The organism is Roseovarius sp. MBR-154 (assembly GCF_053628595.1).
Map to the genome: position 1 here is coordinate 1 of NZ_JBRJGR010000025.1, position 49,734 is coordinate 49,734.

Below are 49,734 nucleotides of genomic sequence, written 5' to 3' on the forward strand. Positions count from 1 at the left end.
ACCGCGGAGACAACCAAAGAGCCCGGCGCGCAGAATGAACCGCAGAGAAATCAGCTCTTGATCATGGCGATTAGAGAACGCCCTGGGACACTATCAACGGAGACATTTGCGCGCCTTGAAGGATCTTCGGTCGCTGCGCTTGCGGCATATGAAGCGGGCCATCTCCGCCCTGCCCTCCTGTGCCACTGAGGATCCGGAGGTCGCACATATTCTTGCCAGTTTCGCAAGCTGGCCACGCAGCGATACGTTGAGCCATCTTGGTTTGGACCGGCTTACCTGCATCAGCCTGCGCGCCGAATTAAGTGACCACGACATCGGGAAGCTGGAGCGTTTTGTTCCTGCGCGCCGATTATCGCCTCTGACACCAACCTGGATCAGCCTTGCGGCCAAGAGAACCGGGTAGGGTTCTTGGTGACGGCATGAGATTCAGCCGTCTGACGTTTGGTACGAGTGTCGGCAAGGTTTCCTGTCCGGGGTATCCGGTCTCCAGCCCGGCCCCGCAGGAAAACTTGTCAATTCGTCCAGACACTTGAAAGGATCCATTTCATGGACTCGAAAACACCTGCACCCAACACCGCCGAGAAGATGAAGACCGTCAAGGCGGCCTGCGACAAGGCCACCGCCGGCCCCAAGAAGGACTCGGCGATGAAGCATTTCCATGCGGCCGAAAAGGCGCACACGGCGAAGAATGACAGCGACTGCAACCGCGAACTCGACGCGGCCACGCACGCGCTGGCATAAGCGACGATTGACGCAAACAGCGCCCCTCCGGCAGAACACCGCCGGGGGCGGCGCGTCAGCGCAGAAGCGGGCCGTCCTGGTCAAGGTAGGCCGTGTCGAACCCCGCCATTTCCCGAAGGCGGTCGATATCGTTAAAGGTCACATGCCCCTTCCGGAACGTAACAAGGCCGTCATCGCGCAGATGACGCAGCACGCGGTTCACATGCACCGCACTCAGCCCGAGCGCGTCGGCCAGGTGATACTGGGTCAGCGGACAGGCATAGCCGGTCTTGTCGCCAAGACCCACAAGCATCAGCCGCGCCCCGAGTTCGAGCAGGAAATGCGCCATGCGTTCCTCGGCCGACCGGCGGCCGAGATTGACCAGATGCTCCACCACCATCGCCTCATCCCGAGACGCTGCCCAGAGAACGGCGGTGGCCAGGCGCGGGGCATGGTTAAAGGCATCGAGAATATCCGAGGCGAGAACCTCGGAGGCCTCTATGCGGGTCGCTGCCTCGATGCTGTGATCGGCGGTGCGAAAAAGGATGCTGCGCAGGCCCAGAAAATCCCCCGGAACCTGGAAATCCACAATCTGGCGCTCGCCATCGGGCAGCACCTTGTAGGAGAGCGCCCAGCCCTCGGCCAGGATGAAGGCCGATGCCTTGGACTGCCCTTCGTGGATCATCTCGTGCCCGGGCAGGAAGGTGCGCCGGCGGCGGTGAAACCGCGCCAGCGTCTCCAGATCGACATCCGACAGGGCAACGAAGGCCGAGAGCTTTCGGGTCAACGGGCTGTCCTTGGGCAATATTTTCGCTTCCATTGCTAGGGTTTCGGGCAGGGCTCGCCAACAGGAATAGCCGCGAAATGAGCAGTCAAAACTGCTCTGCATCAGCCCAGCCTAACAGAAGATGCGTATGATCGCACGATGTTGCGGGTTCATGAGGACCGGTGCACCGACCTCAATTTGAAAGTGAAGCTGATATGTCCCTCCCCAATGACATCGCCGGAACCGCTGCACTGGCCATTTGTGAGTCCCTGCTGCTTGCCCTGAATGATCGCAACATTTTGCCCGAGTCCGAGATCGTCGGAATTCTGAAGGATGCCGCCGCCGCGCATCAAAATGCCCCGGTAGGCGACGACGATGCGCTGCACGCGGCAGTCGCGACACTGATCAACGGCATCCTCGCCGGTGGGAATTCCGTGCGGCGGCACTGACAGCAGGCGTCGCGGCGACGGTTCGAACCGTCTGGTCAGTATGCGCGCGAACAAACCATGAGAATGGAACCAAGGAAGGCCTGCCGTTTTTCTGAGTTCCGCACGTGTGTCATTAACGTCTGACGCCACGCCTTGTTCCAAGGGCTCTTTCAGACAAGGCGGGCGTGGACGCGCGGGCAAAAGCCGTTTCCCAACCTCGCCTGGAAATGTTGGATCTCGGGCTTTTCCAACGATCCGAAAATCCTTTGATGTCGCAAGTTCGCAGAGAGGCCCGTGCAAGAAATGTCAGAAACCGATCCTAAAATGTCGTCGCTTCGACCACGTCCCACGCCAACCGGGGGATGGTTCTCCTTGATCGAGCGCGGTTCGATCCAGACGCTTTTTCTGGGCATCATCGCGGGGGTGATGGTCGTGGCCGCTCTGGATGCGGCCAGTCTGATCGCCGTTCCCACGGTGCTGGCGTTGCTCTGCGCGATCGCTCTCGCGCCAGCGGTCCGATGGCTGGAACGTACGGGGGCCCCCGCCTCGCTCTGTGCCGGTATCGTTGTCGGAGGTCTTCTGGTCGGGACGGCGATTGCCGTGTATGCGTTCGCGCCCTCGGCCGAGGCCCTGAACACCCGCGGGCCGGAGATTCTGCGCGCGGCAGAGTCGCGTGCGCGCCAGATCATATACGACCTGTCGCCGTCGTCCAACGGCGGACCCGGCTCCGAGGCCCCGGTCGAGCCGGAAAAAAGCCTGGTCACCAACCCCGACAATCCGCCTGCGTTGGACACGAACGACGAAAAGGATCCGGGCGACGACGCCATGGATAAACTGGTGGATGGAGGCCAGCGATTGCTGGCGGACTGGGCGATCGGCGCGCCGAGGGTTGCTGCAGGTGCCGTGTTGTGGGCCATGCTGACATTCTTTCTGCTACGTGATCGCGTGATGCTTGCCCGCCGGAGCCTGTCGCTGATTTCTCGCGCCTCGACGCGCCGCGCGGTGGCTCGGGCCATGCGGGATGTACGAACGAACGTCGCCCGCTACCTTCTGGCCATCACGGTCGTCAACCTGAGCCTCGGGATCTGCGTTGCGATCGCGTTCCACCTCATCGGCATGGGGCATGCGCCTCTCTGGGGCGTCGCGGCGGCACTCGCAAACTTCATGCCCATTATCGGGGTCGCCATTCTGGCGGTGGTCGCGCTCGCGGTCGGCATCGTTTCATTCGACGAACCGGTCGTTGCCTTTGCCCCCTTTGCTGTGGTTGTGGTGCTGAACGCAATTGAGGCCAATGTTGTCACGCCCATGTTCCTGGGCTCGCGCATCCGGATGGCACCGATTGCCATTTTCGTGGCAATCGCCCTGGGAGCTTGGCTCTGGGGAGCCGCCGGCGCACTGATCGCGACACCGGCTCTGATTGTCGCGACAGCCTTCGCGCGTCGGCTCAACGCCGCCGGTCGGCCCTCACTGCCCCGACGCCATCAGGAGGAGCCGTGTGGAACAATGGTTCTGACCGACGGTCCGGGGCCCTGATGGGTCCACGTGTCGGTCACCGCCCGCTGTCGCGCATGAGCGTCGTGATCCGGCGGACGGCGACACGGCGATTGACGCGTTCGGCCTGCTGCGTGGAGATTTTCAGGAACCGTTCGCCATAGCCCTGCACAACCATGTTCTCGGTTGGCACATCGAAATACTCGTTGAACGCCAGTGCCACGGATTCGGCGCGCCGATCCGACAGCAGCAGGTTGTAGCCTGGCTCTCCGACCGCATCCGTGTAGCCCTCGATCAGAAAGAGTTCGGTCGGATCCTCGGCGATGACGTCGCGCATCAGAATGCCCATCTCGCGCAATTGCTCGGCTTGCGACGGCTGGATCGCGGATGAGGCGGTGGCGAAGGTGACGTTCTGGAGATTGATCTCGGGGCTCAGTTGTCGCACTTCGTTGATGTCGCGCACCTGTTGCAGGCTGAAGCTGCGTCCGATGTCGCGGCGGTCGGCGGCAAGCAGGGCAGCGCGCAGGCTTTCGCGGTCGCTGGCCGCCTGATAGTCGAACGTATCGACGGATGGTTCGGGCAGGTCACGCACCACCACCGGCGCAAAGCTCTGGGTATCGTCGAACAGCACATATTCGCGCCCGTCCGTCTCGATCAGAACACGCCTCAGAACGCGCCCTTCGGAATCGCGGATGGTGACGATCTCGGTGCCATCGCTGCGCATGACATTGGTGCGCGTGGAGCCGTCGCTGAACCGCTGGGTGCGCACATCCGAACCCGGCTGGCGCAGCAACGCGTCGTCGTCCTTGAGTATTCGGTAGTCATTGTCGTCATCGACAACGATGACCCGGTCTCCGGTATTCGCCTGGACGCGCTGGCCATTCAACAACACCGCGCCAACCACCGCCGCGCCGAGGGCGAGCAGACCTGCCTTTTCAAGATCGCTCATCCCCTTCTTGGACTTCGCTTGTGGTGCAGCACTTTGTTGGGTGGTGACGGCATCCTGATCTTGAGGGCTCCATTGCTTGAACTCTTCATTGCTCGAGCGGCTTGTCTGCTCGGTAACGGTCTCTGTCGTCACGTCGGCCGGGGTACCGGCATCGACCTCGGTCGCAAGCGCTTCGAGCGGATCACCGGTCAGGGTCTCGATCAAGCTCGCGCCGGGTACCGCTGGTTCGGTCTGTTGGTCTTTCACTTCCGTATCCGCTCCAGCCTGAGCCTCTGTCGCTGCATCCGCCTTGGCCTGAGCCTTGGCTTCCTTTGCCGCCGCATTTCTCTCCGCCTGGTTTTCCGCCGCTGCCGCTTTTTTCTGCGCTTGGTTTTCCGCCGCTGCCGCTTTTCTTTCGGCCTGCTTCTCCGCCGCCGCCGCTTTCTTCTCGGTCTGATCCTCTACCGCCTTGGCGCGGGCCTCCGCAGCGTCCGCCTTTGCCTGGGCCTTGGCTTCGTTTGCCTCGGCTGTGATCTCGTCACCGGCAGCGTTCGCGTTGGCATTCACGTTGGACTGCGCCAGCGCCGGTCCGGGCTGCAGCAACGATATGGCGACGAGGATTGCCGTGGTCGATTTCAGCGTGTTGCGGGTCATGTCAGTGTCCTTTGAAAAGGTCGGGATAGGGCTGGCCAGGAAGCGGGCTTCGAATCTCAGTCCAGCGCCGCAACGGCGGCGCGGCACTGCTCGAGACACCCTGTATCGTCGTTCTCTTCGAACGCGGCCTGCGCGGCCTGAGCATGTGTCAGAGCCGTCGTCTTGCCAGGGCCGTCCGGGGCTCTCTGGCAGGCCTCCCAAGTGGCTGTCATCTCGTGCGACGTGGATATGAAGAGCGGGGCAGCAGGTTGCATCTGATTTCCTTGATGTGGTGCGCTAAGGACCGTCACCGGTGCCATCGGAGAGGTGAAAAGGCGGCATCCGCGCCGCCCGACAATAGCCGACCTTAAACCGAATGGATTGGTAGAAGGCTGATGCAGGTAAGTGCCAGACGCCCTGTTCTCTGCCATGAACGTCGAACGGGCGAGTTGATATGACGCCCGCAGTTGTTCTCACATCACATCCGAACAGGGGTTGTGCACCATGTCCGCCAGGGCATGGCGCAGGCAACTGGCGGTGATGATAAAATCAAGGAAAGTCACAATGAACCTTCTCCGAACCACAGCCCTTTGCAGCGTATTCGCTCTGGCCGCCGCTGGCTCGCTGGCTGCGATGGAAAAAACCCTCTCGGGTGTCGAGGTCAAATCCGACCTCAGCTCCTATGAGGAAAACAATGTCCTCAAGTTCTGGCCAACCCTGGACGAGGATCTCGCCACCGCGATCTCCTCGAAACTGAACATCGACGAAAAGGCCGACGCGCCGCGGATCTCGGTCGAGATCAACAAGGTGGCGATCAACGGCAACCCGGTGTTGACGGACTCGGGCGAGTTCAACCAGATCGAAGGCACCGTGACCACCCATCAAGGCGGAAACACGGTATCGTCGACCACCCAGGACGAAACCCAGAATGCGATCACCGGAAGCTATCCACTGCGCATGCAGGCGGTCAGCGGAGAGCCTCAGGTGTCCGAAGACTGGATCACCGTGGCACCGTCGCAGGACGACTTCTACAACGCCCTGATCGATGCCTACGCCACGCGGATCGTCGAGCGCGTCGAGGAATAACCACTGAAACAAGGCGCCGGTCCGACAGATGTTGGGTCGGCGTCTTTACGATTAGGGCAGAGTTACCCTATTGACAGTAGGTCTTCGGAGCCGATGCGCCGGATCATTCGCAGGGTGATGACGACCGCACATTACGGGATCCCGGATCGACACGCAGGGCCCTGCTGCATTAGAGAAGACGGTGCGTTTCTTTCTGGACAAGCCTGCTAGTAACGGCGTTCGCTGATCCTGACGGAAAGCGGCACCACGCAGAGAACGCTGGATTTCAAGATGAAGGATTGAACCATGACGGATGAAGACACGCTTTGGGCCATGGAAGAGCGGTTCTGGACCGAAGGTGCCGACAGCGCCCGGACGATGACGGCCAAGGGGGCCGTCTTTGTGTTTCCTTATCCGGTGGGCATCCTGCGGGGCAACGACATGTGGCGGGAAAGCCAGGTCGCGCAGCGCTGGCGGTCGGTTATTCTCTCGGAGCGGTGCTTTGCCCGCGAAAAGGACGTGGCCGTCCTAGCCTATCACGTCTCCGCCGAGCGAGACGAAATCCCGATCTATGAGGCGCTTTGCACATCGAGCTATCTTAATGACGCAGGCACATGGCAGCGGATCGCGCATCAGCAAACGCCTTCGTCCTGACCCCGCGCCTTTTCTGGTCTTACCCCGATGAACGGACGTTGAAATGGCTTCGAGCGGCGATTGCCCCTAACCCAGATCAGCCGGATGATTGTCGATCCATGACACTGTGACCAAGGTCTGGTGTGACCGCCTCGCAGCTTTCTGTGCAGGCCGCGCCTCGAAAGGACACATGCGATGAACGTTCATGGATTTATGATTGCAACAGCCTTGCTGGCGGCCTCGGCTCTCGCGGGTTGCACGAACCGGGACGGGACAGCGAACAATGCCGGCACCGGTGCCATCATCGGAGGTCTGACCGGCGTGGCCGCCGGGCAAATCGCCGGGGGTGGAACCGGTGCGACGGTCATCGGCGGTGCGGTCGGGGCCGGTGTTGGCGGGTTGATCGGAGCGAACCGGGATACGCAGAACCGGTGACCGCGCGGGGTCTGTTTGCGACAGGACCCTGATCTAGCATCCGGATCATGCGATTGCAGCCCCGCCGCACGAGGTAATTGGCGGCGGGGCCATCCGGCACGGGGCTCAGCTTTTGCGCATGGCTGCCTTGTCCCTGCCGAATCCGTTTCAAAGGACGCCTTCGAGCAGTTCGAGGACCCTCTCGGCGCGGCCGTCATCCGGGAACGGCGTTACCGTTTCAAACCTTAAAAAGCGCACGCCCCCACTGACCATCAGCGTGATCAGACGCGATTGCGTCGGCACTAACCTGGATCAGTGCAGATGCATCTCGCGTGCCCATCAGGACCGGCGTGCCAGCAAGAAGGCCGCGAGAAAGGCTGCGAGCGGAAGGATCGGGGCGGCTGACCGTGTCAGCGCCACAGCCAGAGCGATATCTGCGTCGATGCGGGACCGTGCCTCCGCAACCCGTGCCATCCGGCGCGCCACGAGGGCCTGCCCGATCAGATGCACCGCAAGGGCCAGCCCTGCGACGAGGACCGCCACCACAAGCGCCGCGACCGGAAAACCGAAGCGGCCAGTCAGCGCGGCCAAGCCCGATGCGAGCAGAAGCAGCACCGATATCAAAACCAGCACTGCCGTAAGAGCCGTCACCGTCACCCGGGCCGCAGCAGCTCCGGTGCGGGCTGCGAAGACATCGCGCAGCGGTGCGAGAAGCGGCAGACGGGTCACGGATCAACCCTTTCGCGCGACAAGGCCAAGCAAGAGACCGATCCCCGCGGCGATGCCGATCGCGGTCAGCGGATGGCCAAGTACCGCGTTGGTGGCCGTTGTTTGAGCGTCACGGCCGGTCTGCCCGATCTTGTGCGCGGCGGTTCCGATTCCTTCGGACATCTCTTCAGTGATCGTCGCGGTCAGCTGCGCAAGATCGGCGCGCAGGGTCTCGATCTGCTGGCCAATGTCATGCTCGGTCGTGGTTGTACCAGTGCTGAGAGGGGCGGATTTGTTCATCGGAGAATCTCCTGACATCGGGTCGGGTGCCGCGGGTTATGCCGTGGCTCACTTTTGCGCTGGCCAGTCTCGATGGGCTGACGCTGGCGGGTCTTATGCTTGGGTGCAGCAAGGCGGGCCTGCGTTCAACGCAGCCCCAGAAAGCCCAGGACAAACACGATGACCACGAACAGTCCTATGAAATAGATGATCTGGTTCATCGGGGTTCCTGTCCCGGCCGGGGGTGCCGACATTGGCATTCCGTCGTGCAACAGTAGCAGCCAACCCGGTGTGCGACACAACATGGATCAGTATCAGGGAAAGTGCTCTTCCAAGGTAACGTGTTCCCTTGGAAGGTACGAGTCGCTCCGAGGCTGATCCAGGTAAGTGCGGTGGTATGTAAACCCGCCATATTGCCCACTCACCGCCGCAGTTCGCGGGGGCAATGGTCAAGGCATGTCCCTGCAGCGGCCCATGTGCCGCACTGGGATATATCCTCACCGGGAGATCACATAATGACCCAGTCAAACATCTTCGGTCTTGTGGCACTTGTCGTTGGCGCCTTTCTGCTTTTCTTCGCATGGAGGGGAAGCAACGCCCCGGTCGACCAGATGACCGAGGCGATGACCGGTCGCTTTTCGGGAAACACGATGTGGTTCATGATCACCGGACTGATCGGCGTCGTCGCGGGTGGGGCACTGCTCATGCGGGGCCTGCTTCGCGCCTGATGCAGTAGGCGCTGCATGCCGCGTTGCCTTCGCACAAGCGGCTCGCCACCGTTCACCTATGAGCAAAATACCAGGGAACCAGTCATGTCATTAGTCAATCTGATTGTCACGCTTGTCGTCGTCGGCATCGCCCTCTGGGCCGTCAACACGTATTTACCGATGGATCGCAAAATAAAGTCGATCCTGAACGTCGTCGTCGTGATCCTCGTCATCCTGTGGCTGTTGCGCGGCTTCGGTCTTCTTGGCGATATCGGCGCGATCCGGGTCGGCGGCTAAGCCGCCGAACAGGACCCTGGGGCGGGACCGGGCGACGATCAGTCGCCCGGTCCCGTCGCGCCGGAGAATATCGTCTGTATCAGCATGTAAATTATTGCCATGATTGCGAGGAGGGTATGCCAGGACACGGCCACTCGCTTCGGCGTGGGGTCGCCTGATGAGGTCATACGACCCTTGTGCTCGGGTAGCAGGCGCGCGAGGTCATGCGCGACCGCCTGATGGTCTTGCCCCAAACGGGGCACCTCGCGACTGCGCGACAGCAACAGGCTCAGTCGTGCGCCTGCGCCACTCCGGCCGAGCGCGGCAAGCTCTGCTGCTTCGACCCATGGATCGAGGTTCTGCCGCGCCAGGGCGGACAGGACGCTGACGGTGCTGCCCGCCCGGTCCTCGCCGACCGAGGCATAGAGAAACCGCTCGAAATCGGGGTTGTTGGGGTTGAGGATCGTCGATGCAGCCATGAGCGTGTCCTCCCTCGGGGCAAGTGGTGTGTGGCGTTGGCAGGTCGCATCCGGGCCGAGACGCGATCCGGTCTCCCGCCTTTGCGACTATCATAGGGAAAGGCATGGGCGCGCGGGCTGACGCAGATCAGTCTGCAAGGACGGATCCTTGGCGGCGTGTCCCGTCCTGACTTAAACACGCAAATCGGTTCCGCACTAACATGGGTCAGTATGGCGGAACGGGGCCTGCCTTATGGTGCATCAGGTAAACAGGTTGCTCCGATGGCTGCGCCTGTTCTGCCGCTCGAAGCTGGAGGCGTGGCGCTGCGTTCCGTCCTCCCCCGGAGCGCCTCGCCCCTGAGACGCATCACCGACCGGTGCAATGCCCCGACTGCGATACCGATACCTGAACCCACAAAAGCGGTCCTTTTGACCGCCGAAGGATGTTATATGAATATTCCAGAATGGCTCAAACCCGGCCTCTACGGGGTTGCGATCGGCGCGATCCTCGTCGCCGGTATCGGCTTTGCCTGGGGCGGCTGGGTGACCGGCGGCACCGCGCGCGACAGGGCTATGAGCCTTGCCCATGACGATGTAGTCGCCGCCCTGGTCCCGGTCTGTATCGACATGGCTCTGACCGATCCTGATCGCGCGGCACATCTCGCGACGATCCGCGCCGCCACCAGTTTCCGGCAGCGTGATGCGCTGATGGACACAGGTTGGGCCACCATACCCGGCTCTGCGGATCCCGACCGAGATGTTGCTCATGCCTGTCTGAAAGGGCTGGATCTGGATGCCTCATGACTTCAGCACTCCCTCCGCAAAGTCCCGGGTCCGCGTGCCGCTGGAACGGGGCGATCCAACGGGAATGACGGTCCTCGGCCTCGGACTATTGATTGGAGTGTTCGCGTGCATCGCATCTCCGGTGTTCGCACAAGCGAGCCCTATGCCTGAGAACGCCCATGCCCGCAGCTATGGGGATGGATGGGAATGCGACCGGACCTTCCGTCGCGACGGGGCGGACTGCATACCGGTCGTGGTGCCGGCGAATGCCTACCCGACAAAGCGCACTTATGGTGAGGGCTGGGCGTGTCATCATGGATATCGGGAGACCGCAGCAGGGGCCTGCGCACAGGTCGTCGTGCCCGACGGCGGATATCTCGACCCGTCAGGCGCGGATTGGAGCTGCTTGCGCGGCTTCGAGAAACGCAACGCCGCATGTGTTGTGTTAGACCTGCCGGAGCATGCCTATCTGTCGGACAGCACCTACGGAAGAATATGGACCTGTGAACGTGGTTATGCGGTGGTTGACGATGCCTGTGAGGCGATTGTGGTGCCTGAAAACGGCTATCTGAACGCCTCGGGATATGGTCAGCCGTGGAGTTGTGAGCGTGGGTATGTCGACCGCGGCGCTTCATGTGACGCCGTGATCATTCCGGAAAATGCCTATTTCGACGAGGCAAGCTACGGGCCGGGCTGGACCTGCGAGCGCGGATACAAGGCGGTGAACGATGCCTGCATAGCGGTGGTACTACCGGCCAACGCCCATCTCGACCGGACCGGCAACCGGTGGGCCTGCAACAAGAACTTTCAGCGGTCGGATGGACAATGCGTGCTCAACAAATAGGCCCGTGGCGCTTGCCCTGACCCGACCCTTTTGATTAAGGGATAAGCGACAACAGCTTCGAGTTTCACAGTGCGCCCACTTGCTGACCCTTGACCGGATCATTCGCCCCGCTCAAGCGGCGGGAAGAACCGACGATCTCTGCTCGCCCAAACCCGCAATCCCGAGTGTCACGACCTCGCCACCGTGCAAATAGCGCTGCGGAGATTGGCCCATGCCGACGCCCGGAGGTGTGCCGGTTGAGATCACATCGCCGGGGTGCAGGCTCATGAATTGGCTGCAATAGGACACAAGCCGCGGGACTCTGAAGATCAGCGTCGCGGTAGATCCGGTCTGCATCCGCACGCCATCCACGTCGAGCCACATATCGAGCGCGTCTATATCCGCGATCTCGTCCAGCGTCACAAGCCACGGGCCCGTCGGCCCGAATGTATCGCAGCCCTTGCCCTTGTCCCATGTTCCGGCGCGTTCGATCTGGAATTCGCGTTCCGAGACATCGTTGACCACGCACAGGCCCGCCACATGGTTCATTGCGTCCGCCTCGTCGATATAGGCACCGGGCTCGCCGATGACGACGCCGAGTTCCACCTCCCAGTCGGTCTTGACTGAGCCGCGGGGGATCTGGATCGGATCGTTCGGACCGACAATCGCCGAGGTCCATTTGTTGAAGATGATCGGCTCCTCGGGGATCGGCATGCCGGCCTCTTCGGCGTGATCGGCATAATTCAGACCGATGCAGACGAACTTGCCGATATCCCCGACGCAGGGCCCGAGCCGCAGATCCTCTTGCGGGGTGCCATCCACCACCGGCAGCGCGTCGATATCGAGATCCTGCAGGGCTTTCAGGCCAGCGGGTCGCAATACCTGTCCCGCGATATCGGGCACGATGCCAGAGAGATCGCGCACGCGGCCCGATGTGTCGAGCAGGCCCGGCTTTTCGGCCCCGGGCGCACCATGGCGGAGAAGTTTCATGGGATGTCCTTACCTTCAGAGAGTTGGGTCGTGTGGTTCTGGTGTGGCTGGCCCGGAGTGAGGCCGGAAATCGCCTGGATCAGGCTGTCCTCGGTGACCTCCTCGGAGGTGAAGGTTCGCATCACGCGGCCCGAATACATCGCGACGATGCGATCCGAGACATGCAGCACCTCGGGCATTTCCGAGCTGATGACGATCACCGCGTAACCATGCGCCGCGAGATCGCGGATCAGGTTGTGGATCTCGGACTTGCTGCCCACGTCGATGCCGCGCGTCGGCTCGTCCACGATCAGCACATCGGGGCGCATCGCCAGCCATTTGCCGATCACGATCTTCTGCTGGTTGCCGCCCGACAGATTGCCTGCCTTCTGTTTCCAACCCGGCGTGCGGATATCGAGCTTGTCGCGATATTGATCGAAGATCGCGATTTCCGAGCCTTCGGCCACGAAGGGCCCGGCCTTGAGGTCATCGACCTGGGGCAGGGTCATGTTGTCGCGGCAATTCATGCCCAGCACGAGACCCTGCCCCTTGCGGTCCTCGGGGACCAGCGAAATACCGCGTGCGATGGCGTCCGCGGGGGAATGGATACGCACCTCTTCGCCGTTCAGGTGAATGGTCCCGGCAGAGGGCTCGCGCAGGCCAAAGAGGGTTTCGGCGATCTCGGTGCGTCCGGCCCCGACGAGGCCGTAGAACCCCACCACCTCGCCGCTGCGCACGGCAAAGCTCACATCCCTGAACAGATCCCCGCAGGACAGGCCGCGCACCTCGAGCGCCACGTCGCCCATCGTGTGATGGCTCTCGACGCGGCTGAGATCGAGGCTGCGCCCGATCATCAACTGCGTCACCTCCTCCTCGTTGGTCTCGGCGGTGTTGAGCGTGCCGCGATACTCCCCGTCGCGCAGCACGCTGATGCGGTCGGTGATCTTGAAGATCTCCTCCATCCGGTGCGAGATGTAGATGATTCCCACCCCGCGCGACTGCAGATCCGCGATCACGTCGAACAGCACCACCTTTTCGGCATCGGTGAGCGAGGCGGTCGGCTCGTCGAAGATCACCGCCTTGGCATCCACGGTCAACGCGCGGGCAATCTCGACCATCTGCTGATTGGCGATGGACAGGTCGCCGACGCGGGTGCGGGCATCGAACCCCACCCGCAGGTTTTCGAGGATCGCGTCGGTGCGGGCATAAAGCGTGCCCCAATCGACCAGCCCGAACCGCTTGCGCGGCAATTCGCCAAGATAGATGTTCTCGGCAACGGTCAGTTCCTCGGCGAGGCTGAGTTCCTGATGGATGAAGACGATGCCCCTGGATTTCGCCTGGAGGGGCGAGGTCATCACCGTGGGGGTGTCGCCGACGATGATGCGGCCCGCGTCGGGCTGATGGATGCCGCCCAGAACCTTCATCAGGGTTGATTTGCCAGCGCCGTTCTCACCCATCAGGGCATGCACCTCGCCCGGCATGACATCAAGCGACACACCATCGAGCGCGCGCACCCCGGGAAACGTCTTGACGATCCCTTCGAGGCGCAGCGCGGGGGTTTCTCCGGTCATATCTTGAGCTCCTCCTTGCCCTTGACGTTCAACTGCCGGTCCAGCAGCAGCACCGCGATCAGGATCAGGCCGATCACCAGATTGACGGTCGAGGTGTCGGCGCCGATATGCGCCAGCCCCTTGCGCAGAAGCTGGATCGCCAGCACCCCGCCGAAGGTCGAGATGATCGACCCCGCCCCGCCGCTGAGCTTGGTGCCGCCCAGCACGACGGCGGTGATCACCCAAAGCTCGTACAGCTCGCCGTCATTGGGGTTGACCGAGCCGGACTCAGAATAGAACACCACCGCCGAGAGCGCGGCGAGAGCGCCGATGATCATGAAATTGATCAGCATGTGCGGCCCCACCCGGATGCCTGCATTGACCGCCGCCTCGCGGTTGTCGCCGATGGCATAGGCGTTGCGGCCATGCACGGTCTTGTTCATCAGGAACCAGATCGCCGCCGTGACGATCAGCAGGACCCATGTCGCGGTGTGCAACCCCAGAACCTGCGCCTCGGCGAAATCCACCAGCGTCCAGTTGAGATGGCTGGTCGGCTGCTCGCCGTTATACATGAACACCAGCCCGCGATAGCCCAGCATCGCGCCGAGCGTGACGATGAACGCGTCGACCCCGGTTTTCCACACGATCAGCCCGTTGATCGCGCCCAGCACGGTGCCGGTGAGCAGCGCCAGCAGACAGGCCACGGGAATGACCCAATCGCCAAGCCCACCAAAGACCGGCCACGTCATCGCATCCAGCATCACGACCGCACTGAGCGCGTAGGTGGCCCCGACGGAGAGGTCGATATTACCGTTGACCATGACAATCGTCATGCCCATCGCGATGATGCCGATGGGGGCGGACTGCTTGAACAGGAGCAGCATGTTGTCGACGTCCATGAAGGCGTTTTCGCTGAGCGACAGGAACTGACCCGCTACTGTGAAGAAGATCAGCTCAAGGACGATAAAGCCCCAGATCGCGCCGTTTTTCAGATAGGTGCTGAGCTTGCCCGGTGTCATTTCCGTTCTCCTGTTCACGCGATGGGGGACCAGAGCCGGCCGCGCTTGGCCGCGATATCGAGCCAGACGGCGAGGATGATGATGACCCAGGTCACGACATACTGGACATAGAAGGGTAGCCCGACGAGCAGCAGCCCGTTCTGGATGAAGCCGAGGATCAGCACGCCGATCACGGTCTTGAAGATCGTACCCGACCCGCCCATCAGCGAGGCACCGCCGAGGATCACCGCCGCCAGCACTTCGAGTTCGAGACCCTGCCCGACGGTGTTTTGCGACCCCATCGAGCGGCTGGCCTGCAACAGCCCGGCGGTGGCCACGCAAAAGGCCGAGACCAGATAACAGCTGAACACCACCCGGGCGCGCGGAATACCCGAGAAGGTCGCCGCCATACCATTGCCGCCCACGGCATAGATCTTGCGCCCGAACGGTGTCTTGGCCAGCAACGCACCCAGCCCCAGGGCGAGCAGCAGAAAGATCAGGATGGGCACGGGGATGCCCAGAATTTCGCCGCGACCGAAGACGTCGAACCATGTGCCCGCCTTGTCGGCGATATCCATGTTCTTGCCCCCCGACCAGGTGAGGGTCAGGCCATGAATGGCCGACAGCATCCCCAGCGTGACGATCAGCGAGTTGAGCTTGAGATAGCCAACAAGGAAGCCGATGAAGGCCCCGAGACACAGGGTCATCGCGAACATCGCCGGAATGGCCAGTGCCGGGCCGATCTTGTCATGCAGGTCGAGCACGACGATGGTGGAAAACGACATCATCGAACCGACCGAGAGGTCGAGATTGCCGCTGATCACCACGAAGGTGACGCCAAGTGCCATGACCCCCAGGATGGCCGAGGAGCGGATGACCCCCATGACATTGTCTGGATCGAGAAACTGCCCATTGGCCAGCGTGAAGCCGATCATGAACAGGGCAAAGGCCACCAGAATGCCCTGTCGGGCGAGAAATCCGCCAATGTCCCTTTTGGTCAATGTCGCCATTTTCCCCCTCCTTCGGGCTCCGTCCTTCGGGGTGCTGACCTGCGCGTGACACGCAGGTCAGCTCTGCACGCGCCGGACGGTCGGGCGCGCAGGGCGTCGGGCGCAAGGTGCTTTCGCACCATGACGGTGTCGCGATGGTAGCATGTCCCGCAGGAATTCGAGCCACGGCCCGCCCGGCACCGCAAGGGCGCGGTCGTCAGAAGACCGGCTTGGTGAACTCGCCCATATTGTCCTGGGTGATCTTCGGCGTGTCGAAATAGTTGAGGAACGGAACGTCCTTGCCGTCGAGCACGTCGATCGCGGTCTGCAACGCCGCTTCGGCGTCATCCACCGGGGACTGGTAGATCGAGCCCCAGTAGTCACCGCGCGCCATCGCCTCATAGCCTACCGAGAAATTGGTGGCGCCGACGAAGACGATACCGTCGCGCCCGGCGGCGCGCGCGGCGTTGAGCGCGCCGACCCCCATGTTGTCATCGCCGGCATAGACGCCGTCAATGTCGTCATACTTGGTCAGGAAGGCCTCCATCACCGTCTGGGCCTTTTCGCGGTTCCAGTCGCCCGGCTGGGTGTCAAGGACGGTGACATCGGGACAGATCTCGGGCAGGCGATCCTCGAACCCCTTGGCGCGTTCGATGGCTGTGGTATAGCCCGGCTGGCCGGTGATGTGCACGACCTGCGCCTCCTCTGCGATGCCCATGTCCGCGAATTTGTCGCACATGATCTCGGCGGCGCGCGCGCCTTGCGTGATGTTGTTGGGCCCCGAGAAGGACGCGATGAAGTCGAACCCCTGCTCGGCTATGTTGGAATTGGTCACCACCACCGGGATACCGGCCTTCTTGGCCTTGCGCACGGCGGGGATCACCGCCTCGCCATTGGTAGGCCAGATGATGATGGCGTCGACCTCCTGCTGGATCAGATCCTCGATCTGCGCAATCTGGCGGGCGACATCGCCGCCTGCGTCCAGAACGACGGCCTCGATGTCCTCATTCGCGTCTGCGGCGGCGATGAACGCCTGTTCATAGGTTGTCTGATAGCTGTCCACGCCGACGTTGTTCTGCGTGATGCCGATCCTGTAGCCATCGGCCTGGGCCACGCTGGCCAGAGCGGTGCTGGCCACGGTCGCCGCGAGAACTGTACGAAATCTCATCAGGTTCTCCTCCCCGAATGTTCCTGTCATGTGCATTCCCCCTCCTCCGAAACGAGGGAATCACCGCCCGGAATGCCGGGCGACTGGTGAAAGCTTGCGCTCAAAGGCTTTCCGGCAATGCAGAAAATTTATCCATATTGGATATTTATATGTTCAAAATGGATATATCGTCGATACTTTCCGGGTCTGGACTTCGACACTGTGAAGAGGAGAACCGCGATGGTGAAATCGACTCCATCCAAAATGAATAATTCTGCGTCGGGTTTTCCGCGCAGACAGGTACAGGAGCCTGCCGCCGTCATGAACGCAATGGGTGCAAACGCGGAGAAAACGATGCACCCGTCCCTCGCGACGGGCGACCTGCTGCGCATCCTGTCCTATCTGGAGGAATGCAGCAACGAGTTGGAGACCGCCATCGAGTTGCAGGACCCCAACCCGGTTTTCCGCATGGCGCTGCACGCGATCAAGGGCCATCTCGAGGCCAAGGTGATGACGCCCACATCGCTGATCGCCGCCAGCAACGTGCCCTATGCCACCGCCAACCGGCGGCTTCGAGACATGCTGGCGGCGGGTCTGATCGAACAGCGCCCGCGCACGAAATCGGGCAAGAGCTTTTCCCTGCATCCCAGTGAAAAGCTGCTGGAGCAATGGAGCCAGATGTCGGAACGGGTGCGGCGGCTGGCCGAAACCCATTTCAACAGTCACGGCAGCGGCGACGACGCCCGCGATTACTATTTCGGCGGCTCTTACATGACCGCGCACGCGATTCCCCCGCTTCAGGTTCTGCCGGAACCGCTCAAGCTGGCGGGCGGGGTCCGCGTTCTGGTGCATGGCGACCCCACCTTCATGGTGATGGAAAACCTCAAGCGGCAATTCGAACAGGTGATCGGCACGCAAATCCATCAGCGCGCCTTTTCCATCGACCGGCTGCACGCCGAGACGTTGCGCAACGCCGACCGCCCCAAAAGCCGGTATGACCTGATCGCCGTCGACCTGCCCTGGGTGGGTGAATTCGCGGAAAAGGGGATCATCCGCCCCCTCGACGAGGTGATGGATATGGCGCGACTGGACACGGCGGATTTCCATACCGCCGGGTGGCGCGCGGCGCATTGGGACGGGCGGGCTTACGGTGTGCCCAGTCAAACCACCCCGGAACTGATGTTCTATCGCAAGGACTGGTTCGCACAGGACGGGCTGGCACCGCCGACGACGACCGATGCCGTCATTGAGGCCGCGCGCCATTTCCACAATCCGCGACGCGGACGTTATGGTGTGGCATGGAACGCCGCGCGCGGCACGGCACTTGGCCATACCTTCATGATGACCTGCGCAGCCTTTGGCCAACCGATCATCGACATTCCGAAAATTGCCGGCGGGTTCGATACCGACAAGCTGGCGCAGGGTGGCTTTCAACCGACACTGAACACCGACCGCGCGCTGGACGCCGCCGAGTACCTGATGCGCCTGCTGGATGTTTCTCCGCCCGACATTCTGTCGATGTCGTGGTATGAACGCATCCGCCCCTACGGTGCGGGCCATGTTGCGATGGCCTACGGCTATACCCTTCTGGCGCCGTATTTCGAACTGGATGAAAACAGCCCGGCGCATGGCAACACCGGCTATCTGCCCCACCCGCATGGGCCGATGGGCACGCCGATTGCCCCGGTCGGCGGCTATGTCCTGTGTATCCCGGCCAATCTTGCCGAAGAGCGCATTGATGACACGATCGAGGCGCTTGTGACATTCACATCGCCCGGGGCACAGAAACTTTACGCGCAGAACGGCAGCCGCACCGAACCGCGCTATTCCGTCGGCGCAGACCCCGAAGTGCGGCGCCTGTCACCGATCTTTGGTCTGCTCGACCAGATGTCATGGCGCGACGAAGTGCAATTCTGGCCGCGACCGCCGATTCCGCAAATCTCCGAGATCATCAACATCTGCGGTCACGAACTGCACGACATGCTGCGCGGGATCGTCACCCCGCGCACCGCGCTCGACCGGGTACAGGCCCGCGCCGAAGACGTTCTACGACATTAGAAAACTCAAGGGAGGAAATCATGGACCCCAATCGCCTGAACGGCAAAAACATCCTGATCACCGGTGCCGCGCGCGGCATGGGGGCCGCCAGTGCCGAAAACTTTGCCGCGCAGGGCGCCAATGTCTGTCTTGGCGATCTCGACGAGGCCGAGGCATGGAAGGTCGCCGACCGCATCAACGCCGCCGGAAACGGGCAGGCCATCGCGGTCAGGATGGATGTGACCAGCCGCGCCGACAACGCTGCGGCCGTCGCTGCCACGGTCGAGGCGTTCGGCTCGATCAATGTGGGGCTGTTCAACGCGGGTCTCAACAAGCCCCGGTTCTTCATGGATATCGACGAAGACAACTGGGACATGATCATGAACGTCAACACCAAGGCGATGTGGCTCGGCATGCAGGAGGTGGCCCGGCAGATGATCGCCCAGGGCCCGATGGAGGGCCACCCCTACAAGCTGATCAACGTGGGCAGTATCGCCTCGCGCAAGCCGCTGGTGGACGTGACGGTCTATTGCACCTCGAAATACGGCTGTCTCGCGCTGACCCATTGCGGGGCCATCGGCCTGGCCGAGCACAACATCACCGTCAACGGCTATGCCCCCGGCGTCGTGGTCACGCCGCTGTGGGAGCAGTTGGACAAGGATCTTGTCGATATCGGCTTCAAGGAACGCGAAGGCCAGGCCTATGACGACATCGTGCGCGACGCGCTCCAGATCAAGCGGGTCAGCTACCCCGACGACATCACCGGCACCGCGTCGTTCCTTGCCAGCGACGACAGCGACTACATGACCGGCCAGATGATCCATATCGACGGCGGCTGGTGCATCCAGTGACGCCTTGGGCAGGGGGTGCCCCGCCCGATCACAGCCTTGCCGAAACACACCAACGGTGGGCGCCACGCCCACGCAAAGGAGTAACCCATGACACGCGCCCTGATGCCCAACATGCTCACCCCGCAGGATCTTGAACCCAACTGGGAATGGCGGGAAAAGATCCCCGCCTGGGGCCATACCTCGGTCGATTTCGAGCGCCGGATCGACCATGACCGCCTGCGCCGCTACCGTCTCGCGCGGACCCGTCAGGCGCTTCAGGCCTCGGGTGCGGGCACGCTGCTGCTGTTTGACGTCAACAACATCCGCTATGTCTCGGCCACCAAGATCGGCGAGTGGGAGCGCGACAAGATGTGCCGCTTCTGTCTGCTGACCGGCGACGATAGCCCCTATGTGTGGGATTTCGGATCGGCTGCCGTGCATCACCAGCGCTATTCCGACTGGCTGGAGCCCGATCACTGCCTTGCCGGTGTGGTCGGCATGCGCGGCACGATCCCGCCGGAATTTGGCCTGATGCGCAAATACGCCAAAGATATCGCCCGGCTCATCAAGGAGGCCGGCATGGCCGACATGCCGGTCGGTGTGGATTATGCCGAAACCGCGATGTTCCACGCGCTTCAGGAGGAAGGGATAAACGTGATCGACGGCCAGCAGATCATGCTGGCGGCGCGCGAGATCAAGAACTGGGACGAGATCCAGTTGCTGACGCAGGCCGCCTCGATGGTCGATGGCGTCTATCACATGATTTATGAAGAGTTGAAGCCCGGCGTGCGCGAGAACGATATCGTCGCGCTCTCCAACAAGATGCTCTACGAGATGGGCAGCGACGACGTCGAGGCGATCAACGCCATTTCCGGCGAACGCTGTAATCCGCATCCGCACAACTTCACCGACCGGCTGTTCCGGCCCGGCGATCAGGCGTTTTTCGACATCCTGCAAAGCTATCAGGGCTATCGCACCTGCTATTACCGGACCTTCAATATCGGGCGTGCCACGCCCGCGCAGAACGACGCCTATGTCAAGGCGCGCGAGTGGATCGACGCCTCGATCGCCATGATCAAGCCGGGGGTGAGCACCGACAAGGTGGCCGAGGTCTGGCCCAAGGCCGAGGAGTTCGGCTTTCCCTCGGAAGAGGCGGCGTTCGGGCTGCAATTCGGCCACGGTCTGGGCCTTGCGCTGCACGAGCGCCCGATCATCAGCCGCGCCGTCAGTCTCGATCACCCGATGGAGATCCAGACCGGCATGGTTTTTGCGCTGGAAACCTACTGCCCCGCCGCCGACGGCTACTCTGCCGCGCGGATCGAGGAGGAAGTGGTGGTGACGCCAACCGGCTGCGAGGTGATCAGCCTCTTCCCGGCCGAAGACCTTCCCATTGCGAACCGGTATTGATCATGGCTAATCCGTTTGATCTTACCGGCCGCAAGGCCCTTGTTACCGGCGGCGCGACCGGCATCGGCGAGGGCATCGCCCTCGGCCTTGCCGCCGCCGGGGCCGATGTGGCGCTGACCTATCGCAGCCATCAACCCCAAGAGACCCTTGGCAAGATCGAGGGGCTGGGGCATAAAGGTGCGGCTATAAAGGCCGATTTTACGGGCCTCGATCAGACCGGCGCCGAAGAGGTCGTGCGCTTTGCCACGGACGCGCTCGGCGGCCTGGATATCCTGGTCAACAATGCCGGGATCATCCACCGCGAGGACAGCACGGAAATGCCGTTCGAGGAATGGCGCCGCGTCCTGTCGGTCAACCTTGATTCGGTCTGGCTTTTGTCGCAGGCGGCGGGCAGGCACATGGTCGCGCAAGGATCGGGCAAGATCGTGATCGTGTCCTCGGTGCTTGGCGCTCAGGGCGGGTTGCGCGTGCCGGCCTATGCCGCCAGCAAACATGCGGTGCTGGGGCTCACCAAGGCGCTGTGCAACGAATGGGCGCCCCACGGTGTCAACGTCAACAGCATTGCGCCCGGTTACACCGCGACGGACAACACGCAGGCGTTGCGGGACGATCCGGAGCGCGCACAGGCGCTGCTGGATCGCATCCCCGCCGGGCGCTTTGCCGAGCCGTCGGAAATCGCCGGGGCCGCCGTCTTTCTGGCCTCAAACGCCGCCAATTATTGCCACGGCAGCGTCGTGACCGTCGATGGCGGCTGGCTCGCGCGCTGAGGGAGGAGTCATGGAACAGACACTTGCAGGCAAGACCGCGCTGGTCACGGCAGCGGCAAACGGGATCGGGCGCGCCAGTGCCGAGGCGATGGCCGCGCACGGCGCACAGGTGATCGCCACCGATATCGACGGCGCGGCGGTCGAGGCGCTGGCGCAGACCAGTCCCAACATCACCGGCCATCAACTGGACGTGCTGGATGCGGTTGCGGTCGAGGCGCTCGTCGCCTCCGTGGCGCCCGTGCAAATTTTGCTGAACTGCGCCGGATGGGTGCATGACGGCACGATCCTCGACTGTGATGAGGCGGTCTGGGACCGGTCCTTTGACCTCAACGCCAAGGCGATGTTCCGCATCACCAAGGCGGTTCTGCCGGGCATGCTGGAGGCCGGGACCGGGTCGGTGATCAACATCGCCTCTATCGTGTCCAGCGAAAAGGGCGCGCCGCGCCGCTTTGCCTATGGCGCGTCCAAGGCCGCGATCATCGGCATGACCAAGTCCATCGCGGCGGATTTCGTCAAGGACGGCATTCGCTGCAACGCGATCTGCCCCGGGACGGTGCAAAGCCCGTCGCTGAACGAGCGGCTGGCCGCAACGGGGGATTTCGACAAAGCCCTTGCCGCCTTCAAGGACCGCCAGCCGATGGGGCGGCTTGGCCAGCCTGACGAAATCGCGGAAATGGTCTGCTATCTGGCCGGGGACATGTCGGGCTTCACCACCGGGCAAGCCTTTGCCATCGATGGCGGGTGGTCAATCTGATGGGGTTGGAGCGGGCCGCCTCGATCGACGATCTGCGCCTGCGGGCCCGGCGGCGCATTCCGCGCTTTGCCTTCGATCTGGTCGATGGCGGTGCGGAAAGCGAGCGCAACATGCGCCGCAATATCGAAGCCTTCGAGGAGATCGAACTAACGCCGCGCTACATGGTGGATGTGTCTGAGATCGACACGCGGGCGACGCTGTTCGGCCAGACCTATGACGCGCCCTTCGGCATGGCCCCCATTGGCATGCTCAATGCCTTCTGGCCGGGGGCGGACCTGACGCTCGCGCGTCTCTGCAAGCGTCGCAACATCCCCTATGTCGCAAGCTCTGCCGCCTCTACCACGCTCGAAGCCCTGGCAAAGGCGGCAGACGGTAACGGCTGGTTCCAGCTCTATGTTTCAAGCGATGCGAATGTGACCGAGGGCCTGATCGCGCGCGCCGAGGCCGCAGGCTATACCACGCTGATGGTCACCGCCGATGTGCCCGCAGCGGGCAAGCGCGACCGCGATATCCGCAACCAGCTTGCGGTGCCGTTTCGGATCACGCCCGAGGTGATCGCCGGACTGATCGCCAATCCGCGCTGGTCGCTGGAAACGTTGAGACATGGCAAGCCGAACATCGCCAATTACGCGGACCTGTTGCAAAGCGCCACCTCCTACGCCGATGTCCAGAAGACCCTGATCACACCGGGTTTCACCTGGGACGACCTGAAACGCCTGCGTGCGCGGTGGAACGGCACGCTTCTGGTCAAGGGTATCCTGCATCCACAAGACGCGGCGAAATGCGCGGAACTGGGCTCTGACGGCATCGTCGTCTCCAACCATGGGGGCCGGCAAGTCGCCTTTGGCCCGTCCACCATCGACGCGCTCCCGGCGATTGCGGAGGCCGTTGGCGAACGCATGACCGTCATCCTCGACAGCGGTATTCGTCGTGGCGCGGATATCTTGCGGGCCAAGGCGCGCGGCGCGGATTTCACCTTTGCCGGTCGGGCCCTCGCTTATGGCGTGGGCGCCGGAGGTCGGGCAGGCGCCGAGCGCGCCTTCGAGATTCTGCACCTGGAAATGGTCCGTGCCCTGGGTCAACTCGGTGTTCCCTCCTACCGGGATGTCGGGTCAGCGGCGCTCAGCCCACGTCGCCAAAGCGTGGCGCGGGGGTAGACCACGCGCGATTGCGGGGCACCGCGCGCGCATCCTTGAATATCGCCGCCCGCGTGTTGTCTGCGCCCGGCACCCCTCATCTGTAGATAAGGGTGGGCAGCCACATGGCGATGCCGGGCACGAAGGTCATCAGAAGCAGGCAAGCGAGCAGCGGGATCAGGAACGGTGCGGTGGACACCACGCATTTCTCGAAGGGCACACCCGACACGCGGCTGAGCACATAGAGCACCATGCCCACCGGCGGTGTCAGCAGACCGAGCATCAGGTTCAGCACCATGATGACCCCGAAATGAACCGGGTCGATGCCCAGTTCCACCGCGACCGGCAGCAGCACCGGCACCAGGATGGTGATGGCGGCGACCGTCTCCATGAAGCAGCCGACCACCAACAGGATCAGGTTGATGAGCAGCAGGATCACCCAAGGCCGATCCGACAGTGCCAGCAGCACGGTCGCTGCGGCCTCGGGCACCCGGTTCGAGGTCAGGATCCACGCAAAGATCGACGCCGCCGCGACCACGAACAGCACCACGGCGGTGGTTTCGATCGTGTCGTAGCTGACCCGCAGAAACCGCTTGAGCGACAGGGTACGGTAGACGACGAGCCCCAGGAAAAGCGCATAGGCACAGGCTGCGATGGCGGCTTCGGTCGGGGTGAAGGCCCCCGACAGGATGCCGCCAACGATTATGACCGGAGTCAGCAGCGACAGAAAGGCCCGCGCGAAGGTCACCCACAGCAGTTTGAGCGCAAAAGGTTGATCGCGTTTGAAGTTCCGCACCCGGGCGTAATAGGCGATCATCAGCATCAAAGAAGCCGCCATCACCATGCCCGGCAGGAAACCCGCTGCAAAGAGCTGACCGATTGACGCGCCTGATACCACGCCATAGATCACCATCGGAAGCGACGGCGGGATGATTGGACCGATGGTCGATGAGGCCGCCGTCACGCCGACGGCAAAGCCCGGATCATAGCCCGCATCGCGCATCGCCTTGATCTCGATGGAGCCAAGCCCACCGGCATCGGCCACGGCAGCGCCGGACATGCCGGCAAAGATCACCGAGGCGCCGACATTCACATGCCCCAGCCCGCCGCGCATCCAGCCGACCAGCGCCAGCGCAAAGCTGAAGATCCGCTCGGTGATACCGGCGCTGTTCATCAGGTTTCCCGCCAGGATGAAGAACGGCACCGCCAGCAACGGAAAGCTGTCGACCCCGTTGATGACCCGGTGCGCCACGATCAGCGGCGGCACATCCCCCATCAGGATGAAAAGCGCAGAGCCTCCGGCCAGCGCGATGGCGACTGGCACGCCGCAAAGCAGCAGCATGCCGATAAGAAGAAACAGGATCGTGAATGTCATCGGATCAATCCGCCCCTTTGAGGTCGCCGTGATCTTCCGGGTCGATCAGGCGGCTGGTGCCCGTGCGAATATGCCTTACGGTGTTGATCAGACCGTACAGCGTCATACCCGCAAAGCAGATGGCAACATAGTAGTAGACAACGGATTTCGGCACCTCGATGGAAACCATCAGCTGTGTCGTGCGTCCGGCAAGCTGCACCGTCAGGACGGTCATGCCAGCGTAGAACGCGGTCGAAAGGAGGTCGATGACGAATTGCGACACCCGCCGCACCGGGCGCGGGACATAGCGATACAGGAATTCCACGGCGATTTGGGAATTCTTGCGCGCTGCCATGATGGACCCTGTAAAAGTCACCGCGATCAGCAGAAACCGCGCAATCTCCTCGGTCCATCCCAGCGAATTGTTGAGCACGTAGCGGGTGAAGAACTGGAGAAAGACCACAAAGGCCAACACCCAGAAAATCACGAGGAGCGGATAATCCACCACGGACACATCCGCGAGGTCGATTTGCTCGTCCTCGACTTCGACCTCGACCTTGGTGACTTGGAGTTCGTCCTGGATCTGCGACATTGGCGAAACCTCATGCAGGCGGGTGTCAGGGCAAGACAGAGGCCGCACGCGTCGGCGCGGCCCCCCATCGTCAAGCCTTCGACTGAACGGTCAGCCGTCGGTCCCGATCGCTTGCAGGCGGTCATAGGTTTCCTGATCCCACGTCGCCATGTCGCCATTGTGCATCGGCATAACCGCTTCCCGGAACGGGGTTATGTCGATCTCATTGACGTTGTTGCCCTGTTCGCGGAACCACTCGGCCAGTTCCGCTTCGGAGGCGCGGATCTGCGTGGTCACGCATTCGGCGGTGTCATTGATCACTGCGGTCAGGGCCTCCTGGTCAGCGGCATCAAGGCTACCCCATGTCGGCCCGCCCACTATGGCCAGAAGCGAGTCGACGATATGCCCGGTCAGATTGATGTCGGACTGCACTTCGTAGAACTTCTTGGCCTGGATCGTCGGCAGCGGGTTTTCTTGCCCGTCGACGGTGCCCTGCTGCAACGCAAGGTAAACCTCGGCAAAGGCGATCGGTGTGGGATTGGCGTCAACCGCGCGCGGGAACATCATGTAGAGCGGTGCATTGGGCACGCGCAGCTTCATGTCCTTCATGTCGGCGGGCTCCAGGATCGGCTTGTTCGAGGTGGTGTGCCGTGCGCCGTAATAGGCCAGCGTCATCGCGTGGTTGCCGGTCGCGTCGTTATATCCCTGGATCAGTTCCGCGAACAGATCGCTGTTGCGGTAGGCTTCCCAATGGTCGTAGTCGCGGAACATGAAGGGTGCGCCGCCGATGGCGATCGGTCCGTAGGACCGGCCCGCAAACAACTGCCCGGTCCAGATCATGTCAACGGTGCCCAGGCCAAGCCCCTCGTTGATGTCGACTTCCTTGCCCAGCGAGGAGGCCGGGAAAACCTCGATCCCAAGCCGGTTGTCTGTCGCTTCGGCCAGTTGACCGCCAGCCTCGACAGCGCAGGTGTGGTAGGGTTCGCTGGACTCGTAGACATGCGCCCATTTCAGGACGCGGTCGGCATCCTGCGCGGCGACCGGCAAAGCCAGTCCGAGCACCGTCGTCGCGGTAAGCGTGTACTTGAGCGTGGCATTCTTGATGGTCATTTAAAGGTCCTCCCTTTTTCAGTCTTCATCTTTCACCGCTCAGTCGACGTTCTCCTCATAAGCGAGCGGTGCGATCTTTCGATGGACGGCAAAGGCGTTCAATGCCGTCACGGTCGTCTCGTCCAGCACGATGCCGCCGTCGCGGCGGCGGTCGGCCTCGGCCCATTCACGGTCGCCAGCGGCCATGATGGTCTCTAATGGGGCGGCGGTCGAACTCCGGAGTCCGTCACGGTAGCGCCGGATCACGCCCTCGAAGATGGCGCGCCCCATGAACGCCTCGGGGTCCAATGCCAGGACAAAGGCCCCCAACGCGCGCGGTGTCTGCATGTCGTCCGAGATCATCGGTGTAAGCTCGCGGCTCAGCGGTGAATCGGACAGCGCAGTCGACAGGATTTCGGATATCCCGGCAAGCCCGGCCCCCTTGTATCCAAAGGCTCCGCCCAAGGGTGCAAGCATTTCGACCAGCGCGGGCGTTACGGTGTCAATCCCGTTGCCGTCCGACGCCGTGCCGATTGGTAGCGTCATGCCCAGGGATTTCGCCAGTTGCACCTTGTTGAAAGGGATCGCGCTTGTTGCCATGTCGAAAAGCCAGGGTCGCTCCTCCGGGCCCGCACTGGCGGCAAAGGCGATTGGATTGGTGCCGTGGAACCGCTCGGCCCCGCCATGCAGACGGACAAAGGGATCGGAGTTGCACACGCACAATCCGACCATTCCAGCCTCGGCAATGGCAAGCGCATAGGCTCCCGCAGCCCCGAAATGTGACGAATTGCGGATCGCTATCGCGCCCACCCCCACCTCTGCCGCCATGGCGACCGCAGCCTCCACTGCAGCATAGGTCGCCCGCGCGCCGTGGCCGTCGCCCGCGTCGAGCACGGCCACTGCATCGGCCTTGCGCTCGATCTGAAGGGTCGGAGCGGGCTTGACCCGCCCCTCTTCAAGCACTGTAAGGTAATGCGGCAACAGCCTGTAACCATGGCTGTCGACCCCATGCAAGGACGCGTGGCTGAGCGCGCGCACGATGGCGTCGGTGCTTTCGCGGTCCGCCTGCACAGCCGCCAGCGCCCGCGCTGCGAAACGCTCGATCTCGTCAAGGCGGACGCGCCGTCGCCCACCGGGCAAGGCCCCGTCCGACTGGATTCCGGCGTAATCCTCGACATTGCTGCGGATGTGCTGGCTAAGCAGGTCGGCGGCGTAGTCGGCGTCCTTGTCCCGCACCGCGTCCAGGATTGCGAGATGTGTCGCGTGCGAGCGCCTAATCCGGCCGGGATCACCAGTCAGGCGCATGCGGATGCATTGTATCCGCGAGGCGATGGTCAAAAAGGACTTCTCGAGGTAGCTGTTCCCACAGCGGCGGAACATGTCCATGTGAAAATCGTGATCTGCACTGGAAAACGCCGCGATATCGTTTTTCTCGAGCGCCTGCGCGCCCTGCCGTGTGATCCGCTCCAGCGCCTGTGCCAGTCCTGCCGGGTCGCGTGCGATGGCCAGACGGACAGCTTGCGTCTCGAGCACATTGCGCAGAAACCCCAGTTCCCTGACATCCGCGCTGTCGAGCGTAATCACCCGTGCCGGGCGGTTGGGAGACATCACGACCAGCCCTTCCTGCGCCAGTTCCAGAAGTGCCTCGCGAATCGGGCTCTTGCTCATGTTCAGCCGCGCCGACAGATCGGATTCCCTGAGGGGACGGCCAAAGGCGAACTCATCGGACACGATGCGCTCCCGAATCCAGTCGCGCGCCTGCTCGGACAACTTCCTGCGCGTGTTCCCGTTTTGCGAGGTAATATCCTGTGGTAAGATTGACTCCATACCGAAACGATATCTGATATCCGATATATCACAAGGAGAATATTGTCCATTTTGGACATGCACCCTGTTGCCAGATCATTCTCCTGATCCAGTCGGCGTCATAGGCCTTGTCCGCCAGCATATGCTGGCCGGGTTGAAGATTGTCCGGGAGCGTGGGACATCTCCAATCGTTTTGATGGCTCTGTCGCGATAAACGTCGCGGAATTGTCACGGTTTCCCCGAGTGAACTTCGAATGGCTCAAAAGACACCTGCCCACGCTCTAAGAGGTGGTCGCAGAAATTCGGACCAGTTGTTAAGGTCACTCCAACCAGAGACCCGCGCCAAGCAGGCGAACGGGCAGTCGGCTCAATTCCGGCCACATCCCTACATTCCAGTTGATATCTGACATCAATGTCAGATAATGTCGGAGTCGCAGTACATTCGCTGCCATAGGGAGGAAACGAGAATGGTGAAACGCAGAAAGACACGCCTGAAGCATCTGGCGGAAAAGGTCCAGAAGGGCGAGCGCATCATCGGCATGGAGTGCCACGACACGCCGAGCGCCATCATGGCCGAAGACCTGGGCATGGATCTTCTATGCTGTGGCAGTCCCGGCCCGATGGGGCTCATGGGGCACAAGTCGATGGCCACGGTGGATTTCGAGGAACAGCTCTACATGCTGGAGGGCGTGCTGCGCGGCGCATCCTCGCCGTTCATCATCTGCAACATGCCCAACACGACGGCGTCCATCTCAATCGAAGAATCGGTGCGAAACGCCGCGAAAGTGGTCAAGCTCGGCGCCGATGGCGTCCATATCGAACCCTCGCTCGGCACAGTTCCGCATATCCGCGCCATCGTCGATGCGGGCATTCCCGTCGTCGGTCACTTCGGTGTGCAGGGGGAGCGGGCGGTGATGAATTCCGGTCATTCCCCGGCCGGTCGGACCGCGGAAGAGGCGGCGGCAATCGTGGAATTGGTCCGGGCCTCCATCGACGCCGGGATTTTCGCGGCCCTGTTCGAGCATACGTCGGTCGAATTGACGAAATGGTGCTACGAGAACCTGCCCGTTGCCGTGGCCAGTCTGGGTTCGGGGCCCTATGCACATGGCATATTCCATGTCTCAAGCGATATCATCGGGTGTTCGGCCTTCCCGATTCCGCCCAAGCGTGAGGTGTTTGGCGATGTCTGGGGCGAGATGCAAAAAGCCTATTCGGCCTATGTCAACGCGACCAGGGGCGGACAGTTTCCCAATCCGGATCTGTCGCACACCATGCTTGACGGCGAACACGAGAAATTCGTGTCTCTCGTCGGCTGATCTTCGTGGTTGACCAAACCGACAGACCCCTGGAGCCGGCGCAACTCATGCGCTGGCTCGCAAAGCTTCCGCAACGACAGCGCGTCGTTGTCGAGTGCGGTGCCGGTCACGCGGAACTGTGCCGGTTTCTCTCCGGTCATTTCAATCTTGCCATCGCAATCGACATAAATCCGCCACCCGGTGCCTACCCTGTGCCGGAAACCGAGCCCATAAGTTACATCAAGGGCTGTGCCACGCATCTCCCATTGCCGTCAGATAGCGTTGACTTGCTCGTGTCGATGCAGGCGCTGCATCACTTCGATGTGGCGCGCCACCTCGCCGAGGCCAACCGCGTTCTGAGCACCGGAGGCATCTTTGCCGCCCTGTCATGGGGCCAGATCGAGTTGCCTCATGATATCGGGGACGCCTGCGAAGATTTTCTCATACTCGCTGAAAGATACTGGGAGGCCGAGCGCGACTGGGTCGTGTCGGGGTATCCGGGGCTGGAATTCGTCGGCGAATGCGTGGACCTGCCGCATGCCACGATGTGCAAGACCCTTACGCTTGGTGATCTGAGCCGGACATTGCAAAGCTGGAGCGCCTATCGCCTCGGCACACGCGACTGTCCCGAGGCGTTTGAGGCCGCCCTCGAAAACCTGCACAGACTGGGTGAGATGGAGGTCGATGTGTCATGGCCCATCAAGGGTCGGATATTTCGGAAAATCCAGCACTTGTCCGACACCCCATGCTCCAAGTCGCAGACGTGACGATCACCGTACACCAGCTTCAGGAGATTCTACGGCGTGACACCTCTGATTTCCGGAGCAAATACCGGGATCGCATCCTCGATTATTCAGAACAGATGTGACGGATCAGGCAGAGTCGCCCCGCCAGATCATGTCTGCCAGGGGCGAGACTTCGGATACCGTGTTCATGGGACAGGTCGGGCATCCTGACCGGGACGGTTTGTTCTTGCAGCCACGGCATTCATTCACCGCACTCAGAACGCCGTTCACTTCGCCCTGTATCTCGATCGCCAGACGGGCCATGAGCATGAGATTGTCGGACAGTTCATTGAGCTTGGCCGCGACCTCATGGGAAGAGCCTGCGCCGGTCGCGTGCTTTGCCCTGACACCGGCGATGGCCGCAACGACCTCAAGCGGAATATCGAGATCGCGCATGCTCTGGATCAGCTTCGCCAGGGCCACGTCCCGCTCGCCATAGGTTCGTGTGCCACCTTCGCTGCGTTCGGGTTTCAGGATGCCCAGATCCTCGTAATGGCGCAGGGATCGCTCGCTCAACCGGCTGCGGCGCGCAAGCTCTCCGATCTTCATCTGCTTCTTGTCATGGGTCTTGGCCAAGGGTCTTCTTTCCGTAGTCTCGCCTTGCTGCTATCGCTCCATACATAGCAACGAAAAACGGAACACAATAGGTCAAGCCCGCTTTTACAAGATCACTTTCAGCGGAACCGAACACGGCATCCGTCTGATTGATCATGTTCAGGACGGTTCCGACCACAACAGCAACCTTGGCAGAGCGAAGCAGAACAGCTTTAGGTATCCTGATGCGGCGGGGTCTTGGCATGTCTGTCATGAGCGTCCCTTTTGTCCTGATGCGAATGCCCCCACCCGCAAATGTCGGCAGGGGCATTCACGCGGTGTGATGGCGCTTCGCGGTCAGAACCGGTAGCCAAAACCTATCCCGGCCACCACCGGGTCGATGGAGGCCTTTCCGGAAACCACTCCTCCGGCAACCACGTCAGCTTTGACATCGGCAAAGAACTTCTTGATGTCGGCATTGAAATACCAGTTGTTCTTGAGCTCGATGTCCACGCCCGCCTGTATCAGAAAGCCCGGATTGAACCTCCGCAACTTGAACGACGTCGCCGGGCCCTTGGCGCTGTCTGAGGCCGTGATCACCACGGTCGGTCCGGCCCCGAGATAGGGTTTGACGCCATTGCCGAGATGAAAGTGATACTGGATCGAGGCATCCAGCGGGATCAACCACGCCTCGCCGATCGTCGGCCCGCCATTCGCAATCGAGACCTCGTTGCGCGTGACGCAACAGATTGATTCCACCGCGATGTTGTCCGTGAAAAAATAGGACAGATCGAAATTCGGAATCACCGAATTGGACACGTGGGTTTCGACCGGAACATTGTAGTGCGCCTTGTCGCGGGGCAGCACCCCGGCAATCCGTCCGCGGACAAAGAACCGGTTTGCCCAGCCCTCGCCCGCCGTCTTGGCGCTTTGCGCCATAGCCACCCCCGTACCGTCCAGCAGCAAGACAAACGCTGTTAGAATGGTAGTCGAAGCATACGGTAGGTGTCTTAGCCGGTCGGCCCATCGAAGCACCGCTACCCGCGTTGTAGTTGGTTTCATCACTATCCCCTCCCTTTGGGCAGATTTTTTCTGGAGGGGGTACTGGTACATTATTATTTATAAGGAACTGTCAAATACATCCCCCACCAATATCTGACATTAATGTCATATATTGGTGAAATCAAGATCCTTTCGGCACAGGCTCGCCGTGCCTGCATCCTTGCTCACAGGGCGAACGTCAGATGCACCTTGACCGACCGCGCCCGATCCGCCGCCACCGAAAACGCCTCGCTTGCGCGATCTACCGCATATCGCTGCGTGATCATCGGGCGCACGTAGATGCGGCCCGACACGATGGCATCCACCGCGTCGGCGAATTCGTCATGGAACCGGAACGAGCCCTGCAAATTCAGCTCCTTGGCAACCACCGCGTTGAGCGGCAACGGCGTATCACCGGCGACACCGACCTGAACCAGCATTCCACGAGGGCGCAGCGCGGCGATGGCCGACCGGATCGCCGGTGCCGCCGCCGAGCATTCGAAGACGAGATCGAAATGGCCCTTCTCCGCCTCGTACTCCGCCATCGAAGCGCCGTCGCGCGCCACGTTGATGCAGCGCGTCGCGCCCATGCGCGCGGCCACCTCCAGCGCCGTGTCCTGCAAATCCGTCACCACGATCTCTGCCGCGCCATCGGCGGCGGCAATCGCCGTGCACAGGGCCCCGATCGGACCGGCCCCCGTGACCAGAACGCGCCGTCCCGTCAGATCGCCGGCCAGCTTCGCCGCATGCAGGCAGACCGCCAGCGGCTCGGCACAGGCGACGGCCCCAAGATCGGCACCGGCGGGCACTTTCAGACATTGCGCCGCCGCGACAACGATCCGGTCGCGGAACAGACCCTGTTCATGGGGCAGGCGCATGGCAGAGCCATTGAAGCGCATGTCCAGGCAATGCATCTGCAACCCTTCGGCGCAGTAGCGGCACGCGCCGCAGGGACGGCTTGGATTGATGGCGACCGCGTCCCCCTCGCCCAGATCCGTCACCCCCGGCCCGACCCCCAGCACCCGGCCCGACGCTTCGTGTCCCAGGATGATCGGCTCGCGCACCCGGATCGTGCCGATCCCGCCATCGGACAGGTAATGCATGTCCGACCCGCAGATGCCGCCTGACGCGATGGCCAGCAGGACCTGACCTTTGTCCGGGGCAGGTACATCCTCGGTCTCGATGCGAAGATCGTTTTGACCATGCAGACGGCAAACGCGGGTTTCCATGTGCGGCCTCATCTGGACAGGAGCGAGGGCAACCATGTCGCAAGCGCCGGGATGTAGGACACGGCGAGCAACACGGCGATGTTGGTCAGAAGGAACGGCAGGATCGCAACCACCACCGGCATGAGCGGCAGCCGGGCGATTCCGGCGCAGACGAACAGGCAGACACCGACCAGCGCGAGGATGCCCGCGGCCGAGGTGCCACTTTCGACAATGATCGCGGGCAGCTTCGAAATGGGCAATTCACGATAGATGAACGCCCTGACGATAAAGGCATAGGCGGAGGCCACAACGGCGGTTTCGGTGGGCGTAACAAGCCCGGACAGCAACCCGTAGAAGATCAGAAAGGTCATCGCCAGCGCCCAGAACGCACCACCGAAGGCGCGGACCACCTCGCCGACCCCCTGCCACTCCTGACGCGGAAAATTCCGGCGGGCCGAAATGACATAGGCGGTGACCATCATCGCGACCCCCATCAGGATGCCCGGCACGGCACCGGCAAGAAACATCTGTCCGACCGAGATGCCCGACAGCGCACCGACGATGATCATCGGCACCGAGGGCGGAATGATCGGCCCGACGGTGGAGGAGGCGGCGGTGACCGCCGCCGAGAAATCCGCCGGGTAGCCGACCTTTTTCATGCCGGGGATCATCACGCCCCCGATAGAGGCGGCATCGGCCACGGCGGCGCCGGTGATTCCGCCAAAGAGCATCGACGCGGCGATATTGGTCAGCCCCAGCCCGCCCTTGATCCAGCCCACGATGGAATTGGCAAAGCGGATGATCCGCTGCGTGATGCCGCCGCGATTCATCAGGTTTCCGGCAAGGATGAATCCCGGAATCGACAGCAGAACAAAGACATCCATCCCCGCATACATCTTTTGTGGCATGACCACGGGCGGGATACCGGCGAGCAGCAGATAGCAAAGCGACGACACGCCCAGCGTGATGGCCACGGGAAGTCCGCTGACCAGCCCGCCCACAAAGACACAGAACAACACGGCGACGTCCATCGGTCAGATATCCTCGTCCGGTTTGACGGGCTTGCCGTCCTCAGCGCCGGTCACCATGCCAAACACCCGCAGCCCTGAGAAAATCGCCAGAAGGATCAGCAGCAACCAGACGGCGAAATGAACGAAATCCATGCGCAGCCCCAAGGCGGGCGAGGTCTGCATCTTGCCGATGGATACATATCGCCAGGCATGCGGCAGCAGGAACAGCGCCAGCCCCGCCGTCACCAGCGCCGCGATCAGCCTCAGGACCCACGGCGCGCGTCCCGGCAGCGTTTCACAAACCACATCCATATTCACCAGATCGCCGGACCGAAAGGCCAGCCCGGCCCCGAGGGCCACCATGAACAGCAGCGCGTAGCGGGTCAGTTCCTCGGTCCACACCCATGACAGACCCGTCAGGCGACCGATCACCTGCAACAGGACGGCCACGATCAGAATGGCAAAGGAGAGCCCCGTGCCCCATTGGGCCAAGCGGGTTGTCACATGGATGATCCTGGCGGCGTGTCGCATTCGGGGCCCCGGCGGCGATGCCCGAGACGATTGATCTGCTGCCCGGCGCCTGGCGGCGTGTCGCATTCGGGGCCCCGGCGGCGATGGGTGTGCGGTGCCTCGGGCAAGGCACCGCCTCGGTCGGATCACTCCGAGAACAGGCCCTCGACGATCGGCTTGATCTCATCGTTGACGTTCATCAGGACCGCGTCCTTGGCCGCCGCCTGAAACGCGGCACCATCGACCTCGACAACGGTCATGTCCTTTTCCTCAAGGAAGGCGCGGTCGGCGGCGATGCTCTCGTTGAACAGTTCGCGCTCATGGGTCTGCGCTCGGCTGGCGGCCTCCATCACGTGGCCCCGATCCTCTTCGCTCAGCGTGGCCCAGGTGGATTCCGCGATGCGGCCATCGGTCAGCGCCGACAGCTCTCCGCCGAACGTCACCGAGGCCAGATGCCAGGGGTTATCCTCATTGGCGAGATGCCCCTGCTTCAGGGTCATGTCCTGCGCCAGCGCCGGTATCGCGGTCAGCGCGGCAACGCCTGCCGCCGCAATCGTCGTTTTCCAGTTGACTGTCATTTATCCACTCCTCCTTGGATAGGTGCATTGACCGGCTGCGGGATTTTCCCGTCCGGCAGGTGGAAAAAGTCAGGGGTCGCACCAAGGATCTTCGGCAGGTCGCCAAGAACCTCGCGCAGATGGCCGCGGATGGCCACATTGGCACCTTGTCGGTCGCCAATCTCGATATGATCCACGACCGCCTCATGTTGCTCGATCAGTTTTCTTACCGGAAAGTGACCCAGCGACAGAAACCGGACACGGTCCATCTGCGACTTGAGCCCTTCGATCAACCGCCACGCGCTGCGCTTTTCGGTGGCATCCGCCAACGTTCGGTGAAACCGATCATCCAACCCGATGAAATCGAGCGGATCGGTGCGCCCGACGGCGGCCTGTGCCTTGAGCTGCCCGCGCAATTCGCGAATGACGGCCGCGCCCCTCAGGGGCGACCTGCATGCGGGTCGACCTCGTCGATTTTGCCGCGTTCGACCTGCATATTCTGGCGCGCGACGGCGCGGCGGCGGATTTTGACGACGCCCTGCGCGACGCGGCGGCCGCGCGGTTTACCTCCATGAGCAAGACCCGCCGCGAAGGCCTGGCCAAGACCGTCGTGTTCGGCCTGCCGGGTGCTGCGGAAACCTTTTCGCTGAGCGACATCCGCCAACACATCGCGGAGTATGACACGATTGACGAGGATCGGCTGCGACAGCATCTGATCGACTTCCTCGAAGAGGTGGTTCCGGTCGCCGAAGCGCGCGGGCTACGGCTCTGCTGCCATCCCGACGATCCCCCGGTGCCGCTTCTTGGTTTGCCCCGCATCATGTCGACCGAGGCGCATTATGCGAGCATCATGCAAGCCGTGGATCGGCCTGCAAATGGCATGACGCTGTGTTCCGGCTCGCTCGGGGCGCGGTCGGACAATGACCTTCCGGGCATGATGCAACGGCTGGGCGACCGGGTGCATTTTCTGCACCTGCGCAACGTCAAGCGCGAGAGTGACGCCCTGTTCGGATCGTTCTTCGAGGACGAGTACCTCGCCGGTGATACCGACATGGCCGCCCTTGTCGCCGCCGTGCTGAACGAAGAGGCGCGACGTCGCGCGGCGGGGCGCGACGACTGGTCGATCCCGTTTCGACCGGATCACGGGCAGGACATTCTTGACGATCTCGGCCGCAAGGCGCAGCCGGGCTATCCCGCCATCGGTCGCCTGAAAGGGCTGGCGGAACTGCGCGGTCTCATTGCCGGGCTCCGGCATGGTCAGCGCCCGTCATGACCCGGCGGCTAACGACGACCAGGGGATTGCCTGACGCCGTGCGCGTTCCCGGCTACCGGCGCGGCGCGCATGGCGTGGGTATCGTGCATATCGGCATCGGCGCGTTCCACAAGGCGCATCAGGCGGCCTATACCGACACTGCCCTGTCCGAGGCCGGGGGCGACTGGCGGATCATCGGTGTCAGCCTGCGCAGCGAAACGGCGTCGACCGAACTGCGCCCGCAGGACGGACTCTACACGCTGATCGAACGGGACGCATCGGGCAGCCGCGCGCGCGTCATCGGCGCGGTTGCTGCCGCGTATTGCCTGCAAACCGACCCGCAGGCGGTCGAGGATGCGCTTCTTGCCCCCGCAACCCGGATCGTCTCGATCACGGTGACCGAGAAAGGCTATGGGCTGAACCGGGCAACCGGCGGTGTCGATCCCGCGCATCCCGCGATTGCGGGCGATCTCGCCCATCCGTCGCAACCTCAGGGGCTGGTCGGCCTTCTGGTCTGGGCGCTTGGCCGTCGGCGGGCGCTCGGCCTGCCCCCGTTTACCCTGCTGTCCTGCGACAACCTGCCCGAAAATGGCAGCGTTCTACGCGGCCTGCTGGTCGATTTCGCGCGCCATGCGGCACCGGCGCTTGTCGAACACATCGCACGCGAGGTGGCGTTTCCCTCGACCATGGTGGACCGGATTACACCCGCCCGCGGACCCGACACCCTCGCGCTTGCCCGTCAGATGACCGGGTGCCGGGATAACGCCGCCATCGAGACCGAAGGCTTCCACCAATGGGTGATCGAGGACGACTTTCCAAATGGCCGCCCGCGATGGGAGGCCGGGGGCGCGATCTTTGTGCCCGATGTGCGCCCTTGCGAGGCGATGAAGCTGCGCATGCTGAATGGCACCCACTCGATGCTGGCCTATGCCGGGTTCGCGGCAGGCCATCGTTACGTGCGGGACGTGATGGCCGATCCCGCCCTGTCGCGTCTGGTCGCGCGGCATCTGCGCGTTGCGGCGGCGACACTTCCGCCTCTGCCGGGGGTGGATTTCGACGACTACGCAACCCAGCTCGAAGAACGGTTTCGCAACCCGCATCTTGCACATGAGACGTTTCAGATCGCGATGGACGGGTCCCAGAAGATGCCCCAACGGGTATTTGCCGCCATCCCGGACGCGAGGGCCAAGGGCGGCGACATTCGTGCCTTTGCCTTTGCCACTGCGGCATGGATACGTCACCTGTCGCTATCGACCCACGACTGCGCCCCCTACCCGCTGCGCGACCCCCGCGCCGACGCCCTGATCGCCATGGCGCAGGGCCGACAAGCCCCCGAGGCGATCGAGGCTGAGCGCGCGGCGTCTTTCATCTCGCCCGCCGTCGTGCGGGACGAGGCGTTCTGGACCGACGTCGAGACCATCCTGCATGACATGCTCACCCGGCCCATGGCCGAGGTTATTTCGCAGGAGGCCGCGTGAGCCGTGGCACAAGACGCCCGGCCACTTCGATCAGCTCCCGCAGGCGGTCGCGCTCGTCGGGGTCAAGCTCGGTCAGGGGCGGACGCACCGCACCCGCGGGGTGGCCCACAAGCGCGGCACCGGCCTTGATCATGCTGACGGCATAGCCCTTTTTCCGGTCGCGCAGATCGAGCAACGGCAGGAAGAATTCCGACAGCCCGAGCCGGACCGCCGCCTTGTCGCGCGCCCGGACGGCACCGAAGAAGGCAAGCGCAAACTCGGGCACGAAATTGAACACCGCCGAGGAATAGGTATCGACGCCGATCTCCAGATAGGCCTGCGCAAAGACCTCCGCCGTCGGCAACCCGCCGAGATAGGTGAACCGCTCACCAAGCCGGGTGGTGATCTGCACGATCGACTGAAGATCGCCGACACCGTCCTTGTAGCCGATCAGGTTCGGGCAGTCCTCGGCCAGACGCAGCAATGTCCCGACACCAAGCCGACTGACCGAGCGGGCATAGAAGATGACCCCGATATCGACCGCGGCACAGATCGCGCGCAGGTGATTGGCGATGCCCTCCTCGGTGGCCTCGGTCAGGTAATGCGGCAGCACGAGGATGCCGTCGGCCCCGAGCGCCTCGGCGGTCTTCGCCTGTTCGCAGGCGATTCGCGTCGCCATCCCGACGCCCGCGATCACCGGCACATCGGATTGCCGCCCGGCAATGGCGGCGGCGATGACCCGGGGATATTCCTCCGGCGTGATCGAGAAATACTCACCGGTCCCGCCCGCCGCAAACAGCCCCGCCGCCGGGTAGGAGGCAAGCCAGTCCAGCCGCGCGCTGTAGGAGGCGGCGTCAAACGCGCCCGTCGCGTCGAAATCCGTGACCGGAAACGAGAGAAGCCCGCTTGCCAGTCTCGATTTCAGCTCGTCCGGGGTCAGTGGCATGGGATGTCCTTTCGGTGGTGGGTGGGCGCGTGGCCGCGTCAGTTCAGCATGCGGTCGGGCAATGACAGCGCGATCTCGGGAAACGCCATCACCAGCCCGAGCCCGACAAGCTGCAACAGCACGAAGGGCAGAACCCCGCGAAAGATCGTCGCCATCGCGATCTGCCGACCGGCAATCGCCTTTAGATAGAACAGCGACATGCCGAAGGGCGGCGTCAGGAACGAGGTTTGCAGGTTGATGGCAATCAGGATCGCGAACCAGAAGATCACGTCCCCGCGCGCCACATGCGGCGCAAAGTCCAGACCGATGATGATCGGGGTAAAGACCGGCAGGATGATCAGCGTGATCTCGACCCAGTCGAGAAAGAAGCCGAGCACGAACATCACCCCCATGATCAGCCCCAGCGTCCCCCAGGGGCCAACGCCGAGCGCGGCAATGATGCCCTCGATCAACTCGTCTCCGCCGAGAATGCGAAAGATCAGCGAAAACGCCGTCGCGCCGATGAAGATGAAGAAGATCATCCCGACCATCCGCGCCGTGCGCTGGCAGACATCGTCGATCACCGACCATGACGCGCGCCCTTTCAGTGCCGCCAGCAGCAGGGCGGCCAGCGCGCCGACACCCGCCGCCTCGGTCGGAGTGGCGATGCCGCCGAAGATCGAGCCGAGCACCGCCAGGATCAGGATCACCGGCGGCATGAGCCCGCGCAGGACCAACAGCCCGAGCGGCGTGTCGTCATCGGCGATGAGCGGGACGCGCCGTGGTGTCATATGAGGGCGGAGCAGCGCGGTCAGGAAGATGTAGAGCGCGTAGAGCCCGGCCAACAGCAGCCCCGGCAGCACTGCCCCGAGAAACAGCCGCCCGACCGAGACCGACATCATATCGGCCATCACCACCAGCATGATCGACGGCGGGATCAGAATCCCCAGCGTCGCCGAAGAGGCGATGGTCCCGGCGGCCAGCCCGCCATTGACCTCGGCGCGCAAAAGGCTGGGCAGCGCGAGGGTTGTCATCATCACCACCGACGCCCCCACGATACCGGTCGTCGCGGCAAAGATCGTCCCCAGCCCGGTGATCGACAGCAGCAATCCCCCCGGCATCCGGTGCAGGACCCGGTCGAGCGCGGACAGAAGATCCTCTGCCAATCCGCTGCGTTCCAGCATGGTCCCCATGAAGATGAAACTCGGCACCGAGACGAGAACCAGGTTCTCGGCGATCCCGCCCCAGATCCGCGGCACCAGATTGAAGAACATGATCGCGGGCATGTCCCCGAGCAGAATGGCCAGCCCGCCGAACAGCACCCCGACCCCGCCCAGCACGAAGGCCACCGGCAGACCGGTGAACATGCCCGCCGCCAGCGCCGCGAACATCGCAAGCGGCAGAACATCGACCAGCGCGCTCATGCGTCCTGCCCCGGCGTGCCGATGAGTGTCGAAAGGCGGCTGCCCTCCAGATCCGCGTCACCGCGCAGAAACACCACGATCCGCAGCGCGATGCTCAACCCCGCGAGGAATGTCATGCCAAAGCCGATCAGCAGCGCGCTCTTGATGATCCAGCGATTCGGTATGCCGCTGGCCGCGGTCGATCCCTCGCCGTTGATCCAGGATTGATGCACGAACCCCCAGGCGAAAAAGATCATCATCGCCATGTAGGGCAGCAGCGCAACAAGGATACCGGCCAGCTCGATCCAGGCGCGCCGCCGCGCCGTCATCCGCTCGCGCAGGATGTCGAGACGGACATGCGCATTCTCAAGATAGGTATAGCCGAGCGCGGTCAGGAAGATCACGCTATGCAAATGCCAGGAGAATTCGCGCAGCTTCACCGCCGACAGGTAATCGGCCAGAACAGATCCGAACAGCGCTCCGTGAACACCCGGAACCTTGCGCACGATCACATCAAGCATGACCGTCGCGATCAGCAGCAGCACAAGGCGCGCGCCATTGCGCCCGACAAGGCGCACCACCCGGTCCAGCGCGAAGGCGAGGTGAAGCAGTCCGGTCATCATCTGTCCTTGTCAGAAAGGCGGCGGGCCGTTTGAGCGGCCCGCCGGAACGGGCTCAGTTCCGAGGCAGATACGCCCGGTCGGCCCAGAGCTTGTAGCGGGAACGGAACTCCGAGAAACTGTCCCACATGCGCGCCCAGTCCGGATTGGCGGCCTTTTCCTCCTCGACCACCTCAAGCCAGGTCGCGTGGAACGTATCAAGCCACTCCTGCGGATAGGTGTGCAACGTCACGCCATCGGCGACATGCTGCTCCAGCGCCGCGAATTGCGTCGCCTCGCCCTCGGCCATGGTTTCCAGAATGGCCGCCTTGCACGAGACATGGATTGCCTCCTTCGCCCCGTCCGAAAGACCGTTCCACGCCGTCAGGTTGACCAGAAGCTCGTTGATCGCCTGTTGCTGATGCCAACCGGGAAAGTAATTGTGCTTCACCACTTCCGGCAGCCCGGCGCTGCGGTCGTTGGCGGGGAACGAGAGCTCCGCCGCGTCGATCGTGCCAAGCTCGATGGCCTGATAGATCTCGCCGCCGCCCATCAGTTGGGTCGAAACGCCAAGCTTGGTGAAGACCTTGGAGCCAAGCCCGGCAAACCGCATCGACAGACCCGCCAGGTCACCAACCCCGCTCAGCGGCTGCTTGAACCAGCCGCCGGTTTCGGCAACGACATTGCCGCAGGGATACCAGTAGATATTGTCGCGCGCATAAAGCTCCTGCGCCAGTTCCAGACCGCCGCCATTGAAGATCCAGGCGTAGTATTCCGGGGCCTGCGGACCGAACGGGATCGCCGAGACGAAATCATAGGCCGAGTTCTTCGACACCTCGAACCCGGCGGCCCCAAAGGCCGCATCGACAGATCCCTGGCTCACCGCGTCGTAATACTGGATCGCCGGGACAAGATCGCCCGGATCGAACACCTTGATTTTCACCTCACCGCCGGTGAACGTCTCGACGCGCTCGGCCAGAAGATGCGGCACCGGGCCGATCACGGCGGAATTCCGGCCTGCAAAGGTGTGCAGGTTTAGATTTTGCGCCATGCCCGGCATGGCCGCGACGGCGAAAACCGTCGCGCCCCCCAGGATGGCCAGTTTCTTGAGAATCGTCATTTTGCTTCCTCCTCCTCCATTGTGTCGTGTCAGGTCCGGCGCGCGCGTCCGCCCAGAACGCGGGCCGGGTCGCCGCGATATTCCGCGCCGACAAAGCCGCCGCCCTGAAGCGCACGGGACAGCGGATTGGCTTCGCGGGTGGCCGCGTGATCGAATGTCGCGGCATGGCTCTCGGCATTGTCCAGCGGGCGGTATCCCAGCTCATGCGCGCGGCTGTTGTCCCACCAGCCCCGGTCATTGCCGGAGACACCCCAGACGATCTCGTGATGCAGCGTCGGCGTCTCGAGCCCGATGGCAAACAGCTGCGCCAGATCGCGCCGCGATACCCAGGTCGAGAGAAACCGCTCGTTGGTCGGTTTCTCGAAGCAACTGCCGATTCGCACCGACAGGATACCGACGCCATACTGATCGGATACATACTGCCCCAGAAGCTCGCCAAAGGCCTTGCTCAGCCCATAGCGCGTGTCCGGTCGCGGCCGTTCTTCGGGCGTCAACCGCACGTCGCGCCGGTAGAATCCGACCACGTGATTGGAGCTGGCAAAGACGATCCGCCGGACCCCCGCCTTGGCGGCGGCGACGAAGAAATCATAGGTGGCATCTATGTTTACGCGCAGGATCGGTGCCCAGTCGTCCTCGACCGACAGCCCGCCAAGGTGGATGATCCCGTCAATCCCGTCGAGAAGGCGCGCATGCGTGGACCGCTCCGTCAGATCGGCACGCACCACCTCCTCGCCTTCGGCGGCCGGGTCCATCGCGGCAATATCGCTGCATCTCAGTAGCTTATATCGTCCGCGCAATTCCTCGCGCATGGCCAGGCCCACCTGTCCGGCGGCACCAGTCATGAGCACCCTCGACACTGACATGACCCTGCATCCCGCTTGAATTCATCATGCCATCACTTGTATGATGACTGATGATATGCTTACCTTCTGAAAAATGCGATTGCAACTGGAATTCCAAACCACGCTGGAATACCTCAGGTTGGATCGCGCCGTTAAAGTGCAGAAAGGACCGATGTGACGCCGCCCAGGACCCAGACCTCCGCACCGCAGCTTGGAAAGATCCGCTCGCGATCCAAGCTCAGCGAGTTGATCTCGGAGCAGTTGCGGGATCTCATCCTTCGCGGAGAATTGGCACCGGGCGCACAACTGCCGACGGAGAGCGAGATGATCGAGCAGTTCGGAGTCAGCCGAACGGTCGTCCGCGAGGCGGTGTCGGCGCTCAAGACCGACGGTCTCGTCACCGTGCATCAGGGACGGGGTGCGTTTGTCGCGACGGATCGCACCTTGCAGCCCTTTCGCATCGTCAATCCGGGGCTGAGCGAACGCGATCACATCGTGCAGATTCTGGAGTTGCGGCTGTGCCATGAGGTCGAGACGGCCGCATTGGCCGCCGAACGGCACACGGCGGACCAGATGGCCGAGATCGACCGCGCGCTTACTGCCATGGCCGAAGCCGTACGGCATGATGAGCCGGCCTATGAGCAGGATTTCGCCTTTCACGTCGCCATCGCCCAGGCGACCGGCAACCTCTATATCGCCAACTTTCTGAGCTATCTCGGCCCGTTCATCATTCCGCGCCCTGCTCTGCGTGCACGAATGAGCCGCGACCGCCGTGACTATGTGGAAACTCTTCAGATGGAACATGCCGAGATCCGCGATGCGATTGCGGAGCGCAACGCCGAGGCCGCGTCGCGGGCGATGCGGACCCATCTGACCCGCGGTCTCGATCTCAATCGGCAGTCCGGCTGAGCCCGGGATTGGCGGTCCGATGACAAATCCCACCGTCGATCTTGTCTTCTCCGGCCCTTTCGGCCTTGCCGAAGGCATCGTCTGGTCCGAGGACGCGCAGGCCTTGCTCTGGGTCGATATCGTGGGCAAAGCCGTGTTTCGCGGAGATCCGGCCACGGGCCAACTCGAGAGGTTCGAGATGCCGACCGAGGTCGGCTTCTGCTTTCCTGCCGCGGCGGACAGGATCATCATCGGGCTCAATGACGGCGTTGCCCTGTTTGATCCCGCCACCGCTGCGTTCACCGCGCTGTCGAGACCGGAACCCTTTTCCGTCGGCACCCGTTTCAACGATGCCGCGCTAGACCGCAGCGGGCGGCTCTGGGCCGGGACGATGCCCCTTGCCGGGCCGGGCCACGCGCCGGAGGGCGCGCTGTTCTGCATCACCGGCGACGGCACGGCGACCCAACGGTTCGGCGCGTTCTGGATACAAAACGGTCTCGCCTTCAGCCCCGATGGCAGAACCGGCTATGTCTCCGACTCCTTCTCCGACGCCCAGATGATCTGGCGCTACGATCTCGACAGCGAAGGACGACCGGATGATCCCGTCCCCTTCTTCGACACCTGTGCGATCGACGGGCGGCCCGATGGCGCCTGTGTCGATGCCGACGGGTGCTACTGGATGGCTGCGAACGACGGCTGGCAGGTCGTGCGCATCGCACCGAATGGCGAGATCGACCGCCGCATTCCGCTGCCGGTTGCCAAGCCAACCAAACTTGCTTTCGGTGGCCCGCGATTCGACACCCTGTTCGTCACGTCGATGGCGACAGGCTATGCGCCACATATACCGCCAGAGGCCCAGCCGCTTGCCGGTGCGGTTCTGGCGCTGAATGTCGGCGTGGCGGGTCTGCCCGACGCCCGTTTCACCGTGTCATAGAGGCGGACCACCTAGCGCCTGCGCACGATTTACAGCGACCCTGCAAGGGCGCGCACTCAGGCAAGCACGACACCTTTTGGCCCACGGCAACCGTGATCGCAAACGCCGACCCAAACACCGCCCTGTGTGCCCCCTTTTCAAAGCCCCAACCGGACCATACAGTTGCCACCACATCACGCACGGAAGGTTGCGGGCTTCTTCTCGATCAGGCGGCGAGCCAGACCTTTTCAAGGTGCATCTCGCGCAGCGGGTGCCGCTGATAGTTTTTCACCGCGTCGGTGTGATGCATCGCCAGCTCTCTCCAATAGGGCTGTACGATCACGCCGCTTTCCTGAAGCATCTTCTCGAGTTCAGCCATCAGCGGGCGTCGGGCGGCGGGATCGAAAATGCCAAGCGCCTCGGTCAGCTTGGCATCGAATTCCGGGTTCGAGTGCCCGCTTTCGTTCCACGCCTCGCCCGAGCGGTAGGCCAATGCGTAGACCTGCACCCCGAGCGGACGCCCACCCCAGGAGGTGGTCGAAAAGGCGTATTTGGTCCAATCGTTCCAGAAGGAGGCACCGGGCAGCGTCGTGCGTATCACGTCGACCCCCGCGTTGCGCAATTGCGCCGCGACCGAATCCGCAAGGATACGCAGCTCGCCGTCGTCAATGGACGTAAGTTCGACCTCGGTCACGCCTGCGGCTGCGAGTATCTCCCGCGCTTTTGCGACGTCCTGGGGAGGTCGCGGCACCTCGGCGTACTCGGGATGAACAGGGGCCACGTGATGGTTATCCGCCACCGAGCCAAGGCCCGAGATTGCCAGTTGGAGGCATATTTCGTTGTTTATGGCAAGCTGCACAGCGTTGCGCACGCTCTGATCCGTGAAGGGCTCGGCGTTGACATTCATGCGCGCCACAGCCGTTGTCGCCGTAAGCGCCACGGCACGGTTCAGCCCCATCGCGTTGAAGAGTTCTTCCGAGTTGCTCTGGGTCTCGTCGTTCATGTGGATCTCACCGCCATCGAACGCGGCCGCGAAGGTGGCGTCGTTATTGCCGAGGTCGATGAACTCGAGCCCGTCGAGATAGACCTCGCCACCCCACCACTTGCCATCCTCGCGGCGCTTGAGTACGGCGTTTCCTCCGACCTCGAATGAAACGAGTTCGAAGCCACCGGTTCCGATCGGCGCGTCCTGCAACTGCCCGGTGAAACTCTGGTGGACACAGAGCGCAGGGTAGTCACCGAAGGACGGGATCAACGAAATGTCCGCCACCACGAGGCTCAACTGCACCGAGTAGTCGTCGATCTTCTGAACGGCCGCTTCCGTTGCCACGGCCTCTCCGTCGGCGCGCAGCGCCGTCAGACGCGCCGCCATCGCGTTGCCCTCGACCCTGCTGTCGGACATACGGATGATGTTGTACACCACGTCGTCGGCGGTAAAGGGATCACCGTTGTTCCAGACTGCATCACGCCGCACATTGAGCGTGTAGGTGCGGGCGTCGTCGCTGACCTCCCAACTTTCGAGAAGCGACGGCGAAAAGCTGCCATCTGCCTCCCACCGCACCAGTGGTTCGCAGAATTGGCGCGCCACGTTGGCCTTTTGTGGCCAGTCGTAGGTGCGCGGATCGTTGATGTCGAGGATTTGCTGACCGATGCGCAACACGCCCCCGCGCTTGATCTCCTGCGCCTTGGCTCGTGTCGGGGTTACAGCCCCGATCATTGCACCCGCCATACCCGCGCTCACGCCGAAAATGCTGGCGAGCGCCATGAATTCCCGGCGGTCGAGCCGTCCGGCGCGAACTTCGCGTGCCCAGTTCTTCACGCGGTCGTCTTTGTCGTCTTGCATCTCGTTCACTCCCTGTTGGAATTGTTTCTTCCCAGACAAACGTTCACCAAGCCGTTGGACAAACGGGTAGGTCGGCAGGCGCTCGACACGGTGCGCGCGGATCCCGAACCGATCCTCGAGCGTGACGCCCGTCGCCGAACCGCCCCAGCCGACATGGCTTTCGCTGCAGATCATCATCCACGGTTCGAGCTGTCCGTACAGCAAATAGTTTTCGCCGCGCCCGTCCATGTGCGGGATGTTTGGAGATTCACCGGCCATGCCCAACGGTCGCGTAGCCCTTAATTGGGCTCTGCCTCAATTTGTGTGGCGGAACGGTAGCATTCTCGCCCGCAACAATTCTGGAGCGTCCCGGCCGTACATGGGGTAGATTCCGGTAGGGGGCAGGATCGTATCATAAGGCTTTCTGTCGGTGACGTTTGACGATCTCCGTGACTGTGTTTTTTGAGATCCCGAGATCGCGGGCGATCCAGCGGTAAGATCGACCACCTTCCACGGCCTGAAGCACCTTTGGCGCGAGCTTGTCGGACTTCGGACGTTGGCCGGGCTGTCTGCCGAGCTTTTTGCCCCTTGCCCGTGCGGCGGCGAGGCCGGATTTCACACGCTCGCTGAGGAGGTCACGCTCAAACTGGGCAATGCCTGCCAACATGGTGACCATCATCCGTCCGTGGGGTGTGTTGAGTTCAAAGGTCATGCCGTTCATGGCAACAACCGAGACTTTCCAGCCTGCAAGCCTGTTCAGGGTATCGAGCAGATCCTGGGTGGAACGCCCCCAACGCGAGAGCTCGCTGGCCAGGATCGCATCGATCTGCCGGGTCTGCGCGAGATCAAGCAACCGACTGCGGGCGGCTCGATTTGCCGATGCCCCGGAAGCCGTTTCCTTGAACACGCCGATTACATCGTAGCCGCCACGTTCCGCGAAGGCGGTCAGTTCGGCCACCTGCCGCTCGCAGGACTGGTCGGATGTGGAGACCTTGGCGTAAATGGCCGCGCGCTGTCCCATTTGAACCCCCTTGGATTTTGGCCTTGCAAGCCATTGATCTTGCTGGTGCAGATTTTGTCCCGAACAGACTAATGACTAACAAGGACAATTCAGCATGCCAAGACGGTCCATTCTGACCGAACGACAGCGCTCTACGCTGTTTGATTTGCCCACTGATGAAGCCACCCTCCTGCACCACTACACCCTGGCCGATGATGATATCGAACACATCCGCACCAGGCGGCAGGCGCGTAATCGGCTTGGCTTCGCACTGCAGTTGTGCGCGTTCCGGTATCCCGGTCGTCTTCTGCTGCCGTGGGAGATCATCCCCCTGGAAGTGAGCCGCTTCCTCGCTGCACAGCTTTGCGAACGCTCCGAAGACCTTGCCTGTTACGCCGAGACCGATGTGACACGGCGCAGGCACCTGATCGACCTTCGCCGGATTTACGGCTTCAAGGTGTTCTCGGGCCGTCGTGCGCGTGACTTGAAGGCGTGGCTTGAGCGCGAGGTCGAAACGGCCCGTTCCAACGAAGACCTGGCGCGCCGGTTTGTCGAGGAATGCCGTCGGACACAGACCATCCTGCCCGGTGTCTCGGTCATCGAGCGGCTGTGCGCCGACGCCCTCGTAGCGGCGGAGCGCAGAATAGAAAGCCGGATCGCCGCCAGGGCTGATGACCAAATGAAGGAACGGCTGGACGCGATGCTGACCGAGATGGTCGATGGCAAGGTCAGCCGGTTCGTCTGGTTGCGCCAGTTCGAGGTGGGCAACAACTCGGCGGGGGCATCCCGGCTCCTGGACAGATTGGAATTCCTGCAGGCATTGGCAGTGCCGCCCGGAATCCTGGAGGATGTTCCGCCCCATCGGGTCACGCGCCTGCGCCGTCAGGGTGAGAGATACTTTGCCGACGGGCTACGCGACATCACCAGCGACCGGCGTCTGGCGATCTTGGCAGTCTGCGCCATCGAATGGACCGCGACCATCGCTGATGCGGTGATCGAGACCCATGACCGGATTGTTGGCAAAACTTGGCGGGACGCGAAGAAACTGTGCGATGCGCGGATCGCCGATGCCAGATCTTCGCTGCAGGAGACGTTGCGGTCATTCAAAGACTTGGGCGCCGCCCTGCTGGAAGCCAAGGGAGATGACACATCCCTCGACGTGGCCACGGAAGCGGCATGCGGTTGGACACGTCTCGAAAATATGGTGGCAACCGCTGCCGAGCTGACCGACACGATGGCCGCCGACGCTCTGGCGCATGTCGTTCACGGATATCACCGGTTCCTGCGCTATGCGCCACGCATGCTGCGTGTGCTCGATGTCCGGAACGCCCCTGTGGCTGCGCCTTTGGTGAAAGCCGCCAAAATCCTCGCCGAAGATCAGACCGATGCGCCCCGCCAGTCCTCGTTCCTGCGCCGCACGTCAAAATGGCATCGCCACATCAATGCCCAGGAGCCCGATGACAACCGGCTTTGGGAGGTCGCCGTGCTGTTCCAGATCCGAGAAGCTTTCCGTTCCGGCGATATCTGGCTCCCGCATTCCCGGCGCTACGCTGACCTAAAACAGGCACTTGTGCCGATGGAGGCGGCGAAGGCGTCGCCGCGACTGACCATGCCCTTTGAGCCGGAGGTCTGGCTTGAAGATCGTAAACCGCGATTGGCGGAAGGCATGAATCGATTGGCTAGAGCCGCCCGAACTGGCGCAATCCCAGGTGGATCTATTGAAAATGGCGTTCTCAAGTTGGATCGCCTCACCGGCACCGTGCCCGGCAATGTCGACGACATGGTGCTCGATCTCTATGGCCGCCTGCCCGCAGTCCGCATCACCGATCTGCTGCAAGAAGTCGATGACGATATCGGCTGCACTGAAGCATTCACTCATCTACGCACCGGCGTTCCCTGTAGAGTAAGCCTCCGGCGGCGGCCGTCTGATCTCGTGATCGATCCGATGGTAAGTCCGACGTTATGGCCTGCTGCCGGTTTCGTGGACACGAAGATAAGATCGTGACCATGGAATTGGAGAGTGGATATGACGAGACGGAAGTTCAGCCGCGAGTTCA

At 62.5% G+C, this 49,734-nt stretch carries 51 protein-coding genes and 2 pseudogenes; 23 read left to right on the forward strand and 30 right to left on the reverse strand.

Annotated elements, in window-relative coordinates; translation table 11 throughout:
* Window positions 1–546: 546 nt before the first annotated feature.
* Complete coding sequence (locus tag ACSSV4_RS19790) at window positions 547–741, forward strand: hypothetical protein (protein WP_454276827.1); 195 nt, start codon at window positions 547–549, stop codon at window positions 739–741.
* Between the two features lie 55 nt (window positions 742–796).
* Here ACSSV4_RS19790 and ACSSV4_RS19795 read toward each other — a convergent pair whose 3' ends face one another.
* Window positions 797–1,540, reverse strand: a complete 744-nt coding sequence (locus ACSSV4_RS19795) for a Crp/Fnr family transcriptional regulator (protein WP_454276828.1) — start codon at window positions 1,538–1,540, stop codon at window positions 797–799.
* Between the two features lie 161 nt (window positions 1,541–1,701).
* On the opposite strand from ACSSV4_RS19795, the gene ACSSV4_RS19800 reads away from it, so the two are divergent.
* Together ACSSV4_RS19800 and ACSSV4_RS19805 are read left to right on the forward strand one after the other, a co-directional pair.
* Window positions 1,702–1,935, forward strand: a complete 234-nt coding sequence (locus ACSSV4_RS19800; RefSeq protein WP_454276829.1) for a hypothetical protein — start codon at window positions 1,702–1,704, stop codon at window positions 1,933–1,935.
* A gap of 351 nt (window positions 1,936–2,286) precedes the next feature.
* Window positions 2,287–3,447 (forward strand): AI-2E family transporter, encoded by a 1,161-nt coding sequence (locus tag ACSSV4_RS19805; protein ID WP_454276830.1) that lies wholly within the window; start codon window positions 2,287–2,289, stop codon window positions 3,445–3,447.
* 16 nt (window positions 3,448–3,463) lie between these two features.
* Here ACSSV4_RS19805 and ACSSV4_RS19810 read toward each other — a convergent pair whose 3' ends face one another.
* Both ACSSV4_RS19810 and ACSSV4_RS19815 read right to left on the reverse strand, forming a co-directional pair.
* Window positions 3,464–4,987 (reverse strand): OmpA family protein, encoded by a 1,524-nt coding sequence (locus ACSSV4_RS19810; RefSeq protein ID WP_454276831.1) that lies wholly within the window; start codon window positions 4,985–4,987, stop codon window positions 3,464–3,466.
* Window positions 4,988–5,043: 56 nt separating this feature from the next.
* Complete coding sequence (locus tag ACSSV4_RS19815) at window positions 5,044–5,241, reverse strand: hypothetical protein (RefSeq protein WP_454276832.1); 198 nt, start codon at window positions 5,239–5,241, stop codon at window positions 5,044–5,046.
* A 289-nt stretch (window positions 5,242–5,530) separates the two neighbouring features.
* On the opposite strand from ACSSV4_RS19815, the gene ACSSV4_RS19820 reads away from it, so the two are divergent.
* The 3 genes from ACSSV4_RS19820 to ACSSV4_RS19830 all read left to right on the forward strand — a co-directional run bounded on the left by ACSSV4_RS19820 (window position 5,531) and on the right by ACSSV4_RS19830 (window position 7,099).
* Window positions 5,531–6,052: a hypothetical protein gene (locus ACSSV4_RS19820; protein ID WP_454276833.1), complete on the forward strand. Its 522-nt coding sequence runs from the start codon at window positions 5,531–5,533 to the stop codon at window positions 6,050–6,052.
* A gap of 285 nt (window positions 6,053–6,337) precedes the next feature.
* Entirely contained in the window at window positions 6,338–6,685 is a 348-nt protein-coding gene (locus ACSSV4_RS19825; RefSeq protein ID WP_454276834.1) for a hypothetical protein, read from the forward strand.
* Window positions 6,686–6,877: 192 nt separating this feature from the next.
* Window positions 6,878–7,099, forward strand: coding sequence for a hypothetical protein (locus ACSSV4_RS19830; RefSeq protein ID WP_454276835.1), 222 nt, complete (start codon window positions 6,878–6,880; stop codon window positions 7,097–7,099).
* A 318-nt stretch (window positions 7,100–7,417) separates the two neighbouring features.
* Here ACSSV4_RS19830 and ACSSV4_RS19835 read toward each other — a convergent pair whose 3' ends face one another.
* Complete coding sequence (locus ACSSV4_RS19835) at window positions 7,418–7,807, reverse strand: hypothetical protein (RefSeq protein ID WP_454276836.1); 390 nt, start codon at window positions 7,805–7,807, stop codon at window positions 7,418–7,420.
* 3 nt (window positions 7,808–7,810) lie between these two features.
* Window positions 7,811–8,086 carry a DUF883 family protein gene (locus ACSSV4_RS19840; RefSeq protein ID WP_454276837.1) on the reverse strand — a complete coding sequence of 92 codons (276 nt, stop codon included), beginning with the start codon at window positions 8,084–8,086 and terminating at the stop codon, window positions 7,811–7,813.
* Window positions 8,087–8,580: 494 nt separating this feature from the next.
* Between ACSSV4_RS19840 and ACSSV4_RS19845 the strand changes: the two genes are divergently transcribed.
* Both ACSSV4_RS19845 and ACSSV4_RS19850 read left to right on the forward strand, forming a co-directional pair.
* Complete coding sequence (locus tag ACSSV4_RS19845; protein ID WP_454276838.1) at window positions 8,581–8,793, forward strand: DUF3185 family protein; 213 nt, start codon at window positions 8,581–8,583, stop codon at window positions 8,791–8,793.
* Between the two features lie 84 nt (window positions 8,794–8,877).
* The gene (locus tag ACSSV4_RS19850; protein WP_454276839.1) at window positions 8,878–9,069 is read left to right on the forward strand and encodes a Thivi_2564 family membrane protein; all 192 of its coding nucleotides are present in this window, start codon (window positions 8,878–8,880) and stop codon (window positions 9,067–9,069) included.
* A 38-nt stretch (window positions 9,070–9,107) separates the two neighbouring features.
* On the opposite strand, the gene ACSSV4_RS19855 is transcribed toward ACSSV4_RS19850, so the two are convergent.
* Entirely contained in the window at window positions 9,108–9,527 is a 420-nt protein-coding gene (locus ACSSV4_RS19855) for a hypothetical protein (protein ID WP_454276840.1), read from the reverse strand.
* A gap of 429 nt (window positions 9,528–9,956) precedes the next feature.
* Between ACSSV4_RS19855 and ACSSV4_RS19860 the strand changes: the two genes are divergently transcribed.
* Both ACSSV4_RS19860 and ACSSV4_RS19865 read left to right on the forward strand, forming a co-directional pair.
* Window positions 9,957–10,310, forward strand: coding sequence for a hypothetical protein (locus tag ACSSV4_RS19860; protein WP_454276841.1), 354 nt, complete (start codon window positions 9,957–9,959; stop codon window positions 10,308–10,310).
* Window positions 10,300–11,133, forward strand: coding sequence for a hypothetical protein (locus tag ACSSV4_RS19865; protein ID WP_454276842.1), 834 nt, complete (start codon window positions 10,300–10,302; stop codon window positions 11,131–11,133). Before ACSSV4_RS19860 ends, ACSSV4_RS19865 begins: the two co-directional genes overlap by 11 nt.
* A gap of 111 nt (window positions 11,134–11,244) precedes the next feature.
* On the opposite strand, the gene ACSSV4_RS19870 is transcribed toward ACSSV4_RS19865, so the two are convergent.
* The 5 genes from ACSSV4_RS19870 to ACSSV4_RS19890 all read right to left on the reverse strand — a co-directional run bounded on the left by ACSSV4_RS19870 (window position 11,245) and on the right by ACSSV4_RS19890 (window position 16,786).
* Window positions 11,245–12,102 carry a fumarylacetoacetate hydrolase family protein gene (locus tag ACSSV4_RS19870; protein WP_454276843.1) on the reverse strand — a complete coding sequence of 286 codons (858 nt, stop codon included), beginning with the start codon at window positions 12,100–12,102 and terminating at the stop codon, window positions 11,245–11,247.
* Complete coding sequence (locus ACSSV4_RS19875) at window positions 12,099–13,652, reverse strand: sugar ABC transporter ATP-binding protein (RefSeq protein WP_454276844.1); 1,554 nt, start codon at window positions 13,650–13,652, stop codon at window positions 12,099–12,101. The genes ACSSV4_RS19870 and ACSSV4_RS19875 overlap by 4 nt, the downstream gene beginning before the upstream one ends.
* Window positions 13,649–14,650 (reverse strand): ABC transporter permease, encoded by a 1,002-nt coding sequence (locus ACSSV4_RS19880; protein ID WP_454276845.1) that lies wholly within the window; start codon window positions 14,648–14,650, stop codon window positions 13,649–13,651. Before ACSSV4_RS19880 ends, ACSSV4_RS19875 begins: the two co-directional genes overlap by 4 nt.
* Window positions 14,651–14,664: 14 nt before the next feature.
* Complete coding sequence (locus ACSSV4_RS19885) at window positions 14,665–15,639, reverse strand: ABC transporter permease (RefSeq protein WP_454276846.1); 975 nt, start codon at window positions 15,637–15,639, stop codon at window positions 14,665–14,667.
* Between the two features lie 196 nt (window positions 15,640–15,835).
* Window positions 15,836–16,786 carry a sugar ABC transporter substrate-binding protein gene (locus ACSSV4_RS19890; protein ID WP_454276847.1) on the reverse strand — a complete coding sequence of 317 codons (951 nt, stop codon included), beginning with the start codon at window positions 16,784–16,786 and terminating at the stop codon, window positions 15,836–15,838.
* Window positions 16,787–17,119: 333 nt separating this feature from the next.
* Here ACSSV4_RS19890 and ACSSV4_RS19895 point away from each other — a divergent pair, with 333 nt between their 5' ends.
* The 6 genes from ACSSV4_RS19895 to ACSSV4_RS19920 all read left to right on the forward strand — a co-directional run bounded on the left by ACSSV4_RS19895 (window position 17,120) and on the right by ACSSV4_RS19920 (window position 23,717).
* The gene (locus ACSSV4_RS19895; protein ID WP_454276848.1) at window positions 17,120–18,823 is read left to right on the forward strand and encodes an extracellular solute-binding protein; all 1,704 of its coding nucleotides are present in this window, start codon (window positions 17,120–17,122) and stop codon (window positions 18,821–18,823) included.
* A gap of 20 nt (window positions 18,824–18,843) precedes the next feature.
* Window positions 18,844–19,653, forward strand: a complete 810-nt coding sequence (locus ACSSV4_RS19900; protein WP_454276849.1) for an SDR family NAD(P)-dependent oxidoreductase — start codon at window positions 18,844–18,846, stop codon at window positions 19,651–19,653.
* A gap of 87 nt (window positions 19,654–19,740) precedes the next feature.
* Window positions 19,741–21,039 (forward strand): M24 family metallopeptidase, encoded by a 1,299-nt coding sequence (locus ACSSV4_RS19905; protein WP_454276850.1) that lies wholly within the window; start codon window positions 19,741–19,743, stop codon window positions 21,037–21,039.
* Between the two features lie 2 nt (window positions 21,040–21,041).
* Window positions 21,042–21,806, forward strand: coding sequence for an SDR family oxidoreductase (locus tag ACSSV4_RS19910; protein WP_454276851.1), 765 nt, complete (start codon window positions 21,042–21,044; stop codon window positions 21,804–21,806).
* A gap of 10 nt (window positions 21,807–21,816) precedes the next feature.
* A complete protein-coding gene (locus ACSSV4_RS19915; RefSeq protein ID WP_454276852.1) occupies window positions 21,817–22,560 on the forward strand; it encodes an SDR family oxidoreductase in 744 nt (247 codons plus the stop codon).
* The gene (locus ACSSV4_RS19920; RefSeq protein WP_454276853.1) at window positions 22,548–23,717 is read left to right on the forward strand and encodes an alpha-hydroxy acid oxidase; all 1,170 of its coding nucleotides are present in this window, start codon (window positions 22,548–22,550) and stop codon (window positions 23,715–23,717) included. The genes ACSSV4_RS19915 and ACSSV4_RS19920 overlap by 13 nt, the downstream gene beginning before the upstream one ends.
* Window positions 23,718–23,793: 76 nt before the next feature.
* Here the strand turns inward: ACSSV4_RS19920 and ACSSV4_RS19925 are convergent, their stop codons facing one another.
* The 4 genes from ACSSV4_RS19925 to ACSSV4_RS19940 all read right to left on the reverse strand — a co-directional run bounded on the left by ACSSV4_RS19925 (window position 23,794) and on the right by ACSSV4_RS19940 (window position 28,537).
* Window positions 23,794–25,071 carry a TRAP transporter large permease gene (locus ACSSV4_RS19925; protein ID WP_454276854.1) on the reverse strand — a complete coding sequence of 426 codons (1,278 nt, stop codon included), beginning with the start codon at window positions 25,069–25,071 and terminating at the stop codon, window positions 23,794–23,796.
* A gap of 4 nt (window positions 25,072–25,075) precedes the next feature.
* Entirely contained in the window at window positions 25,076–25,642 is a 567-nt protein-coding gene (locus tag ACSSV4_RS19930; RefSeq protein WP_454276855.1) for a TRAP transporter small permease, read from the reverse strand.
* Between the two features lie 90 nt (window positions 25,643–25,732).
* Window positions 25,733–26,731 (reverse strand): sialic acid TRAP transporter substrate-binding protein SiaP, encoded by a 999-nt coding sequence (locus tag ACSSV4_RS19935; protein WP_454276856.1) that lies wholly within the window; start codon window positions 26,729–26,731, stop codon window positions 25,733–25,735.
* A gap of 39 nt (window positions 26,732–26,770) precedes the next feature.
* Window positions 26,771–28,537 carry an Ldh family oxidoreductase gene (locus tag ACSSV4_RS19940; protein ID WP_454276857.1) on the reverse strand — a complete coding sequence of 589 codons (1,767 nt, stop codon included), beginning with the start codon at window positions 28,535–28,537 and terminating at the stop codon, window positions 26,771–26,773.
* A 446-nt stretch (window positions 28,538–28,983) separates the two neighbouring features.
* Between ACSSV4_RS19940 and ACSSV4_RS19945 the strand changes: the two genes are divergently transcribed.
* Both ACSSV4_RS19945 and ACSSV4_RS19950 read left to right on the forward strand, forming a co-directional pair.
* Window positions 28,984–29,832 carry a 3-methyl-2-oxobutanoate hydroxymethyltransferase gene (locus ACSSV4_RS19945; protein WP_454276858.1) on the forward strand — a complete coding sequence of 283 codons (849 nt, stop codon included), beginning with the start codon at window positions 28,984–28,986 and terminating at the stop codon, window positions 29,830–29,832.
* A gap of 47 nt (window positions 29,833–29,879) precedes the next feature.
* Window positions 29,880–30,578, forward strand: coding sequence for a class I SAM-dependent methyltransferase (locus tag ACSSV4_RS19950; RefSeq protein ID WP_454276859.1), 699 nt, complete (start codon window positions 29,880–29,882; stop codon window positions 30,576–30,578).
* 105 nt (window positions 30,579–30,683) lie between these two features.
* On the opposite strand, the gene ACSSV4_RS19955 is transcribed toward ACSSV4_RS19950, so the two are convergent.
* From ACSSV4_RS19955 to ACSSV4_RS19990, 8 genes are all read right to left on the reverse strand, one after another.
* Entirely contained in the window at window positions 30,684–31,172 is a 489-nt protein-coding gene (locus ACSSV4_RS19955) for a MerR family transcriptional regulator (protein ID WP_454276860.1), read from the reverse strand.
* Complete coding sequence (gene nrtS, locus ACSSV4_RS19960) at window positions 31,156–31,404, reverse strand: nitrate/nitrite transporter NrtS (RefSeq protein WP_454276861.1); 249 nt, start codon at window positions 31,402–31,404, stop codon at window positions 31,156–31,158. The genes ACSSV4_RS19955 and nrtS overlap by 17 nt, the downstream gene beginning before the upstream one ends.
* Before the next feature lie 83 nt (window positions 31,405–31,487).
* A complete protein-coding gene (locus tag ACSSV4_RS19965) occupies window positions 31,488–32,192 on the reverse strand; it encodes an OmpW/AlkL family protein (RefSeq protein ID WP_454276862.1) in 705 nt (234 codons plus the stop codon).
* Window positions 32,193–32,356: 164 nt separating this feature from the next.
* Complete coding sequence (locus tag ACSSV4_RS19970) at window positions 32,357–33,400, reverse strand: L-idonate 5-dehydrogenase (RefSeq protein WP_454276863.1); 1,044 nt, start codon at window positions 33,398–33,400, stop codon at window positions 32,357–32,359.
* Window positions 33,401–33,408: 8 nt separating this feature from the next.
* Complete coding sequence (locus ACSSV4_RS19975; protein ID WP_454276864.1) at window positions 33,409–34,410, reverse strand: TRAP transporter large permease; 1,002 nt, start codon at window positions 34,408–34,410, stop codon at window positions 33,409–33,411.
* Window positions 34,411–34,413: 3 nt separating this feature from the next.
* Window positions 34,414–34,893: a TRAP transporter small permease gene (locus ACSSV4_RS19980; protein ID WP_454276865.1), complete on the reverse strand. Its 480-nt coding sequence runs from the start codon at window positions 34,891–34,893 to the stop codon at window positions 34,414–34,416.
* A 152-nt stretch (window positions 34,894–35,045) separates the two neighbouring features.
* Window positions 35,046–35,477, reverse strand: coding sequence for a hypothetical protein (locus ACSSV4_RS19985; RefSeq protein ID WP_454276866.1), 432 nt, complete (start codon window positions 35,475–35,477; stop codon window positions 35,046–35,048).
* Entirely contained in the window at window positions 35,474–35,872 is a 399-nt protein-coding gene (locus ACSSV4_RS19990; protein ID WP_454276867.1) for an FCD domain-containing protein, read from the reverse strand. The genes ACSSV4_RS19985 and ACSSV4_RS19990 overlap by 4 nt, the downstream gene beginning before the upstream one ends.
* 17 nt (window positions 35,873–35,889) lie before the next feature.
* Between ACSSV4_RS19990 and uxuA the strand changes: the two are divergent.
* Both uxuA and ACSSV4_RS20000 read left to right on the forward strand, forming a co-directional pair.
* Window positions 35,890–36,729: pseudogene (gene uxuA / locus ACSSV4_RS19995) on the forward strand (mannonate dehydratase); the annotation flags it as partial.
* Window positions 36,726–38,186, forward strand: a complete 1,461-nt coding sequence (locus tag ACSSV4_RS20000) for a mannitol dehydrogenase family protein (RefSeq protein ID WP_454276868.1) — start codon at window positions 36,726–36,728, stop codon at window positions 38,184–38,186. The pseudogene uxuA and the gene ACSSV4_RS20000, both read left to right, overlap by 4 nt.
* Here the strand turns inward: ACSSV4_RS20000 and kdgD are convergent.
* The 5 genes from kdgD to ACSSV4_RS20025 are packed head-to-tail and all read right to left on the reverse strand — an operon-like array spanning window position 38,164 to window position 43,054.
* Window positions 38,164–39,105, reverse strand: a complete 942-nt coding sequence (kdgD, locus tag ACSSV4_RS20005) for a 5-dehydro-4-deoxyglucarate dehydratase (protein ID WP_454276876.1) — start codon at window positions 39,103–39,105, stop codon at window positions 38,164–38,166. The genes ACSSV4_RS20000 and kdgD overlap by 23 nt on opposite strands.
* A 44-nt stretch (window positions 39,106–39,149) precedes the next feature.
* Window positions 39,150–40,514, reverse strand: a complete 1,365-nt coding sequence (locus ACSSV4_RS20010) for a TRAP transporter large permease (RefSeq protein WP_454276869.1) — start codon at window positions 40,512–40,514, stop codon at window positions 39,150–39,152.
* A complete protein-coding gene (locus ACSSV4_RS20015) occupies window positions 40,511–41,113 on the reverse strand; it encodes a TRAP transporter small permease subunit (protein ID WP_354544536.1) in 603 nt (200 codons plus the stop codon). Before ACSSV4_RS20015 ends, ACSSV4_RS20010 begins: the two co-directional genes overlap by 4 nt.
* 55 nt (window positions 41,114–41,168) lie before the next feature.
* Entirely contained in the window at window positions 41,169–42,212 is a 1,044-nt protein-coding gene (locus ACSSV4_RS20020) for a TRAP transporter substrate-binding protein (protein ID WP_454276870.1), read from the reverse strand.
* Window positions 42,213–42,241: 29 nt separating this feature from the next.
* Window positions 42,242–43,054: an NAD-dependent epimerase/dehydratase family protein gene (locus ACSSV4_RS20025; protein WP_454276871.1), complete on the reverse strand. Its 813-nt coding sequence runs from the start codon at window positions 43,052–43,054 to the stop codon at window positions 42,242–42,244.
* A 174-nt stretch (window positions 43,055–43,228) separates the two neighbouring features.
* Here ACSSV4_RS20025 and ACSSV4_RS20030 point away from each other — a divergent pair, with 174 nt between their 5' ends.
* Together ACSSV4_RS20030 and ACSSV4_RS20035 are read left to right on the forward strand one after the other, a co-directional pair.
* The gene (locus tag ACSSV4_RS20030) at window positions 43,229–43,963 is read left to right on the forward strand and encodes a FadR/GntR family transcriptional regulator (RefSeq protein ID WP_454276872.1); all 735 of its coding nucleotides are present in this window, start codon (window positions 43,229–43,231) and stop codon (window positions 43,961–43,963) included.
* A 19-nt stretch (window positions 43,964–43,982) separates the two neighbouring features.
* Entirely contained in the window at window positions 43,983–44,876 is an 894-nt protein-coding gene (locus tag ACSSV4_RS20035; RefSeq protein ID WP_454276873.1) for an SMP-30/gluconolactonase/LRE family protein, read from the forward strand.
* Window positions 44,877–45,081: 205 nt separating this feature from the next.
* Here the strand turns inward: ACSSV4_RS20035 and ACSSV4_RS20040 are convergent, their stop codons facing one another.
* Both ACSSV4_RS20040 and ACSSV4_RS20045 read right to left on the reverse strand, forming a co-directional pair.
* Window positions 45,082–46,956, reverse strand: coding sequence for an ABC transporter substrate-binding protein (locus tag ACSSV4_RS20040; RefSeq protein WP_454276874.1), 1,875 nt, complete (start codon window positions 46,954–46,956; stop codon window positions 45,082–45,084).
* A 133-nt stretch (window positions 46,957–47,089) separates the two neighbouring features.
* On the reverse strand, window positions 47,090–47,698 hold the full coding sequence (locus ACSSV4_RS20045) for a recombinase family protein (RefSeq protein ID WP_454276875.1): 609 nt from the start codon (window positions 47,696–47,698) through the stop codon (window positions 47,090–47,092).
* 94 nt (window positions 47,699–47,792) lie between these two features.
* Between ACSSV4_RS20045 and ACSSV4_RS20050 the strand changes: the two are divergent.
* Window positions 47,793–49,580: pseudogene (locus ACSSV4_RS20050) on the forward strand (DUF4158 domain-containing protein); the annotation flags it as partial.
* Between the last annotated feature and the right edge of the window lie 154 nt (window positions 49,581–49,734).

Bases quoted from the DNA above. Each gene is read 5' to 3' on its own strand.
- ACSSV4_RS19790 (WP_454276827.1), top strand. From the start codon at position 547: ATGGACTCGAAAACACCTGCACCCAACACCGCCGAGAAGATGAAGACC.
- ACSSV4_RS19795 (WP_454276828.1), bottom strand. From the start codon at position 1,540: ATGGAAGCGAAAATATTGCCCAAGGACAGCCCGTTGACCCGAAAGCTC.
- ACSSV4_RS19800 (WP_454276829.1), top strand. From the start codon at position 1,702: ATGTCCCTCCCCAATGACATCGCCGGAACCGCTGCACTGGCCATTTGT.
- ACSSV4_RS19810 (WP_454276831.1), bottom strand. From the start codon at position 4,987: ATGACCCGCAACACGCTGAAATCGACCACGGCAATCCTCGTCGCCATA.
- ACSSV4_RS19815 (WP_454276832.1), bottom strand. From the start codon at position 5,241: ATGCAACCTGCTGCCCCGCTCTTCATATCCACGTCGCACGAGATGACA.
- ACSSV4_RS19820 (WP_454276833.1), top strand. From the start codon at position 5,531: ATGAACCTTCTCCGAACCACAGCCCTTTGCAGCGTATTCGCTCTGGCC.
- ACSSV4_RS19825 (WP_454276834.1), top strand. From the start codon at position 6,338: ATGACGGATGAAGACACGCTTTGGGCCATGGAAGAGCGGTTCTGGACC.
- ACSSV4_RS19830 (WP_454276835.1), top strand. From the start codon at position 6,878: ATGATTGCAACAGCCTTGCTGGCGGCCTCGGCTCTCGCGGGTTGCACG.
- ACSSV4_RS19840 (WP_454276837.1), bottom strand. From the start codon at position 8,086: ATGAACAAATCCGCCCCTCTCAGCACTGGTACAACCACGACCGAGCAT.
- ACSSV4_RS19845 (WP_454276838.1), top strand. From the start codon at position 8,581: ATGACCCAGTCAAACATCTTCGGTCTTGTGGCACTTGTCGTTGGCGCC.
- ACSSV4_RS19850 (WP_454276839.1), top strand. From the start codon at position 8,878: ATGTCATTAGTCAATCTGATTGTCACGCTTGTCGTCGTCGGCATCGCC.
- ACSSV4_RS19855 (WP_454276840.1), bottom strand. From the start codon at position 9,527: ATGGCTGCATCGACGATCCTCAACCCCAACAACCCCGATTTCGAGCGG.
- ACSSV4_RS19860 (WP_454276841.1), top strand. From the start codon at position 9,957: ATGAATATTCCAGAATGGCTCAAACCCGGCCTCTACGGGGTTGCGATC.
- ACSSV4_RS19865 (WP_454276842.1), top strand. From the start codon at position 10,300: ATGCCTCATGACTTCAGCACTCCCTCCGCAAAGTCCCGGGTCCGCGTG.
- ACSSV4_RS19870 (WP_454276843.1), bottom strand. From the start codon at position 12,102: ATGAAACTTCTCCGCCATGGTGCGCCCGGGGCCGAAAAGCCGGGCCTG.
- ACSSV4_RS19875 (WP_454276844.1), bottom strand. From the start codon at position 13,652: ATGACCGGAGAAACCCCCGCGCTGCGCCTCGAAGGGATCGTCAAGACG.
- ACSSV4_RS19880 (WP_454276845.1), bottom strand. From the start codon at position 14,650: ATGACACCGGGCAAGCTCAGCACCTATCTGAAAAACGGCGCGATCTGG.
- ACSSV4_RS19885 (WP_454276846.1), bottom strand. From the start codon at position 15,639: ATGGCGACATTGACCAAAAGGGACATTGGCGGATTTCTCGCCCGACAG.
- ACSSV4_RS19890 (WP_454276847.1), bottom strand. From the start codon at position 16,786: ATGAGATTTCGTACAGTTCTCGCGGCGACCGTGGCCAGCACCGCTCTG.
- ACSSV4_RS19895 (WP_454276848.1), top strand. From the start codon at position 17,120: ATGCACCCGTCCCTCGCGACGGGCGACCTGCTGCGCATCCTGTCCTAT.
- ACSSV4_RS19900 (WP_454276849.1), top strand. From the start codon at position 18,844: ATGGACCCCAATCGCCTGAACGGCAAAAACATCCTGATCACCGGTGCC.
- ACSSV4_RS19905 (WP_454276850.1), top strand. From the start codon at position 19,741: ATGACACGCGCCCTGATGCCCAACATGCTCACCCCGCAGGATCTTGAA.
- ACSSV4_RS19910 (WP_454276851.1), top strand. From the start codon at position 21,042: ATGGCTAATCCGTTTGATCTTACCGGCCGCAAGGCCCTTGTTACCGGC.
- ACSSV4_RS19915 (WP_454276852.1), top strand. From the start codon at position 21,817: ATGGAACAGACACTTGCAGGCAAGACCGCGCTGGTCACGGCAGCGGCA.
- ACSSV4_RS19925 (WP_454276854.1), bottom strand. From the start codon at position 25,071: ATGACATTCACGATCCTGTTTCTTCTTATCGGCATGCTGCTGCTTTGC.
- ACSSV4_RS19930 (WP_454276855.1), bottom strand. From the start codon at position 25,642: ATGTCGCAGATCCAGGACGAACTCCAAGTCACCAAGGTCGAGGTCGAA.
- ACSSV4_RS19935 (WP_454276856.1), bottom strand. From the start codon at position 26,731: ATGACCATCAAGAATGCCACGCTCAAGTACACGCTTACCGCGACGACG.
- ACSSV4_RS19940 (WP_454276857.1), bottom strand. From the start codon at position 28,537: ATGGAGTCAATCTTACCACAGGATATTACCTCGCAAAACGGGAACACG.
- ACSSV4_RS19945 (WP_454276858.1), top strand. From the start codon at position 28,984: ATGGTGAAACGCAGAAAGACACGCCTGAAGCATCTGGCGGAAAAGGTC.
- ACSSV4_RS19950 (WP_454276859.1), top strand. From the start codon at position 29,880: ATGCGCTGGCTCGCAAAGCTTCCGCAACGACAGCGCGTCGTTGTCGAG.
- nrtS (WP_454276861.1), bottom strand. From the start codon at position 31,404: ATGACAGACATGCCAAGACCCCGCCGCATCAGGATACCTAAAGCTGTT.
- ACSSV4_RS19965 (WP_454276862.1), bottom strand. From the start codon at position 32,192: ATGAAACCAACTACAACGCGGGTAGCGGTGCTTCGATGGGCCGACCGG.
- ACSSV4_RS19970 (WP_454276863.1), bottom strand. From the start codon at position 33,400: ATGGAAACCCGCGTTTGCCGTCTGCATGGTCAAAACGATCTTCGCATC.
- ACSSV4_RS19975 (WP_454276864.1), bottom strand. From the start codon at position 34,410: ATGGACGTCGCCGTGTTGTTCTGTGTCTTTGTGGGCGGGCTGGTCAGC.
- ACSSV4_RS19985 (WP_454276866.1), bottom strand. From the start codon at position 35,477: ATGACAGTCAACTGGAAAACGACGATTGCGGCGGCAGGCGTTGCCGCG.
- ACSSV4_RS20000 (WP_454276868.1), top strand. From the start codon at position 36,726: ATGACCCGGCGGCTAACGACGACCAGGGGATTGCCTGACGCCGTGCGC.
- ACSSV4_RS20010 (WP_454276869.1), bottom strand. From the start codon at position 40,514: ATGAGCGCGCTGGTCGATGTTCTGCCGCTTGCGATGTTCGCGGCGCTG.
- ACSSV4_RS20015 (WP_354544536.1), bottom strand. From the start codon at position 41,113: ATGACCGGACTGCTTCACCTCGCCTTCGCGCTGGACCGGGTGGTGCGC.
- ACSSV4_RS20020 (WP_454276870.1), bottom strand. From the start codon at position 42,212: ATGACGATTCTCAAGAAACTGGCCATCCTGGGGGGCGCGACGGTTTTC.
- ACSSV4_RS20025 (WP_454276871.1), bottom strand. From the start codon at position 43,054: ATGACTGGTGCCGCCGGACAGGTGGGCCTGGCCATGCGCGAGGAATTG.
- ACSSV4_RS20035 (WP_454276873.1), top strand. From the start codon at position 43,983: ATGACAAATCCCACCGTCGATCTTGTCTTCTCCGGCCCTTTCGGCCTT.
- ACSSV4_RS20040 (WP_454276874.1), bottom strand. From the start codon at position 46,956: ATGGCCGGTGAATCTCCAAACATCCCGCACATGGACGGGCGCGGCGAA.
- ACSSV4_RS20045 (WP_454276875.1), bottom strand. From the start codon at position 47,698: ATGGGACAGCGCGCGGCCATTTACGCCAAGGTCTCCACATCCGACCAG.